The 53,940-nt window shown below is 61.3% G+C and carries 61 protein-coding genes, 2 tRNA genes and 1 pseudogene (1 of these 64 only partly in view); 33 read left to right on the forward strand and 31 right to left on the reverse strand.

Annotated features, from left to right (window positions below; translation table 11 throughout):
• The first annotated feature begins 170 nt into the window (after positions 1–170).
• The 3 genes from AC1XDK_RS21005 (at position 171) to AC1XDK_RS21015 (ending at position 3,558) form a co-directional block, all read left to right on the forward strand.
• Positions 171–1,208: an N-acetyltransferase DgcN family protein gene (locus tag AC1XDK_RS21005; protein ID WP_483351932.1), complete on the forward strand. Its 1,038-nt coding sequence runs from the start codon at positions 171–173 to the stop codon at positions 1,206–1,208.
• Positions 1,208–2,263: a dipeptide epimerase gene (locus AC1XDK_RS21010; RefSeq protein WP_483351933.1), complete on the forward strand. Its 1,056-nt coding sequence runs from the start codon at positions 1,208–1,210 to the stop codon at positions 2,261–2,263. The genes AC1XDK_RS21005 and AC1XDK_RS21010 overlap by 1 nt, the downstream gene beginning before the upstream one ends.
• A 101-nt stretch (positions 2,264–2,364) precedes the next feature.
• Positions 2,365–3,558 (forward strand): redox-regulated ATPase YchF, encoded by a 1,194-nt coding sequence (locus AC1XDK_RS21015; RefSeq protein ID WP_483351934.1) that lies wholly within the window; start codon positions 2,365–2,367, stop codon positions 3,556–3,558.
• Here AC1XDK_RS21015 and AC1XDK_RS21020 read toward each other — a convergent pair.
• Positions 3,552–3,794, reverse strand: coding sequence for a hypothetical protein (locus tag AC1XDK_RS21020; RefSeq protein WP_483351935.1), 243 nt, complete (start codon positions 3,792–3,794; stop codon positions 3,552–3,554). The two genes, AC1XDK_RS21015 and AC1XDK_RS21020, sit on opposite strands and share 7 nt — an antisense overlap.
• Before the next feature lie 202 nt (positions 3,795–3,996).
• On the opposite strand from AC1XDK_RS21020, the gene AC1XDK_RS21025 reads away from it, so the two are divergent.
• Together AC1XDK_RS21025 and AC1XDK_RS21030 are read left to right on the forward strand one after the other, a co-directional pair.
• Complete coding sequence (locus AC1XDK_RS21025) at positions 3,997–5,499, forward strand: APC family permease (RefSeq protein ID WP_483351936.1); 1,503 nt, start codon at positions 3,997–3,999, stop codon at positions 5,497–5,499.
• Positions 5,492–6,715, forward strand: coding sequence for a M20 family metallopeptidase (locus tag AC1XDK_RS21030; RefSeq protein WP_483351937.1), 1,224 nt, complete (start codon positions 5,492–5,494; stop codon positions 6,713–6,715). The genes AC1XDK_RS21025 and AC1XDK_RS21030 overlap by 8 nt, the downstream gene beginning before the upstream one ends.
• A 53-nt stretch (positions 6,716–6,768) precedes the next feature.
• Here AC1XDK_RS21030 and AC1XDK_RS21035 read toward each other — a convergent pair whose 3' ends face one another.
• Both AC1XDK_RS21035 and ddh read right to left on the reverse strand, forming a co-directional pair.
• Positions 6,769–8,160 (reverse strand): FAD-binding oxidoreductase, encoded by a 1,392-nt coding sequence (locus tag AC1XDK_RS21035; protein ID WP_483351938.1) that lies wholly within the window; start codon positions 8,158–8,160, stop codon positions 6,769–6,771.
• A gap of 217 nt (positions 8,161–8,377) precedes the next feature.
• Positions 8,378–9,313, reverse strand: coding sequence for a D-2-hydroxyacid dehydrogenase (gene ddh / locus AC1XDK_RS21040; RefSeq protein WP_483351939.1), 936 nt, complete (start codon positions 9,311–9,313; stop codon positions 8,378–8,380).
• Positions 9,314–9,370: 57 nt separating this feature from the next.
• Between ddh and AC1XDK_RS21045 the strand changes: the two genes are divergently transcribed.
• A complete protein-coding gene (locus tag AC1XDK_RS21045) occupies positions 9,371–9,997 on the forward strand; it encodes an LURP-one-related/scramblase family protein (protein ID WP_483351940.1) in 627 nt (208 codons plus the stop codon).
• A gap of 142 nt (positions 9,998–10,139) precedes the next feature.
• On the opposite strand, the gene AC1XDK_RS21050 is transcribed toward AC1XDK_RS21045, so the two are convergent.
• Both AC1XDK_RS21050 and AC1XDK_RS21055 read right to left on the reverse strand, forming a co-directional pair.
• Positions 10,140–11,381 carry an eIF2B alpha/beta/delta subunit family protein gene (locus AC1XDK_RS21050; protein ID WP_483351941.1) on the reverse strand — a complete coding sequence of 414 codons (1,242 nt, stop codon included), beginning with the start codon at positions 11,379–11,381 and terminating at the stop codon, positions 10,140–10,142.
• A gap of 66 nt (positions 11,382–11,447) precedes the next feature.
• Positions 11,448–12,578, reverse strand: a complete 1,131-nt coding sequence (locus AC1XDK_RS21055; protein ID WP_483351942.1) for an outer membrane protein assembly factor BamB family protein — start codon at positions 12,576–12,578, stop codon at positions 11,448–11,450.
• An 83-nt stretch (positions 12,579–12,661) separates the two neighbouring features.
• On the opposite strand from AC1XDK_RS21055, the gene AC1XDK_RS21060 reads away from it, so the two are divergent.
• The 3 genes from AC1XDK_RS21060 to AC1XDK_RS21070 are packed head-to-tail and all read left to right on the forward strand — an operon-like array spanning position 12,662 to position 14,974.
• On the forward strand, positions 12,662–13,192 hold the full coding sequence (locus AC1XDK_RS21060; RefSeq protein WP_483351943.1) for a metallophosphoesterase family protein: 531 nt from the start codon (positions 12,662–12,664) through the stop codon (positions 13,190–13,192).
• A 53-nt stretch (positions 13,193–13,245) separates the two neighbouring features.
• A complete protein-coding gene (locus AC1XDK_RS21065) occupies positions 13,246–14,007 on the forward strand; it encodes a coenzyme F420-0:L-glutamate ligase (RefSeq protein WP_483351944.1) in 762 nt (253 codons plus the stop codon).
• Positions 13,994–14,974 (forward strand): 5,10-methylenetetrahydromethanopterin reductase, encoded by a 981-nt coding sequence (locus AC1XDK_RS21070; RefSeq protein WP_483351945.1) that lies wholly within the window; start codon positions 13,994–13,996, stop codon positions 14,972–14,974. Before AC1XDK_RS21065 ends, AC1XDK_RS21070 begins: the two co-directional genes overlap by 14 nt.
• Here the strand turns inward: AC1XDK_RS21070 and AC1XDK_RS21075 are convergent.
• On the reverse strand, positions 14,937–15,143 hold the full coding sequence (locus AC1XDK_RS21075; protein ID WP_483351946.1) for a DUF8024 family protein: 207 nt from the start codon (positions 15,141–15,143) through the stop codon (positions 14,937–14,939). The genes AC1XDK_RS21070 and AC1XDK_RS21075 overlap by 38 nt on opposite strands.
• Before the next feature lie 72 nt (positions 15,144–15,215).
• Between AC1XDK_RS21075 and AC1XDK_RS21080 the strand changes: the two genes are divergently transcribed.
• The 6 genes from AC1XDK_RS21080 to yciH all read left to right on the forward strand — a co-directional run bounded on the left by AC1XDK_RS21080 (position 15,216) and on the right by yciH (position 21,738).
• Positions 15,216–15,482 carry a DUF7573 domain-containing protein gene (locus AC1XDK_RS21080; RefSeq protein ID WP_483351947.1) on the forward strand — a complete coding sequence of 89 codons (267 nt, stop codon included), beginning with the start codon at positions 15,216–15,218 and terminating at the stop codon, positions 15,480–15,482.
• Between the two features lie 65 nt (positions 15,483–15,547).
• Entirely contained in the window at positions 15,548–16,855 is a 1,308-nt protein-coding gene (locus AC1XDK_RS21085; RefSeq protein WP_483351948.1) for a PQQ-binding-like beta-propeller repeat protein, read from the forward strand.
• Positions 16,856–17,098: 243 nt separating this feature from the next.
• Positions 17,099–18,097 carry an AAA family ATPase gene (locus tag AC1XDK_RS21090; RefSeq protein ID WP_483351949.1) on the forward strand — a complete coding sequence of 333 codons (999 nt, stop codon included), beginning with the start codon at positions 17,099–17,101 and terminating at the stop codon, positions 18,095–18,097.
• 1 nt (position 18,098) lies between these two features.
• Positions 18,099–19,142 carry a DUF58 domain-containing protein gene (locus tag AC1XDK_RS21095; RefSeq protein WP_483351950.1) on the forward strand — a complete coding sequence of 348 codons (1,044 nt, stop codon included), beginning with the start codon at positions 18,099–18,101 and terminating at the stop codon, positions 19,140–19,142.
• Entirely contained in the window at positions 19,139–21,379 is a 2,241-nt protein-coding gene (locus AC1XDK_RS21100) for a transglutaminase TgpA family protein (RefSeq protein WP_483351951.1), read from the forward strand. Before AC1XDK_RS21095 ends, AC1XDK_RS21100 begins: the two co-directional genes overlap by 4 nt.
• Before the next feature lie 65 nt (positions 21,380–21,444).
• Entirely contained in the window at positions 21,445–21,738 is a 294-nt protein-coding gene (yciH, locus tag AC1XDK_RS21105) for a stress response translation initiation inhibitor YciH (protein WP_007979767.1), read from the forward strand.
• A gap of 99 nt (positions 21,739–21,837) precedes the next feature.
• Here yciH and AC1XDK_RS21110 read toward each other — a convergent pair whose 3' ends face one another.
• From AC1XDK_RS21110 to AC1XDK_RS21135, 6 genes are all read right to left on the reverse strand, one after another.
• Complete coding sequence (locus AC1XDK_RS21110) at positions 21,838–22,185, reverse strand: rhodanese-like domain-containing protein (protein ID WP_483351952.1); 348 nt, start codon at positions 22,183–22,185, stop codon at positions 21,838–21,840.
• 48 nt (positions 22,186–22,233) lie between these two features.
• On the reverse strand, positions 22,234–22,752 hold the full coding sequence (locus tag AC1XDK_RS21115) for an NUDIX hydrolase (RefSeq protein WP_483351953.1): 519 nt from the start codon (positions 22,750–22,752) through the stop codon (positions 22,234–22,236).
• Positions 22,749–23,300 carry an NUDIX hydrolase gene (locus AC1XDK_RS21120; RefSeq protein WP_483351954.1) on the reverse strand — a complete coding sequence of 184 codons (552 nt, stop codon included), beginning with the start codon at positions 23,298–23,300 and terminating at the stop codon, positions 22,749–22,751. Before AC1XDK_RS21120 ends, AC1XDK_RS21115 begins: the two co-directional genes overlap by 4 nt.
• A gap of 106 nt (positions 23,301–23,406) precedes the next feature.
• Complete coding sequence (gene azf, locus AC1XDK_RS21125; protein WP_483351955.1) at positions 23,407–24,153, reverse strand: NAD-dependent glucose-6-phosphate dehydrogenase Azf; 747 nt, start codon at positions 24,151–24,153, stop codon at positions 23,407–23,409.
• 61 nt (positions 24,154–24,214) lie between these two features.
• A complete protein-coding gene (locus AC1XDK_RS21130) occupies positions 24,215–24,433 on the reverse strand; it encodes a DUF8151 family protein (protein WP_483351956.1) in 219 nt (72 codons plus the stop codon).
• 49 nt (positions 24,434–24,482) lie between these two features.
• Positions 24,483–25,091 (reverse strand): translation initiation factor IF-2 subunit beta, encoded by a 609-nt coding sequence (locus tag AC1XDK_RS21135; RefSeq protein WP_483351957.1) that lies wholly within the window; start codon positions 25,089–25,091, stop codon positions 24,483–24,485.
• Between the two features lie 85 nt (positions 25,092–25,176).
• Between AC1XDK_RS21135 and AC1XDK_RS21140 the strand changes: the two genes are divergently transcribed.
• Both AC1XDK_RS21140 and AC1XDK_RS21145 read left to right on the forward strand, forming a co-directional pair.
• Positions 25,177–25,518, forward strand: coding sequence for a dihydroneopterin aldolase family protein (locus AC1XDK_RS21140; RefSeq protein ID WP_483351958.1), 342 nt, complete (start codon positions 25,177–25,179; stop codon positions 25,516–25,518).
• Positions 25,519–25,793: 275 nt separating this feature from the next.
• Positions 25,794–26,252, forward strand: a complete 459-nt coding sequence (locus AC1XDK_RS21145; RefSeq protein WP_483351959.1) for a DUF5790 family protein — start codon at positions 25,794–25,796, stop codon at positions 26,250–26,252.
• A gap of 4 nt (positions 26,253–26,256) precedes the next feature.
• Here AC1XDK_RS21145 and AC1XDK_RS21150 read toward each other — a convergent pair whose 3' ends face one another.
• Complete coding sequence (locus AC1XDK_RS21150; RefSeq protein ID WP_483351960.1) at positions 26,257–26,994, reverse strand: creatininase family protein; 738 nt, start codon at positions 26,992–26,994, stop codon at positions 26,257–26,259.
• An 81-nt stretch (positions 26,995–27,075) separates the two neighbouring features.
• On the opposite strand from AC1XDK_RS21150, the gene AC1XDK_RS21155 reads away from it, so the two are divergent.
• From AC1XDK_RS21155 to AC1XDK_RS21170, 4 genes are all read left to right on the forward strand, one after another.
• Positions 27,076–27,390, forward strand: coding sequence for a DUF5789 family protein (locus AC1XDK_RS21155; RefSeq protein ID WP_483351961.1), 315 nt, complete (start codon positions 27,076–27,078; stop codon positions 27,388–27,390).
• Positions 27,391–27,582: 192 nt separating this feature from the next.
• Positions 27,583–29,085, forward strand: a complete 1,503-nt coding sequence (locus AC1XDK_RS21160) for an alpha,alpha-trehalose-phosphate synthase (UDP-forming) (RefSeq protein ID WP_483351962.1) — start codon at positions 27,583–27,585, stop codon at positions 29,083–29,085.
• The gene (otsB, locus tag AC1XDK_RS21165; protein WP_483351963.1) at positions 29,082–29,924 is read left to right on the forward strand and encodes a trehalose-phosphatase; all 843 of its coding nucleotides are present in this window, start codon (positions 29,082–29,084) and stop codon (positions 29,922–29,924) included. Before AC1XDK_RS21160 ends, otsB begins: the two co-directional genes overlap by 4 nt.
• A gap of 110 nt (positions 29,925–30,034) precedes the next feature.
• Positions 30,035–30,607 (forward strand): hypothetical protein, encoded by a 573-nt coding sequence (locus tag AC1XDK_RS21170; RefSeq protein ID WP_483351964.1) that lies wholly within the window; start codon positions 30,035–30,037, stop codon positions 30,605–30,607.
• A gap of 64 nt (positions 30,608–30,671) precedes the next feature.
• Here AC1XDK_RS21170 and AC1XDK_RS21175 read toward each other — a convergent pair whose 3' ends face one another.
• Complete coding sequence (locus tag AC1XDK_RS21175; protein ID WP_483351965.1) at positions 30,672–32,621, reverse strand: ABC transporter ATP-binding protein; 1,950 nt, start codon at positions 32,619–32,621, stop codon at positions 30,672–30,674.
• A gap of 184 nt (positions 32,622–32,805) precedes the next feature.
• Positions 32,806–33,075, reverse strand: a complete 270-nt coding sequence (locus AC1XDK_RS21180) for a DUF7538 family protein (RefSeq protein ID WP_483351966.1) — start codon at positions 33,073–33,075, stop codon at positions 32,806–32,808.
• An 85-nt stretch (positions 33,076–33,160) separates the two neighbouring features.
• Between AC1XDK_RS21180 and AC1XDK_RS21185 the strand changes: the two genes are divergently transcribed.
• Positions 33,161–33,234, forward strand: a tRNA-Val gene (locus tag AC1XDK_RS21185).
• A 240-nt stretch (positions 33,235–33,474) separates the two neighbouring features.
• Here AC1XDK_RS21185 and AC1XDK_RS21190 read toward each other — a convergent pair.
• The 5 genes from AC1XDK_RS21190 to AC1XDK_RS21210 all read right to left on the reverse strand — a co-directional run bounded on the left by AC1XDK_RS21190 (position 33,475) and on the right by AC1XDK_RS21210 (position 36,691).
• Entirely contained in the window at positions 33,475–34,602 is a 1,128-nt protein-coding gene (locus AC1XDK_RS21190; RefSeq protein WP_483351967.1) for a hypothetical protein, read from the reverse strand.
• A gap of 285 nt (positions 34,603–34,887) precedes the next feature.
• Complete coding sequence (locus tag AC1XDK_RS21195) at positions 34,888–35,025, reverse strand: hypothetical protein (RefSeq protein WP_483351968.1); 138 nt, start codon at positions 35,023–35,025, stop codon at positions 34,888–34,890.
• 106 nt (positions 35,026–35,131) lie between these two features.
• The gene (locus AC1XDK_RS21200; RefSeq protein ID WP_483351969.1) at positions 35,132–36,088 is read right to left on the reverse strand and encodes an alpha/beta fold hydrolase; all 957 of its coding nucleotides are present in this window, start codon (positions 36,086–36,088) and stop codon (positions 35,132–35,134) included.
• Between the two features lies 1 nt (position 36,089).
• Positions 36,090–36,515 (reverse strand): hypothetical protein, encoded by a 426-nt coding sequence (locus AC1XDK_RS21205; protein WP_483351970.1) that lies wholly within the window; start codon positions 36,513–36,515, stop codon positions 36,090–36,092.
• A 50-nt stretch (positions 36,516–36,565) separates the two neighbouring features.
• Positions 36,566–36,691 carry a hypothetical protein gene (locus tag AC1XDK_RS21210; RefSeq protein ID WP_483351971.1) on the reverse strand — a complete coding sequence of 42 codons (126 nt, stop codon included), beginning with the start codon at positions 36,689–36,691 and terminating at the stop codon, positions 36,566–36,568.
• Between the two features lie 136 nt (positions 36,692–36,827).
• Between AC1XDK_RS21210 and AC1XDK_RS21215 the strand changes: the two genes are divergently transcribed.
• Positions 36,828–36,901 (forward strand) — tRNA-Phe (locus tag AC1XDK_RS21215).
• Positions 36,902–37,232: 331 nt separating this feature from the next.
• Here AC1XDK_RS21215 and AC1XDK_RS21220 read toward each other — a convergent pair.
• The 3 genes from AC1XDK_RS21220 to AC1XDK_RS21230 form a co-directional block, all read right to left on the reverse strand.
• Positions 37,233–37,871, reverse strand: coding sequence for a hypothetical protein (locus tag AC1XDK_RS21220; RefSeq protein WP_483351972.1), 639 nt, complete (start codon positions 37,869–37,871; stop codon positions 37,233–37,235).
• Positions 37,872–38,055: 184 nt separating this feature from the next.
• Complete coding sequence (locus AC1XDK_RS21225) at positions 38,056–38,691, reverse strand: hypothetical protein (protein WP_483351973.1); 636 nt, start codon at positions 38,689–38,691, stop codon at positions 38,056–38,058.
• Positions 38,692–38,775: 84 nt separating this feature from the next.
• Positions 38,776–39,105: a hypothetical protein gene (locus AC1XDK_RS21230; protein ID WP_483351974.1), complete on the reverse strand. Its 330-nt coding sequence runs from the start codon at positions 39,103–39,105 to the stop codon at positions 38,776–38,778.
• Between the two features lie 859 nt (positions 39,106–39,964).
• On the opposite strand from AC1XDK_RS21230, the gene AC1XDK_RS21235 reads away from it, so the two are divergent.
• Positions 39,965–41,869 carry a hypothetical protein gene (locus AC1XDK_RS21235; RefSeq protein WP_483351975.1) on the forward strand — a complete coding sequence of 635 codons (1,905 nt, stop codon included), beginning with the start codon at positions 39,965–39,967 and terminating at the stop codon, positions 41,867–41,869.
• A gap of 659 nt (positions 41,870–42,528) precedes the next feature.
• Positions 42,529–43,323, forward strand: coding sequence for a hypothetical protein (locus tag AC1XDK_RS21240; RefSeq protein WP_483351976.1), 795 nt, complete (start codon positions 42,529–42,531; stop codon positions 43,321–43,323).
• Positions 43,324–43,347: 24 nt separating this feature from the next.
• On the opposite strand, the gene AC1XDK_RS21245 is transcribed toward AC1XDK_RS21240, so the two are convergent.
• Positions 43,348–44,370, reverse strand: coding sequence for a tyrosine-type recombinase/integrase (locus AC1XDK_RS21245; RefSeq protein ID WP_483351977.1), 1,023 nt, complete (start codon positions 44,368–44,370; stop codon positions 43,348–43,350).
• Between the two features lie 542 nt (positions 44,371–44,912).
• Here AC1XDK_RS21245 and AC1XDK_RS21250 point away from each other — a divergent pair.
• From AC1XDK_RS21250 to AC1XDK_RS21270, 5 genes and pseudogenes are all read left to right on the forward strand, one after another.
• Positions 44,913–46,361 carry an MATE family efflux transporter gene (locus tag AC1XDK_RS21250; RefSeq protein WP_483351978.1) on the forward strand — a complete coding sequence of 483 codons (1,449 nt, stop codon included), beginning with the start codon at positions 44,913–44,915 and terminating at the stop codon, positions 46,359–46,361.
• A 161-nt stretch (positions 46,362–46,522) separates the two neighbouring features.
• Positions 46,523–46,723, forward strand: a pseudogene (locus AC1XDK_RS21255) (copper chaperone); the annotation flags it as partial.
• Positions 46,724–47,009: 286 nt separating this feature from the next.
• Entirely contained in the window at positions 47,010–47,204 is a 195-nt protein-coding gene (locus AC1XDK_RS21260; RefSeq protein ID WP_231184824.1) for a cold-shock protein, read from the forward strand.
• A gap of 246 nt (positions 47,205–47,450) precedes the next feature.
• A complete protein-coding gene (locus AC1XDK_RS21265; protein ID WP_483351979.1) occupies positions 47,451–48,170 on the forward strand; it encodes a DUF2270 domain-containing protein in 720 nt (239 codons plus the stop codon).
• Positions 48,171–48,262: 92 nt separating this feature from the next.
• Positions 48,263–48,886: a class I SAM-dependent methyltransferase gene (locus tag AC1XDK_RS21270; protein WP_483351980.1), complete on the forward strand. Its 624-nt coding sequence runs from the start codon at positions 48,263–48,265 to the stop codon at positions 48,884–48,886.
• Positions 48,887–48,899: 13 nt separating this feature from the next.
• Here AC1XDK_RS21270 and AC1XDK_RS21275 read toward each other — a convergent pair whose 3' ends face one another.
• Positions 48,900–49,517, reverse strand: coding sequence for a DUF2238 domain-containing protein (locus AC1XDK_RS21275; protein ID WP_483351981.1), 618 nt, complete (start codon positions 49,515–49,517; stop codon positions 48,900–48,902).
• A gap of 121 nt (positions 49,518–49,638) precedes the next feature.
• Here AC1XDK_RS21275 and AC1XDK_RS21280 point away from each other — a divergent pair, with 121 nt between their 5' ends.
• A complete protein-coding gene (locus AC1XDK_RS21280; RefSeq protein WP_483351982.1) occupies positions 49,639–50,253 on the forward strand; it encodes a metal-dependent hydrolase in 615 nt (204 codons plus the stop codon).
• 59 nt (positions 50,254–50,312) lie between these two features.
• Positions 50,313–50,843, forward strand: a complete 531-nt coding sequence (locus AC1XDK_RS21285) for a 50S ribosomal protein L16 (RefSeq protein ID WP_483351983.1) — start codon at positions 50,313–50,315, stop codon at positions 50,841–50,843.
• Positions 50,844–50,896: 53 nt separating this feature from the next.
• On the opposite strand, the gene AC1XDK_RS21290 is transcribed toward AC1XDK_RS21285, so the two are convergent.
• The 5 genes from AC1XDK_RS21290 to AC1XDK_RS21310 all read right to left on the reverse strand — a co-directional run bounded on the left by AC1XDK_RS21290 (position 50,897) and on the right by AC1XDK_RS21310 (position 52,990).
• Positions 50,897–51,310 (reverse strand): DUF7979 domain-containing protein, encoded by a 414-nt coding sequence (locus AC1XDK_RS21290; RefSeq protein ID WP_483351984.1) that lies wholly within the window; start codon positions 51,308–51,310, stop codon positions 50,897–50,899.
• A gap of 75 nt (positions 51,311–51,385) precedes the next feature.
• The gene (gene hisE / locus AC1XDK_RS21295) at positions 51,386–51,670 is read right to left on the reverse strand and encodes a phosphoribosyl-ATP diphosphatase (protein ID WP_483351985.1); all 285 of its coding nucleotides are present in this window, start codon (positions 51,668–51,670) and stop codon (positions 51,386–51,388) included.
• Positions 51,667–52,119 carry a bifunctional nuclease family protein gene (locus tag AC1XDK_RS21300; protein ID WP_483351986.1) on the reverse strand — a complete coding sequence of 151 codons (453 nt, stop codon included), beginning with the start codon at positions 52,117–52,119 and terminating at the stop codon, positions 51,667–51,669. The genes hisE and AC1XDK_RS21300 overlap by 4 nt, the downstream gene beginning before the upstream one ends.
• An 85-nt stretch (positions 52,120–52,204) precedes the next feature.
• Complete coding sequence (gene pdxT / locus AC1XDK_RS21305; RefSeq protein WP_483351987.1) at positions 52,205–52,789, reverse strand: pyridoxal 5'-phosphate synthase glutaminase subunit PdxT; 585 nt, start codon at positions 52,787–52,789, stop codon at positions 52,205–52,207.
• A gap of 36 nt (positions 52,790–52,825) precedes the next feature.
• Entirely contained in the window at positions 52,826–52,990 is a 165-nt protein-coding gene (locus tag AC1XDK_RS21310) for a preprotein translocase subunit Sec61beta (RefSeq protein ID WP_231184834.1), read from the reverse strand.
• Between the two features lie 172 nt (positions 52,991–53,162).
• On the opposite strand from AC1XDK_RS21310, the gene trxA reads away from it, so the two are divergent.
• Positions 53,163–53,432, forward strand: coding sequence for a thioredoxin (gene trxA / locus AC1XDK_RS21315; RefSeq protein ID WP_231184836.1), 270 nt, complete (start codon positions 53,163–53,165; stop codon positions 53,430–53,432).
• Between the two features lie 60 nt (positions 53,433–53,492).
• On the opposite strand, the gene npdG is transcribed toward trxA, so the two are convergent.
• On the reverse strand, positions 53,493–53,940 hold the 3' portion of the coding sequence (gene npdG, locus AC1XDK_RS21320) for an NADPH-dependent F420 reductase (protein WP_483351988.1). The gene runs 221 nt beyond the window's last position; only the last 448 of its 669 coding nucleotides appear in the window; its start codon lies off the right edge, out of view; the stop codon is at positions 53,493–53,495.

Here is a 53,940-nt window from a genome sequence, read left to right on the forward strand (position 1 = left end):
AAACTCTCTCTGAGCAGGTTTGAGAGTAGCATGAACAACTAGCTCTTCGACCTGCTCGTCCTTATCTAGACAGTGCCTGTCAGACATTCGTGTCAAAATCGAGACGGGGCGTCGGCCACCCTTCTATGAAAGGGGGCATTGTTTTGATTGACAATGCGCCTGTGTAGCACATGAATCTCCGGGACGCGTTCGACGCCCCCGCGCCAGCACTCGTTCTCGCCGAGGGGGCGTTCGGAACGATGGACGGAAAAACGGCAAACGGTGTCGTCATGCACAGCGAACTGTTCGACGCGCAGGCCGTCATCGACTCGACACACACCGACGAAGCGGCGAGCGAGGTTCTCGGACGTGCGGACGTCGCCGACGTTCCGATAGTCTCCTCGACCGAGGACGCGCTCGAACGCGCTCCCGACGCCGAAGCACTCGTCATCGGGGTCGCTCCCGCGGGTGGCGAACTGCCCGACGAATGGGTGAACGACATCGAGGAAGCCATCCGCGCGGGGATAGACATCGTCTCCGGACTGCACGTCTTCCTCTCCGAACAGGACCGGTGGAAGCGCCTCGCTGACGAACACGACGCCACCCTCTTCGACGTGCGAAAGCCGCCGGGTGAGGAGGACCTCCGTGTCGGCGACGGCAGCGTGGACGAGGCGGACGCACAAATCGTGTTGACCGCCGGGACGGACTGTGCGGTCGGCAAACGAACCACGACGTTCGAACTCTATCGGGCCGCCAAGCGCGCCGGACTGAACGCCGGGTGGGTCGCGACCGGACAAACGGGAATCATGGTCGGCGCGCACCGCGGCGTCGTCATCGACCGCGTTCCGGCGGACTTCACCGCGGGCGTCGTCGAAGACCTCGTGTCCGCCGTCGCCGAGGACCACGACATCGTCTTCGTGGAGGGCCAAGCGTCGCTCACGCATCGCGCCTATTCGAGCGTCACGCTCGGACTCCTCCACGGCGCGTGGCCCGACGCGGTCGTATTGGTCGACGACCCCGACCGTGACAGCCGGACCCACTTCCACCAGTGGCCGGTCGCGGGCGTGGAGGCCGAACGCCACCTCGTGGAAGAACTCTCGGACGCGACGGTCGCCGCCGTCTCGACGTGGGCCGACCCCGCTGAAATCGACTACTCCGTTCCGGCGGCCAACGTCTACGACGAAGGGGGAGCGGACGACCTCCTCGCGACGGTCCGCGAGGCGCTGTGATGCGAATCGAACACGCGACGGTCGAACCGCTCGACCTGCCGCTGCACGAACCGTTCGAAATCTCGCTCGGCACGCAACATCGTGCGAGCAACGTGCTGGTGACGGTCGAAACCGAGAACGTGACCGGCTACGGCGAAGGCTCACCCCTGTCGCCGGTGACGGGTGAGACGCAGGAGGCGGCGCTCGCGACCGCTCGTGCCGTGACGACCTTGCTGGAAGGGAAGTTGCTCGCCGATTATCGCAGCCTCGTCGCCGAGGTTCGGGAGACGTTTCCGGGCATGGTGTCGGCGCTGTTCGCGGTCGAAACCGCGATTCTCGACGCCTACTGCCGCGAGCGGAGGATGGCCCTCTCGGAACTGTTCGGCGGTTCGCCGGACCCCGTGACGACCGATTTCACTATCGCCATCATGCCGCCGGAGGCGGCGCGGGACGGCGCGGCGAGGGCCGCTGAACGCGGGTTCGACAACCTGAAAGTAAAAACGGGAACGACCGTCGCGGACGACGTCGCCCGCGTCGCCGCCGTTCACGAGGGCGCACCCGACGCTGAACTGACGGTGGACGCGAATCAAGGGTGGACGCCCAAGGAAACCGTCGCGTTCGTGGACGAACTCGAATCGCGTGGGATTCCGCTCTCGCTGGTCGAACAGCCGACCCCCGCGACGGACGTGGTCGGACTCGCGCGAGCGCGAGACGCCGTGTCGGTTCCCGTCGCGGCCGACGAAGCGGTGTTCACACCCGAGGACGCGATTCGAATCGTCCGCGAGGAGGCGGCGGACGTGATAAACGTGAAACTCGGTAAGTCGGGACTCCTCGCCGCGCGGGACATCGCCTCCATCGCCGAAGCCGCGAACGTCGAGTTGATGGTGGGATGCATGCTCGAAAGCGCCGTCGGAATTCACACCAGCGCCCACCTCGTCTCCGGACTCGGGTCGTTCTCGCACGTCGATTTGGACGGCAACCTCCTCATCGCGGAGGACGTGGTTCCGACGGACGGAGGACCGACCATCGACATCTCCGGACCGGGTCACGGCGTCGTCCCGAACGGAATCGAATAACTCGGCAGTCTCATCGGGTGACTCCGAGTGATTCGGTATCATCCGACAGTCGTGTCAACGTTTGAAAACCCCTTTAGCCTCGAATCTCCCAATCCGGCCTAATGAGTTACAAAATCGGCTTGGTCGGGAAACCCTCCGTGGGGAAATCGACCTTCTTCAACGCCGCGACGATGAACGACGTGCCGGAAGGTGCCTACCCCTTCACGACCATCGACCCGTCCATCGGCGAGGCCTACGCCCGCGTGGACTGTGCCGCGCCCGAGTTCGACGAATCCTGCACGCCCAGCGTCGGATTTTGCGAGGAAGGAACGCGCTACGTCCCGACGAAACTCGTGGACGTGGCCGGACTCATCCCCGGCGCACACGAAGGCAAGGGCCTCGGCAACCAGTTCCTCTCGGACCTGAACGAGGCCGACGTGTTGGTCCACGTCGTGGACTTCTCCGGGATGACCGACATCGAGGGCGAACAGACCGAGGGCCACGACCCACGGGACGACATCGACTTCCTCGAAAACGAACTCGACATGTGGTACCTCGAAGTCCTGGAGAAGGGCATCGAGCGCTTCCGCTCGGGCTACGCCGGGGAGGAGAAACACGTCGAGGAGGACCTCGCCGAGCAGATGTCGGCGTTCAAGACGAACAAGGACGAGATAAAGCAGGTCATCCTCTCGCTCGGTCTGGACCTCGACCCCGAGACGTGGGAGGACGAGGACCGCGAGGCTCTCGCCCGCGAAATCCGCAAGCGCACCAAACCGATGGTCATCGCGGCGAACAAGATGGACACCCCCGCGGCGCAGGAAAACTACGAGGAGATAACCTCGGACCCCGAGTACGAACACCTGACCATCATCCCCGCCAGCGCCCACGCCGAAAAGGCGCTCAAGAACGCCGCCAAACAGGGAGTCATCGACTACGACGCGGGCGATTCTGACTTCGAAATCACGGGCGACGTGAGCGAGGAACAGGAAGAGGGCCTCGCCCAGATTCGGGAGTTCACCAACGAGTTCGACGGCACTGGCGTCCAGCGCGCCCTCGAAGCCGCGCTGTTCGACGAACTCGACCTCATCGCCGTCTTCCCCGGGTCTGCCAACGGCAGCGCCAGCGAGAAGGGCGTCTTCCGCGACTGCTTCCTCCTCCCCGGCGGTTCGACGGCGGAGGACTTCGCCTACCACCTGCACAGCGACATCGGCGACGGCTTCCTCCACGGCATCGACTGCCGGAGCAAGCGGCAAATCGGAAGCAGTTCCGAGTTGGACCACCGTTCCGTGGTCGAAATCGTCTCTACGAGTCAGTAACGGGGTAATTGACCGAGATGGCCTCGGGTCTGCTGGCGCACGCGCCACGGCGGTTGGTCCGTCCGTATCGCGCAATTCGTCTTTACCCCGTGGCGCGTGCTGACGGGCGATGTGGCCATATTGGCCGCATCGCCCCGACATAGTTCGCGCGAGGGATGACGACCGAGGAGCGATAGCGACGAGGGGAGGAATCGGCTGGGGAGGGTGTGGCTGTCGCGGTGCGGTTGCGGTTTCATTGACGTCTGTATTTGCAGTCATAGAAAAACCGACTCCACCTCGTCGCGAGCGGTCGGGGGCTTTCGAGGTCTTCCTCGTAGTTGTTGCACTTGCAGAGAGACGAGAAGTTGCACCCATCACCGAAATCCAAACCCTTCGAAGTCGTCACACCGCACATGCTAGGGACGGGGACTAAGCGGGAACATAGAGGTATGTCATCATATGTCATCATCACACGACAAAGACAGCAATAGCCTTTCGCGGGACATGGGCCTGTTCGGGGCGATGAGCACCGTCGTCGCGGGGACACTCGGTGCCGGGTTGTTCGTCACGCTCGGAACGGCGAGTTCCACGACCGGACCGAGCGTCATCCTCGTGGTCATCCTCTCCGGACTGCTGGCGATGGCCATCGCGGTGAACTACAGTTGGATGGCGACCATCTTCCCGGCGGCCGCCGGGTCGTACGCTTACATCTCGCGGACGTTCGACAGTCGGCTTCCGGGCTTCATCGTCACGTGGTCGAAGTGGTTGGGGTACATGGCCGCCGACGCCGTGCTCGCGCTCGGCTTCGGCAGCTATCTCCAAGTGTTCTACCCCGGCATCGACCCGAAAATCGCGGGCTTCGCGCTCCTCACCGTCCTCTTCCTCGTCAACCTCGTCGGCACGAAGGAGTACAGCCTCTCGCAGAACGCCATCATGGCGGTGTTGATGCTGGCCATCCTCGTCCTCGTCATTCCGGGGTCGTTCCACGTCAGCCCGGACAACTACCGGCCGTTCTTCACCGGCGGCCGGAGCGGATTCATCCAAGCCGCCGTCCCGCTATTCTACGCGTACATCGGCATCGCCGTCGCGGGACAGATGGGCGCCGAAGTCAAAAATCCGTCCAAGAACCTCCCACTGGCGATGGTCGGCGGGACGCTCCTCCTCGTCGTCCTCTACGTCTGGACGGCCGCCGTCATCTACGGCGTCGTCGGCGATTACACCGTGCTGGCGAACTCCGAGCGCCCGCTCGCGACGGCAGCGGAATCGTTCCTCGGCGGGAGTGCCACCGCAGTCGTCGCGTTCGGCGGCCTGCTCGCGACGGCCTCCAGCGTCCACGCGGTGATGGCGGCGGGCATCAAGATGCCCTACTCGTGGTCGTGGGACGAGGTGTTCCCGAAGCAGTTCTCCGCGGTGAGCCAGCGGTTCGGCACGCCGCACTACTCGCTCGCCACGCTGTACGTCGTCGCCGCCGCGCTGACCTTCTGGAGCGACGGACTCGACGAGGCCATCGTCATCGCCACGTTCAGCTACCTCATCGCGTACGCCACCGTCTCGCTGACCCTGCTGTACGTCCGGGCGTCGCGTCCGGACCTCGTGGAACAGGCGGGCTTCGACTACGGCTGGCTCACCCCCGTCACGGGCGTCGTGGCGGCGCTCGGTGCAGTCGGACTGTTGACGAAGGCCGCGAACTTCGGCGGACTACCGGGCGCGTTCGCGGACTTCTTCGGGTCGCCGTTCGCCGGAGACATCCCGCTCGTCAGTGCGTACTGGACCGCGTTCGAGGCCGCGCCGACGCTCCGCATCTACCTCCCGTGGATGGTCGTCGGCCTCGGCATCTTCGCCGTCTACTGGCGACTCGGCAACCGGCGCGGAACCGACGTCGGTGCGATTCTCGACACGCTTCCGGGCGTGTCGAGCGACGACCACGACCCGACAATCGGAGATGTGACCTCGGATGACTGAACCCGCGGAACGCGCGCGAATCGACCCGGACGAAACCATCTCCCTCCTCCAAGAGATGGTACGGATTCCGTCGCCGTACTTCGAGGAACACGAACTGAGCGAGTTCGTGTACGACTGGCTGGATTCGCGCGGCCTCGACCCCGAGTACCACCACGTCAGCGAGCCGAACATCACGGAGTACGAGGGCGACAACGTCCTCGCTCGGCTGGACGGGACCGACCCCGACGCACCTACGCTCCTGCTCAACGCACACATGGACACCGTGTTGTTGGTCGAAGACTGGGAGGAAGACCCCTGCTCGGGACGAATCGAGGACGGCAAACTGTACGGACAGGGGGCCTGCGACATGAAAGGCGGCCTCGCAGCGGTCATGGTCGCCTTCGAAGCGCTGGCGAAATCGGACGTGGACCTCGCGGGCGACGTCGTCCTCTCCGCCGTGGTGGACGAGGAAGGACCGTACGGACTCGGCACCGACCGCCTCATCCGCGACGGCTACACCGACGAGTACGACGCCGCCATCGTGACCGAACCGGGGCCGATTCTCGCACAGGAGGAGGACATCGAGAATCCCGCGCTCCTCCTCGGCGCTCGGGGGCGCTTTCTCTACGACATCGAAGTCAAGGGCCACGCGGCCCACGGGTCGCAACCCCACAAGGGAATCAACGCCGTCGTGGACGCCGGAAAGGTCGCCGACGCGCTCTCGAACCTCGACGTCGGAAGCCACCCGAAACTCGGCGACGGGTCGGTCTGTCCGCTCCTGCTGGAGGGTGGCAGCCAGACGCTCTCGGTTCCCGAACGAGCACACATCATGGTCGACCGCCACGTCGTCATCGGCGAAACGGAGGAGAAAGTACGCGAACAGGCTGAAGAGACCGTCGCGGACCTCGACATCGAAAGCGAGGTGGAAATCGGGTTCCGCGAGTCGCCGAACCCCGGCATCAAATACGGTCCCTACGTCACGCCCGAGGACCACGACCTCGTGACGTCGCTCGTCGGCGCGACGGACTCCGTCGCGGGCGTCGAACCGGAGTTCGGCTACTTCGCCAGCGTCGGCGACTTCAACTACCTCGGCGACCGGGCGGGCCTGCCGACCGTCATCGTCGGCCCGGACGGCGAGAACATCCACGGTGCGGGCGAGTTCGTCTACACCGACGAGGTGGTCGAGACGGCACGAATCGTCGCCGAGGGCGCGATGCGCTTCGTCGGGTCGAGGTAGCGTTCGTCGGATAGGAGTAGGAACGTAAACGAGGGAAACGGTTCCCCCGACTCTCAGTTCGCCGGTTCGATGTTCTGGTTCACGTGGAAGAAGTTGTCGGGGTCGTACGTCGCCTTGACTGCACGCAACCGCTCGTAGTTGTCGCCGTAACTGGCCTGAATCCGGTCCTCACCTTCCTCCATCATGAAGTTGATATACGACCCACCGGCCGTGTGCGGGTGGAGCGCATCCCAGTAGTCGCGGGCCCACTTGGTGATCTTCTCGTCGTTCGCCGGGTCGCCATCGACGCCGACGATGACCATCGACCACATCGCGTCGCGAACGCTCCACGCGGTCTCGTCCGGCGCAACGTCGTGGACCGCCCCGTCGATGGGATAGAGGTGCATCGTCGACTGCGGGGTCGGCACCTCGCCGAAACGCTCGTGGACGGCGATGGCGTCGTCGGTCAACTCACGCACGTAATCGCCCTTCCAGTACCACTGGTCGCCCGGCGGGTAGAGGTCGTCGAACATGCTCTGAACCGCCGGATAGGGCATCGACCCGACGTGCTCGAACAACGGTTCTGCGGCGTCGCGGGCCGACTGAAGCGCCGCATCGGTTTCAGCCTCCGACCCCAGACTGCACCACATCAGTCCGCACACGTTCTCACCGTGGAGTTCTTCCGGGAATGGTTCCCCCGGAACCTCGACAATGAGGTAGAACGCGTACACGTCCTCCGGGGCCTGCGGGAGCCACTCACGATACCAGCGCATCGTCGTTTCCAGTTCCGATATCGGCCAGAACAGCGGCCCCGCGACCACCGTCTCAACCGGGTGCAACTCGTATTCGAACGAGACGACCACGCCGAAGTTGCCGCCACCGCCCCGAAGCGCCCAGAACAGGTCCTCGTTCACGTCTTCGCTCGCATGGACCAGTCGTCCATCGGCGAGCACGACGTCCGCGCTCAGCAGGTTGTCGATGGTCAGCCCGTACTTCCGGGTCAGATAGCCGTGTCCACCGCCGAGCGTGAGGCCGCTGACGCCGGTCGTCGAGATGATTCCGCTCACAGTTGCGAGGCCGAACGCGTGAGTTACGGAATCGACGTCACCCCACGTGCATCCCGGTTCGACTCGCACGGTCTTCGCGTCCGGGTCCACGCGGATGCCCGTCATGTCCGACAGGTCGATGACCAATCCGTCGTCCACCAACCCTAAACCGGGACCGCTGTGACCTCCGCTTCGGATGGCGACATCGAAGTCCTGTTCGCGGGCGAAGGTCACGGCCGCGATGACGTCCCCGACGTTGGCACACCGGACGATGAGTCCGGGTCGTTTGTCTATCATCGCGTTGTAAATCGTGCGCGCGTCGTCGAACTCCGGGTCGTCCGGCCGAATCAACGTTCCTCGAAGACCCTCCCGAAATCGTTCGACGGTCGTTTCATCAGCGTCTTTTGCCGTCGTTGCCATTGTGTCCCCCTCCTGTCGCGCCCATTCGGACGCCGTTCGCGTCCGAATCACCATCGCAGCGGGCGCTAGTTTCCCTACTTCACCGACGATGTTAGATGTTACCAACTGTCAAAGAGCGGCGGCGATTATCCACAAAATCCACAGTACGTTCGGACGAAGTTCGGTAATCGTCGTGTGACTCGGTCGAATCGCCAGAGTCCAAACCGGAGCCGAGCGTCTACACGACCCGATTGATGAGTTCCTCGTCGGCGTCGATGTGCTGTGTGTTCTCCCGGACGAGTTCCGCGATGTGTCGGTAGTAATCCACCTCCGCCGCGGCGGCGTGGGGCGTGACGATGACGTCGTCCATGTCCCACAGCGGGGAGTCCTCGGGGAGCGGTTCCTCCTCGAACACGTCGAGGGCGGCACCCGCTATTTCGTCGTCCTGCAACGCCGCGACCAAGGCGTCTTGGTCGGCACAGTCGCCGCGGGCCACGTTGATGAAGTAGGCGTCGTTGCGCATGGCGTCGAACTCCGCTTCACCCATCAGTCCTTCCGTCTCCGCCGTGAGCGGCGTCGCCAGCGCGACGAACCGAGCGTTCGAGACGGCCTCGTGGAGGTCGTCGTTCGCGTACACCGTCCGAACGTGCGGGACCGATTCGGCGGAGCGACGGACGCCCGTGACGTGCATGCCGATGGCGTCAGCACGCTTGGCGATGCCCCGTCCGAGGGTGCCGAGACCGACCACGCAAATCGACTCGTGCTGGAGCGTGAACGGTTCGTCCCATTCGGGACGGTTCCACTCGTGAGCGACCTGCTGACGGGTGAATCTGTGGAGGCGACGGGCGATTTCGAGCATGATTCCCAACACCGTCTCGCCGACGCTCGTGCCGTGAATCCCCGTGCTGTTCGTCAGAACGATTCCCTCGTCCTCGAACTCGTAGAGCGGGAATCGGTCGTAGCCCGCCTGAATCGAGTGCACCCATTCGAGGTCGGCGTCGAGGAAGGCGTCCCGGTGGGCGAACGTAACGAGCGCGTCACAGTCCGCGAGCGCGTCGTCCCCGTCCGCTACGACGACGACCGTCGGGTCGAGCGCGGAGAGGCCCTCGCGCAACTGCTCCGGCGGGAAGACGGCACCGACCGACTCGTGAATTCCGAGGTGTGAAATCTCCATGGAGAGTGGTATCCGCGGCTTCGGAATGAATCTTCGGAAGGGGGAAGTCGGTGTCGATTGCCCTACACGGCATCGGTAGTTTACTGTCGGTTCGGCGGGAAAGCGGGCGCAATGATGGGACGCGGCGACATCGGCGGGTGGTCGTTCGGGGAGAGGGAGTGTACGGTCCGGAAACACCTCCTCCGCGAGGAGTTCCGGGTCACGGACACGGACGGGGAGACGCTGCTCACGACCGAACGCAAGGTATCGGAAGGCCGGGCCACCTTTCCGTTTCAGGACGCCGACGGGGACCACGTCTTTTGCGTCGATTCGGGGCAAACCTTCGACATCGCGGGGGAGTACTCGCTCGTGGAAGCGGTGACGGACGAGACGAAGCTCGTCCTCTCACAGGAGTTGGACTTTCGCCGCCACCACTGGACCATCGACCGGCCGAACGGGGAGACCATCGCCGAGCTTTCCTCCCGGCGGAGCATCGCCGGCGCGCTGAACACGGTCGCTGACGTCCTCTCGCCGTTCCCGCGCACGTTCCGCGTCACGGCACCGAACGGCGAACACATCGGGACGGCTTCGGGACGCCTCTCGCCGCAAACAGTCTACGACGTGCACATCGAGCGACCCGGAGCGGTTCCGCGGACCACGCTCACCGCGGGCGTGGTGGCCGTCGCCGTTTTAGAGAGCGTGTAGTCGGGGAGGGATGGTTCTCGAAACGTATCGAAGGGGCGGCTCGGGAGAAATCCTCGTCACAAGGGGCTCGGAGGGGGTAACTTTCGTCACCGCCGCCCGAGCGGGAGTAGCCACCAGAGTGGTTTGACTCTTGCGCGTTCGGTCAGTCGTCCCACTCGGCCAATTCCCGCAGTTCGTCGGCCACCGCGCCGACGTCCGCCCGCTCCAAAACGCCGCGTTCGGTGACGTAGCCCGAGACGAACTTCGCGGGCGTCACGTCGAACGTCGGATTCAGGACCGACAGGTTCGTGTCGCCGTCGTACACCGCGTCCGGGGTGCCTTCTTCCAGCACGGGGTCGTTCTCGGTTCGAACCTTGTCCGTCGCGGTGGCGACGAACACCGGCACGCCCTCGTCGTCGGCCACCGCTGCCGCTCCGCGGGTTCCGGTCTTGTTCACCACGTCGCCGTTCGGGAGGACGGAATCGGCTCCGACGACGACCCGGTCCACGTCCTCCGTCGCCAGCACGTGCGCTATCGCGGCGTCGGTGTGGAGCGTCACGTCCGTCGCGTCGGCCAGCGACTCCGCGACGCCGACGCCTTCGCGAGCGGGGCGGGATTCGGCGACGAACACGCGGTCTGCGGCGCGAAGCGCGTCCAGCACCGTTCCGGAGCGCGAGAGCGTCAGCACCGTTTCGTCGGCGACCCGCTGGCGGGCGTTGCTCGTCGCATCTTCGTCCACGCGGTAGGCGCGTTCGACGCCGTCGATTGCGGCGCGTTCGACCGCTTCGGGGGTTCGGTCGTCGCTCGCGTCGGCCATGATGCGGTTCACGCGGTTCGCCAGCGCGGCCATGCTCGTCCGGGCGTCGAGGAGATTCGCCGCGAGGTGGGTCAGTTCGTCCCAGTCGCCGCCGCGAACCGCGCGCAATCCGGCCCGGTCGCGGAGGACTTCGAGCGCCCGGACCGAGATGTACGCGGACCCGTGTTCGGTATCCTCGGCGACGGATTCGACCGTCGGCGCGACGCGGTCGTAGGAGGTCCACAGGTCCGGCACCGTCTCGCGGCGAAGGAGTTCGGTCGGCGGAACCCACGCCGTCTCGGTCGTCTCCCAGTCGATGGTCGCGTCACGACTCGCACAGTCGAAGAGATACGGGTGGACGACCCATCGCTTGTCGAGCGAGTCGTCGTCCACGTCGAACGGGTCGCCAGCGCGGAGGAAGGTACAGGACGAGAGCAGTCCGGTCTCCTCCTCGATTTCCTCGCGTGCGAGCGCGTCCGGGTCGCCTTCCGCGTGTCCGGCGACGCCGCCCCACTTACCGGAGTACGACCCGACCTCCTCGCTTCGCCGGAGGAGCAACACCTCCCCGCGGTTGCGCAGAAAGCAGGTGACGACGTGCGTTTCGTCCATACGAGAACGGACGGGAGAGTGGCAGTTGAAGCCTCGGGCGAAACGAGGAAAGAACGCCCCGACGGCTCAGCGGTCGTAGGAAGCGACGGTCTTCCCGAAGCCGGCGATGACCGCGTCGTCGCGGATGACGGGCCGCATGGTCGCTCGTTCGGGCAGGTCGTACTTGACCAGCCGTCGCCCGCCGGGAGCGAACACGGTGAGATAGTTGCGGAACTCACGGTCGCCACGGTCCGTTTCCACTTCCTCCATCGACTCGACGGCGACGCCGTCCGCCGTTACGGTCAGCGGGGTCCCGTAGTTGACGCGCGTTCGCCACCGTTCCACACCGGTGTCGAGGTGGTACGCGATGAGGTACGTCTCCGTTTCCAGCACGCTTCGATGATAGTTCGAGTAGAGCGATATCACGGTGTAAACGGTCGAACCCGTGATTTCGGGGACGACGTCCACGGACGCTATCCAATCGCTCTCCGCTCGCCACCGCTCCGCGCCGTCGTCCGCGTCGAGTGCGACCACGCCATTACTCGTGGCGACGGCGACGACGTCGTCCGAGTATGCCAACCGTGCGTCGTTCCCGACGCCACATCGCCAGAGCGTCGCCCCGTCTTCCGCCGAGTAGGCCCTGACGACGCCGGACGGGGAAGCCGCGAAGACGCGTTCGCCGTCGGTGGCGACGGACGCCCGAAGGGTCCCGAACGGGCGAAGCCACCGGATTCGTCCGGCGGTCACGTCGAGGGCGAAGACGACGAACTTCCCGAATTCGTCGCTGTAGGCGATTCCGTACATCGAGGAATCGGAAACGATGGGCGGATAGCGACCGAGCGCCACGTAACCGGTCCGAATCCGGGTCGAGGCCCCGCCGTCGAGCGGAACGGTACGGATGATGCCTTCGGACTCGACGAGAGCGGCGTGGTCGAAGACGACCGGCGGCGTCGTGATTCGGGGCAGTTCGACGAGTTGGTCGTACTCGCCCGAGAACCGAAGGTGGCCGAGTTCGCTGTCTGCCGTGAGCGTCGTCGCGACGACGAGGCCGTCCTCGGCAAGCGTCGTGGCACGCGCCGGGGTTCCGCCGAACTCGACCGACCAGCGTGGCTGTTGCTTCGGGGACTGCGCCTGAAGGTCGGTACAGCCACCGCCGACGATGGACAGGCCGAGACCGGTAGCGCGGAGAAAGTCGCGTCGGGACGAACGACCGACCATACCTATGGAGTCCAGAAGCGAGAACTAAAACGTTGCGACGAACCCCTCAAACGTTTTTCTACCCGGGCGATGAAATCACGGCCATGCTCCGGGTCGCCGTCATCAGCGACACGCACATCCCGTCACGCGCGAATCGAATTCCCGACTGGGTTCGCACCCGACTCATGCGGGCGGACCACACCGTCCACGCGGGGGATTTCGATTCGGCGGACGCGTTAGCGTCGGTCCACGAACTGACCGACGGAAACTACACCGCCGTCAGCGGGAACACGGACCCGGCGTCGCTTCGACTGCCCGAGGTGGCGACCCTCGAACTCGGCGGCGTCACGTTCGTCGTCACGCACGGGACGGGACCGAAACGGGGATACAGGGAGCGTGTCACACGAATCGTTCGGGAGACGGTCGAGGAGGGAGAGCCCTCGGCGAACCGACCGACCGATGCGTCCGTCGTCGGCGTCGCGGGACACACACACGAACCGACGGACGAAACCGTCGACGGCGTCCGACTGTTGAATCCGGGGAGCGCCACGGGAGCGGCCCCGGCGGAGACGGCGACGATGTTCGTCGTAACCGTCGAGGACGGAGAGATCGACGTCCGGAAACACGAAAGCTGACCCGTTTTGCACCTTCCGGACGGGTTTTTATCGGCGCGCACCAACGGCCAGCCATGAACGTCTTCGCGGTATCCGGGATTCCCGAGGTCGAACCCGGCGACGACATCGCTACGCTCGTCGAGGAACGGGTGGACCTCGAACCCGGTGACGTGCTGTTGGTCGCGAGTACCATCGTCTCGAAAGCCGAGGGGCGGACCACAACGCTCGACGACTTCCCGGCGAGTCCACGAGCGGAGGAAATCGCGGGTCGCCTGTCGGATATTTCGGGCGAGGAGAAGGACCCGCGCTTCGCACAGGCCGTCCTCGAAGAGAGCACGGAACTCGTCATGGAAGCGCCCTTCCTGTTGACCGCGACGCGGTTCGGTCACATCGGCGTCAACGCGGGCATCGACCGGTCGAACACGGGCGATGCTGACCTCCTCTTGCTCCCGAAACGACCGGGAGAGAGCGCCGCACGGATTCGGTCGGAACTCTCCATCGACGTGCCCGTCGTCGTCACCGACACCTGCGGCAGGCCGTTCCGCTACGGCCAACGCGGTGTCGCCATCGGGTGGGACGGACTGCCCGCGAGCCGCGACTGGCGGGGCGAACGCGACAGGGACGGCCACGAACTCGAAGTGACCGTCGAGTCCGTCGTCGACGAACTCGCCTCGACGGCGAACCTCGTGAGCGGCGAGGGAGACGACGGCCTGCCGGTCGTCGTCGTCCGCGACTGGGAGTTCGGGGACCACGAGGGAAGCGACAACCTGTTCCGGTCGGTCGACGGCGATTTCGTCCGGCAGGCGCTCCGGGGGTGGGAGTTTGCGCGGGATTGAGCTCACGCCGGAGGACCCGGTTTCCGAACTGGTCGCACTCGGCGAACGGGCCGAAGAGGAGGGCTTCGACACGCTGTTCGCCAGCAGTCACTACAACAACCGCGACCCGTTCACCGTCCTCTCGCGGGTCGCCGACGCGACGGAGGACATCCGTCTCGGACCGGGCGTCGTCAACCCCTACGAGAGCCATCCGGTGACGCTCGCCTCGCGGGTCGCAACCCTCGACGAGGTGAGCGGGGGACGCGCGGTGTTGGGGGTCGGTGCGGGCGACCGTTCGACGCTCCGGAACCTCGGCATCGACCGAGACAGACCGCTCCGGCGCGTGTTGGAGACGATGAAGGTCTCACAGCGGCTCTGGGCGGGCGAGCGCGTCACCCACGAGGGGACGTTCACCGCACGGGACGCGGGGCTGAACTACGACGTCGGGGAGATTCCGGTGTACGTCGGCGCACAGGGTCCGCACATGCTCCGGATGAGCGCGAAACACGCGGACGGCGCGTTAGTCAACGCCTCGCATCCTCGGGATTTCGACTGGGCGAGCGACCGAATCGAAGAAGGGCTGGCCGAGCGGTCCGACGAGCGGGGCGCGTTCGACTTCGCCGCCTACGCCTGCGTGAGCGTGGCCGAAGACGGGGACGAAGCGCGCGAGGCCGCCCGTCCGCCGGTGGCGTTCATCGTGGGTGGGACGGCGGAACCGGTGCTCGGCAGACACGGAATCGACCACGAGGTAGCGGGAGAAATCGGCGAGCGAATCGAGAACGGCGAGTTTTCCACGGCGTTCGAGGCGGTGACACCCGCGATGATAGACGCCTTCTGCATCGCCGGGACGCCGGAGACGGTGACCGACCGAATCGCCGCCGTCCTCGATTACGCCGACAGCTTCGTCGCCGGGTCGCCGCTCGGACCGGACCGCGAGAAGGCGGTCAGTCTTATTGCGGCGGCGTTCGACCGGGCACGTCGGAGATGAGCGCGGACCCCAGTCCGCCGACCGTCAAGTAGGCGAAAAACAGCACGGAGAAGCCGACGAAGATGGCTCCGAAGAGCAGCATCAGCGCCGGGATGGGGTTCGACGTTGCCGTCGCAACGTCGGTGAACAGCCGAGCCATTTCGGTGAAGTTGGAGAGGATTCCTGCCATGTCGGCTACTCCGTACTAGGGGTACTTGGATGCTCCGTCACGCTTACGACCGGGCGCTTCGTAGGCGGGGACGTGTCAGAGGATAGGTCGCTCTCGGATTTCGTCGGGAAGGCGGGCAAGTCGAGTGAAACGGAAGAAGGGGAAGAACCGAGGGAACGGAAGGAATCGACCGAGACCCCCGAAGCCGACGAATCGGTGGCGGAAACCGAATCGGAACCCGCCAGAGCGACGTACGATTGGACGCCGACGGGCGCGGCGTGTGCGTGCTGTGGGTCCACGGTCGAGAAACGCTGGCGCGACGACGACGAAATGGTCTGTGCCGACTGCAAGGAGTGGTGAGGTCCACGAGTGAAGTGGCCGTAGTTCGAGAAGACTTATTCCGAACGGTCGAGAGCGATTCGACGATGCCCTCCGACCGACGCTCGTTTCTCGCCGCCGCCGGGACCACCCTCGCCGCGCTATCCGGGTGCGTGACGTTCGACCCGCCCGTGACGACCGGGACGTGGCTTCGCAATACCATCGACAACGCCCATACGGGTCGCTCGAAGATCGAGGGTCCCGCGAATTCGCTGTACGAAGTGTGGCACCGTGACCGTCCGGACGGGGGCGCGTTGCAGGCCTCGCCGGTCGTCGAAAACGGGCTGGTCTACATCGTCTACTCGCGCGAAAGCATGACGAGCGGGTCTGGGGAAGGCGGTGTGTGGCTCGAAGCGTTCGACGCGGGGAGCGGGGAATCGCGGTGGAGAACCGAACTGTTTCGCTCGGACGAATTTTACTACTTCTACGCGTCCGACTCGCTCGTTCTCGACGGCGACACGATTTACGTGCAGACGAAACCGGGACTGAAGGCGGTGGGAACCGACGGAACCGTTCGGTGGACGTTCGACAACCTCTACGAGTCACAGCAAACGCCCGACGTGGTGTCGCCCATCGTGACGGACGATGTCGTCGTGGTCGGAACGTACAACACGTCGTACGACGAGCGAGGGGAAATCGAGGGGGTATACGGCATCGACCCCGACGACGGGAGCGAACGCTGGCGGACCGAGTTCCGCGAACTCGACGGGATGTGGCAACTGTCGGAGGCGGACGGTGTGGTGTACGTGTCGTTTCTGGGTTCGAACGAACGACTCGTGGCGCTCGACGTACGAACGGGGGACGAACTGTGGCGACGGTCGCTTCCGTTGAACGGTACCCCGACCATCGCCGACGGACGGGTGTTTCTACGACTCTACGAGCAGACGGGAGAACATCGTTCCCTCGCGGCGTTCGACCGACAAACGGGGGACGAGCTATGGCGCAAACGAACCGGTCCGCGGTGGGCGGATTCCGGTTTCGCGGTAGCCGACGGACTGGTGTATCACGTCGGGGAGTTCAACCTCGTGGCTCGTCGCGTCGAAACCGGTGAGCGCGTGTGGACGTTCGGCGGGCCAGAAAAACAACGAACTGACCTCAGAACGACACCCGTCGTCGCGGGAGATTCGGTCTACTTGAACGGCTACGAGCAGCGGAAAACGGTGTACGGTCGACTGTTCGTTCTCGATGCGACGACGGGCGAAAAGCAGGGGCAGTTCGCGCTCGGACGGAACAGATATTCTCGGAGCATCCCGGCGGTCGCGGACGAACTCGTCTTCGTCAACTCGAACGCCGGTCGACTGTTTGCAATCGGCGAGTGCGACACGGAAATAGCGGGACATTGCGTGGTTGGATAACCGACCTGTCCTTTCGTTCTGGATAGTTCTCTCGAAATCATGTTGGACGGAGTACCCTGCCCTATTTGTCGTATGGGTTGAAACACCAATCCACAAAGTATTCAACGGTAACTGGAACACCTCTTCGAATAGCGACAAAAGTTACAAAGGCACGCTCCCATAGTACGTGTAACGAGGGAGACGCAGGAACAGCGTTTTCACTGCCCATCAGGACCCGTTTCGACTCAATAGCGCATTCATAGCATGAAGGAAGCTAACAAAGACCCCGAGCCGACCCCTGTAGAGCGACCCACAGACGAATTCGCGGACCCACTTTCGGTCGATGACGCGTCGGATTTGACAGGACGCATTATCGACAACATCGAACACGTTATCGTCGGTCAGCACGACGTCGCGGAACACATTTTGACGACGATTCTCGCGCGCGGCCATCTCCTTCTCGAAGACGTTCCCGGCGTCGGAAAGACGATGCTCGCCCGCTCGCTAGCGCGTTCCATCGACTGTTCGTTCAAGCGCGTGCAGTTCACGCCCGACCTCCTCCCGTCCGACGTGACCGGCGTCAACATCTACAACCAGAAGACGAACGAGTTCGAGTTCCAACCCGGACCGATATTCGGCAACGTCGTCCTCGCCGACGAAATCAACCGCGCGCCGCCGAAAACGCAGTCCGCGCTCCTCGAAGCGATGGAGGAAGAACAGGTGACGATAGACGGTAAAACCCACGACGTTCCCAGTCCCTTCACCGTCATCGCCACGCAGAACGCCATCGAACAGGACCGAACCTACGAACTGCCGGTCGCCGAAATCGACCGGTTCATGAAGAAACTCTCGCTCGGCTATCCGAACCCGAAGGACGAATCCGAAGTCCTCCGCCGGGTCGTCGGAGAGCATCCGATTCGCCGACTCGACCCGGTCGCGAGCGCGAGCGACATTCGACGAGCGAGGGCGACCATCACGAAGGTGACGGTGCAAGAGCCAGTTCGGGAGTACGTCACCCGCCTCGCCAACTACACCCGTGACCGCAGTCAACTCGGCGTGAGTCCGCGAGGGTCCATCTCGCTCCTCCGAGCGGCGCAGGCGCGGGCCGTCCTCAACGGCCGCGAGTACGTGATTCCGGACGACGTGAAGGCCGAGGCGGAAGTCGTCCTCTCCCACCGGGTCCGAGGTAACTCGGGCGTCATGGGCGGCGAGGAGGGGCGCAAGATGGTTCGAAACGCCCTCGACAACGTCCCGGTGGAGTGAGATGCTGACGCGACGTGGCGGGACCTTCGTCGCCGTCGGTATCGCCGGGTTCCTGCTGGCGTGGACGTTCGGTGCACGGTCGCTGAACGCCGTCGTCGGGCCGATTCTGGTGGCACTGGTCATCGGATACGTCCAACTGAAACGGACGAAGCACCCGAAACTCGACGTGTCCGCGCCGAGCGTCGGGTCGCGTGAGGAGAACGTGACGATAACGCTCGATTTCACCGCCCCCGACCCGTTCGCCGGGGCAGTCGAGTTGGAGTTCGGCGACGGACTCGAGTACGACGGGGGGCCGAAGGAGACGAGCATCGGCGAGACGGCCGTGGAGTTCGACGTTCGTCTCGCGGAGCGCGGTGAGCAGTCCATCGGGCCGGTTCGCGTCGTCGCGGAGGACGTGTTCGGACTGTTCGAGCGGACGTTCACCCACCAGACTCGGAAAAGCGTCCTCGTCTTCCCCCGAATAGAGCCGGTGAGCGGGGACACGACCGTCAGAGCGCTCGAAGACAGCCACGTGAGCGCGGCCCAACGCGAGTTCGAGCAACTCCGGGAGTATCGGACCGGCGACCCGCTCCGGGACGTCCACTGGAAATCGAGCGCGAAGCGACCGGTGGGCGAGATGCTCGTCCGGCAGTTCGAAGCACAAGAGGAGAGCAAACGGATAGAGATCGCGGCCGAGGCGGACGCGGGTCGTGTCGATTCGGTGGCGGATGCGACCGCCAGTATCGCGTCGGCCCTCCTCGACGGCGGCGTCTCCGTCGGCGTGACGACGCCGGAAGGCAGCGTCGCCCCGTCCGGTGTGCCGGAACAGCAGACGAAGATACTCACCCTGCTCGCCCACATGGAGAGCGGACGGGTTCACGAGCGCGAGCGAGCGCGAGCGGACGTCCTCGTCCGGGGACCGACGGAGCGGAAAAGCGCGGAAATCAAGTGGGGCAACGACAGGATGTCGTTCGACCGGTTCGTCTCGGGCGGCAGGGGGACGACCGCACCGAAAACACCTCGTGCGGGCGAAGTTGCCCGCTCGGACGGAGGTGAGAACCGGTGAGTACGGCAGAGGGATTCGAATTCGGCGGCGTCACGGTTCCGTATCAGGGACTCGCGATGGTTTCGACCGCCGTCCTCGTCGGGTCGTATCTGACCATCCTCTACGACATCGCGAACATCGCGGGCGACAGAGGGGACCTGCTCCTGTTGACCGCCGGTGCGTTCGTCGGCGCGACCCTACTGGCGCGCAAACTGCCGGTGTGGGTCGCGTTCGCCGTCGGAACGGTACTGTTCGTCGGTGGGATGTTCACCTACTACGCGACGATACCGGGCGGCGTCAACGTGGTCTCACAGTCCGGACAGATTATTGCAGACAACATCGCCCTGTTGACCGGGCTCTCGATTTTGGAGATGCGAAAGGTCGGCGCGTGGGCGTTGGGCGTCGCGCCCGCCACCGTCTTCGTCCCGTGGTATCTCGTCTGCCGCCGCCGATACGTACTCGCGGCGGCGACCGGTGGCGCGGCCCTCGGGTTTTTCGTCCTCACGGGCGACGCCGGGTCGTTGGTGACGCTCGCAGGGATGCTCGGTGCGCTCGGTATCGTCGCCTTCGGAACGATGGCGCGGTACGGCGGAACCGTCGGTCAGATAGACGTGTTGGTCGTCGCGTTGGTCGCGATGATACTCCTCTCGGCGACGATGAGCGTCGTCCCCGGCGGACGTGCGAGTCCGATACTGTCGAACACCGGCGGCGGGTCGGGCGGCGGCAGCGGTGGCCTCATCAGCAACAGCGCACGGCTCTCGGTTCAGGGGAGCATCGAACTGTCGCCGAAAGTGCAGTACACCGTTACCGCGAGCGACGCGGGATACTGGAAGGTCGCGTCCTACGACCGCTACACCGGAAACGGCTGGATACAAACGAGCGGCAGCAGCGCTTACGAACAGCAGTCGCCGCCACCGGGAAGCTCCTACGAGATTCGACAGACGTTCACCGTCAAAGCGACCCGAGCCGACGCGATGCCCGCCGCGTGGAAACCGATTCGGGTCCTCGGGAATCAGCGGGACAACACGCGAATCAGAAGCAGCGGGAGCCTCTCGCCGAAACGACCGCTGACGAAGAATCAGTCCTACAGCGTCGTCAGTCAGGTTCCGAACAAAATCCCGAGCGAGTTGCGGGACGCCGGAACCGACTACCCGAGCGACGTTCGACAACGGTACACTCACGTTCCCGGAAGCACGTCACAGCGGTTGAAACAGCGGACGGCCGAAATCACGGACGACGCGGAAAACCCCTACGACAAGGCCGTCGCCATCGAAGACTGGTTGGAGACCAACAAGGAGTACTCGCTCGACGTGAAGCGACCGAACGGAAACGTCGCCGACTCGTTCGTCTTCGACATGGACGAGGGATACTGTGTCTACTACGCGACGTCGATGGTCGTCATGCTCCGCACGCAGGGGGTTCCCGCGCGGTTCGTCACCGGCTACACCCCCGGCCAGCGGACGAGCGAGGACACGTGGGTGGTTCGCGGCCTCGACTCGCACGCGTGGGTCGAAGCGTACTTCCCCGACACGGGATGGGTTCGATTCGACCCGACGCCCACCGACGAACGCGTCGATGCCGAGCAGTCGCTAGTCGAAACCGCCCGCGAGAACGGAAAGCCCGGAATCGACACGGAGGGAAGCGAAAACGGAACGTGGACCACGACGCCCACGACTACGACATCCACGACCACCACCACGACGAGTACCACGTCCGAGGAGACGAACGATACCTCGAACGGGTCGGCGAACGGGTCGTTCCCCGAACGCCGCAGCGGGAACAATCCCGGTATCGGCACGAGCGGTCCGACGAGCACCACCACGACGACGAACGCGAGCGCCGGCGGTGGCGGGATTCACATCGAACTGCCATCGAAATCGCAACTCCTCTACGGAGTCCTACTGCTCCTCGGACTGTTGCTCACCGGGAGACGGACGGGGCTGGTCGACCGCGCGTATCGAAGCATGTGGGTGCGCTGGCAACCCCGGGGCGAACCGGACGCGGACGTCGAGCGCGCGTTCGACAGGTTGGAATACTACCTGTCGCGCAAGCATCGAAAGCGCCGGCCCGGGGAGACGCCCCGCGAGTACATCGCCTCGCTCTCACACGTCGGCGTGGACGGGCGAGCGGAACGTGTCGGTTCGTTGTACGAAAAGACGCGCTACGCGGGAGAAGTGACGCGCGACAACGCGGACGAGGCCGTGTCGCTCGTAAACGACATCGTCCGCGGGACGGGTGGGGGAGAAACGAACGGCTGACCGCCGTTCGATATGGCAACACACCCGACAATGTTTAATAGGTTGGTTTCGTAGCCCCATGCGTAATGTCGGAAGTCTGCTCGACGTGCGGGCTGCCTCAGGAGCTTTGCGTCTGCGAAGACGTCGCAAAAGAATCCCAGCAGATCACCATCCGCATCGACGAGCGCCGTTATGGAAAAGAGGTAACGATAATCGAAGGATTTGACCCGAAAGACGTGGACGTCGATAGTCTCTCTTCGGACCTGAAATCGAAGTTTGCCTGCGGTGGCACGGTCGAACAGGGTCAGATAGAACTTCAAGGAAACCATACCGGACGCGTCGAGGATTTCCTCCGCGACCGCGGGTTTAACGTCGCCTGACGAAGTGCCTGTCGGTCGAATATAACTACACGTTCATTCTTCAACGGTCTTCGAAACGTCGAGAGGTGTCACTCTCGCACGCGAGGACAAAACCGGACCTCAGAACGGCGCGTCGTGTTCGGCGTCGGCCGTCGATTCGAGTTCGTACTTCCAGTCGCTCAGACCGCCGGCCATGCTCTCGACGGACGTATCAGTCGGAACGCCCTCGTACGAGCCGATGAGTCGGGCGGCCTGTACGCTCGATTTGCCCAAAGGACAGACGGTGACGACGTGGTCGGCACCGTCCAACTCGGAAATCCGGTCGGGGAGCGTGTGGAACGGGATGTTCTCGCTTCCGGGTATGTGCCCGCTCTCGAACTGTGGTTCCGGTCGGATATCGACGATTCGAACGTCCTCGTCGGATTCGACCAGTTCGTGCACGTCGTCCGTGGAAATTTCCGCATCCATCGGCCGAGGCTATGGGTGCCGAGGGAATAAGCCACCCGGTTAGGAACCCTACAGCAACCCTTCCTCGCGTGCGAGAAGAAGCGGTGGGAGTCCCCATCCACACGTCGGCCCGGCGCGAACTTCGTCGATGGCGTCCGAGACGGGGACCGTTCGTACCTCGATGAACTCGTCCGATTCGAGGTGCTGGTCGCCCGGAGAGAGGCCCGACGCGAAGACGACTGCCCGCTGCTTTCGCATGCCCGCCGACGGATAGTACGTTTCGAGGAGTTCGACGTGCTGCGCCCGATAGCCGGTTTCTTCGTACAGTTCGCGTTTCGCGGCGCTCTCGTAGGATTCGCCGGGGTCCATTCGGCCCGCGGGACAGGAGAGCACTCGCTCGCCGAGTCGCGGGCGGTACTCCTCGATGAGGACGAGTTCGTCGCCAGTTCGGGCCACGATGGCGACGGCGTCCGGCGGGTCGAACCAACTCCGTCGAATCCGCTTCCCGTCCGGGCGTTCGAGGGTGTCGTAGCCCACCGCGTGCCCGAGGAGCGACAGTCCGCGTCGCGCGCGGAGTTTCCAGTTCATGGGACGAGCAGGTTCTCCGCCTCCGCGAGGAGGAGCGCCTCTATCGTCGCATCGTTGGCCGGGTCTTCACGGGCGGCGGCGAGGGCGTCCTCGACCGGAATCGTCCGCACCGAGAGGAACTCGTTGTCGTCCAACTCCCGTTCGGCCGGGGTGAGACCCTCCGCGAAGACGATGCCGCGCTCGTGCCGAAGGACGCCCGTCGCGACCCAGAACGTTTCGAGCAGCGAGAGGCCGTCCGCCTCGAACCCGGTTTCCTCGCGGAGTTCGCGGGCGGCGGCGGCCGTGTAGGATTCGCCGTCCTCGACGATTCCGGCGGGACACTCCAAGCAGGCCTTCCGAATCGCGGGGCGGTACTGCTCGACGAAGACGACCCGTCCGTCCTCGACGGCGAGGATGACGACGGCGGGCGGGAGGTCCGCCCAGTAATATTTCTTCGTCGTCCCGTCGGGTTGTTCCACGAGGTCGTAGCCGCCGGTGTACCAGCCGGTTTCGTACTCGGCTTCGGATTCGAGCACCGGCCAGTCGTGGTCGCGCCAGTCGTCGGTCATCGTCGCAACCGAAGTGACGCGTGGTTAAAATCGAACTGGTGGGAGAAAGCGGAGTGGAAGGTGGAGAAAAGCGGGAAGACGAGGGGGAAACGGGAAGGGATGGAAGTCAGTCGTCGTGGTGGGCCGAGTTGTCCTGTGGGTCGTAACCCAACACTTCGCGCGCTCGTTCGATGGAGTAGTATTTACGGTCGTTGTCCGAGATGCCGTAGACGATTTCGTAGCCGTAGTCGGCCGTCAAACAGCAGTCGAACAGGTGGGAACAATCGCGGTAGGAGAGCCACATCGCCTGTCCGCGCTCGTAATCTATCGGCGGGTGGCCCTCGGTCAGGTTGCCGATTCGGACGCAGGCGACGCTGATGTCGAACTCGTCGTGGTAGTATCGGCCGAGCGTTTCGCCCGCCGCCTTGCTGACGCCGTACAGGTTGCTCGGGCGGGGGAGTTCGGTGCCGTCCAGTTGGAACTCGCCGTGCGTCCGGTAGAGGTCCGGTTTCCGCTCGTCGGTTTCGTACGCGCCGACGGCGTGGTTCGACGAGGCGAAGACGAACTTCTCGACGCCCGCGTCGGCCGCCGCCTGCAAGATGGTGTGAGTACCGTCGATGTTGTTTCCGAGCACGCTGTTCCACGGCGCTTCCGGACGGGGGTCTCCGGCGAGATGGATAATCGCACCGGCACCGTCAACCGCCTCGTACACGGCATCGTAGTCGGTGATGTCCGCGACGAAGAATTCGTGAGGCGGTTCCGCCGCTGGTGGTTCTCGGTCGAGCAATCGCCACTCGTATTTCGATTCGAGGTCGCCGAGAATCGCCGACCCGACGCGGCCCTCGGAACCCGTGAGCAGAACGGGGTCGTCCATTCAATCGGCTAGAGGCACAACCCCGATAAGTACCATACGGTTTTCGGGCGGGACGCGGTACTTACGCCGTGACGCGGTGGAGAACCTTATCGCGAGCGAGCATGAGACCCGCGATGAGTGCGACCGTTCCCATCCAAACGAACCACAGTGCCATCATGTTATCACCGGAGAGAGCGTTCTGGATACCCTGATATTCCGTCAGTGCGCCGAGAATCGTCAGCAACCCCGACCCGGCGGCATACAACGCGAACACGCCGAGTTCGAGGAGCGATTCGTACATGCACGTTCATCGGAACGTGGCCCAAAAGAAGCTTTCGCTGGGAGTCCGCTCAGGCGAGACGGGAGAACGCGAGGTTGCCGCGGACGCTCTCGACGTAAATCTGAACTTCGTCCCCTTCCTGTGCACCGGGGACGAAAATCGTGTACTTGCCGCGTTCGGCGACGCCGTCGCCTTTGCGTCCGGTGCCGGTGATTTTGACCTCGTAGGTCCGACCCTCTTCGACGGCATCGCGCTGTTGCGTTCGGTTCGTCGTGCTTCGCTTCGTGACCGGGCGGAACGCACCACAGGCGTCACAGCGGAGCATGAGGTTGCGGTTCTCGCGCACGAGTCGCGTGTCCGGCAGGCCACACTCCGAACAGATGACGAACTCCTCCACGTACTCGTCCAGCGCGGTGTTGAAGTCGGATTCCGTGAACGACCCGCTGTATCGCGCTTGGCCGTCCTCGTACTTCCCGCTGGTACCGAGTTCGCGCTGGAGCGCGCTGTGAACGTGCTCGCCGTCTCGTGAAAGGGCGTCGGCGATGTCGTCCAAGTTGGTCAGTCGTGTGAACGACCCGTCCTTCTGTACGGCCGGGTCGGGATAGCTGAACCGCTCGTCGCTCGTTTCGAGCTCCGGAACGGCGTCCATGCCTCTGTCGAGGGCTGAATTGTAATCCATACCGTTCGTTGAGAGGTGAAGACGTAAAGGTTCTCCGTGTTCCATGTCATCACGAACTTTAACCCCCCGAGACCTCGTTTCGACCATGGAACCGACGACGCGAGACGCCGCCTGTTTCGAAGCCGGAATCAAGTTCGGCGCGCTGTATCACCAGTTCGCGGGCACGCCCGTCAGCCCCGAGAGCGCAGACAGCCTCGAACGTGCAATCGAGGAGAGCATCGAAAACCAACCGTTTTGCGAGTCGGTCGAAGTGGACATCCTGACCGAGAAGTTGGCTAAGGAGATGGAGCACGAATATACGGAACTCACGGGCAAGTACATGGAAGTCGAAATCGTCGTCAACCACGAGGGAACCGAAGTCGTCACGCGGATGGAGATGGAGGACGGCTACCCGTTGATGAAAATCGACTCGGTTCGGGAGGAGTGAGGTGAGCACCGAGTTCAGCTAGCGAACGGACGTGAGCGATAGGCAATCCGTCTTTCCGTCCGGAACTAGCAACCCTGCCGCGAGCGAAGCGAGCGGGCCGACGACCGAGCGGAACGCAGTGGAGCGAGGGAGGAGTGCTTTTGGTCCAGCTTTTACAGGGAGACGGCCAGCGACCGGGTAGCTTCACCCGTCGCTGGCGTTCGACCGTCGTAAAAGGTGGTTTCACTTCCGGTTTCGGGTTATCTTTTAAATGCAATCCCGTCCAATCAAACGACATGAGTCAATCTTCCTTCGAGGACGAACTGTTCGGCGAAGCGGCGAACGAAATGCGCGAGGACGTGGAGGAGAACCTCGCCGCGGCACGCGAGGAATTGCCGCCCGTCGATGCCGTCTGGGAGACGGACGCCGAGAACACGCTCGGGGCGCTCAACGCGCTCCGGTCGGCGCTCGACGTCGGCGACGCGGAAGAACACCTCCACGACGCGAAGAAGTGGTACGCGATGGGCCAACGGGCGGACGCGTTCGAGGACGCCGACGACCTGAAAGAGGAGATAGAGACCATCGACGCCGCCATCTCGGACATCGAGGACGCCCGCGAGCAGGTCGGCGAACTTGCGAGCACGATTCCGAGCCTGAAGGGGTCGTTGGAGGAGTTGGAAGCCGAGAACGAGGAGGATTCGGACGAAGACGAAGCGGCAGATGAGGAAGAAGAGGAAGAGGAAGACGAAGAGTAAGCGTCTACTCGTGGTTGGGACGGTCGACGTCCCGTGATTCGACCGCCGTGAGCAGTTTCACCAGCGATTGCGTCGCCAGTTCGAGCAGTTCCTCCCCGCGCTCTTCATCTCCCTCCGTCGGGTCGCCGACGACGCCGTTTTCCGTGAACTCCGCGCTGTCGTAGGCGAGGTTAGTGTAGGATACCCACTCGCCCCAGCCGTCGCTCGCGCCCTCGCTGGCCGCCTCGATTCTGTCCTCGTGGACGAGTTCGGGGTTGGTGTGGCGGAGGAACGCGGTTTCGAGCGGTCCGGCGTGGCCCATGTCGCTCCCGTGGTCGCCGACCGCTTCGAACCACGTGAACGGGACGGCGTAGGCCTCGTCGTGGCGAGTGATGGTCCCCGCGACTTCCCGAAGCGCGGCCACGTTGCCGCCGTGGCCGTTGACGATGACGACTCGGTCCCATCCGTGATGGGCGAGGCTGGCAACCGTCTCGCGGACGTACCGGCGAAAAGTGTCCTCCGACACCCACAGCGTGCCCGTGAACTGGCGGTGTTCCTCGCTCACGCCGACGGGAATCGGCGGGGCGACCACTACGTCGCCGTCGTATGCCGTCGCGCCCGCGTCCGCGACCGCTTCGGCGTTCAGCCAGTCGGTTCCGAGCGGTGCGTGCGGGCCGTGTTGTTCGGTGCTTCCGACGGGAAGGAGCGCGAGGTCCGTCTCCACGCCGTCGGCGTCGGTCCACGTCGCATCGGAGAGGTGCATATCGATTTCGTGAACGGGAACTCCCTTGTAATCGCCGGGTCGGCCGGAAGGACTTACTGACTCACCGCTGTCGTCGTTCCCATGTCCGACCGTGAACGAGAAATGGGCGTGGAACTCGGTGAACTGAGCGAGAAACTGGACGAACACGACTATCCCGCGGACGTGGACGAACTCATCTCGGAGTACGGCGAGTACGAAATCGGTTATCCGAACGGCTCCGAAACCTTCGAGGAGGTCATCGGACCGCTCAACGAGACGTACGAGTCCCCGGACGACGTGCGACAGTCGATACTCAACATGGCCGACAGCGAGGCAGTCGGTCGGCAACGGTACACGGACCGTGGGGCGGGAGGCGCGGAAACCACCGAGGAAGACCCGGACCAGGAGTCGTTCTGAATCGGGCGTAAGGAGACCTTTCTTCCGACTAGGTTTCGGCTACGCGCATCGTAGGCGCTCGTTACCATCGTTTTTCATGGCGAAACCAGTTGAACGGACGACTGCCTTATTCGTCGGAGTCACGACCCACAGACAACTAATGAACAGCGAATACAGACGTGCATGTCTCGACCGGGGGTCACAAGCGAAATCATGACAGGGGACCAAGTGACGGCGGAAACGGTCTCCTCGCTCCTCGGGGACCGAGAACTGATAGTCGCATCGAATCGGCAACCGTACAGTCACGTACGCGAGGACGGAGACATCACCGTCAGCCGTCCCGCAGGGGGGCTCACCTCGGCACTCGACCCCGTAATGCAGTCCGCCGGTGGCACGTGGGTCGCGTGGGGAAGCGGGGACGCGGACTTCGACGTAACCGATAACGACGGGCGCGTTCGGGTTCCACCGGAGTCGCCATCCTACGACCTCCGACGCGTCGAACTCGACGAGGAACGAATCGAGGGCTACTACTACGGCTACAGCAATCAGGTTCTCTGGCCAATTTGCCACATCGACCCGGCGAAGATGAACGCCGACGCGGGGTTTTGGAACCACTATCGGCAGGCGAACCGCGCCTTCGCGGACGCCATCGCCGACGAAGCGACCGAGGAGTCGTTAGTCTGGTTCCAAGACTACCATCTCGGGGTGGCACCGCGGATGGTTCGGGAGCGCTGTCCGGACGCGTTCTGCATGCAGTTCTGGCACATTCCGTGGCCCTCGTGGGACGCGTTTCAGGCGTGTCCGCACTACGAACAACTCCTCGACGGGTTATTGGCGAACGACCTCCTCGGCTTCCACACGGAACGCTACTGCCAGAACTTCCTCGACTGCGCCGCGATGCTGCCGGGAACGCGAGTGGACAGAGCGACTCGAAGCGTCGTCTACGAAGGGAGACGAACGTTCGTCCGCCCCTTCCCGCTCGGTATCGATGCGGACGGACGACGAGAGCTCGCAACGTCGGGGAAGGCGACCGCGTTCTGGCGGGAGTTCCGCCGGGAGTACGAACTCGGCGAAGCGGTCGCGGTCGGCGTCGAACGGCTCGATTACACGAAGGGGATTCCCGAGCGATTAGCCGCATTGGAGCGGTTTTGGGACCAACACCCCGAGTGGCGTGGCGAGTTCACGTACGTCCAGAAGGCGAGCGAGAGCAGGACCCAAATCGACGCGTACCGAGAGTTGCAAGCGGAGGTCGAAAGCGAAGTCGACCGCATCAACGACCGCTTCGCAACCGACGAGTGGACGCCCATCGTCTACCTGAACGAACACCTGCCGAAGGAGGGATTGGCGGCGCTGTACCGCGAGGCTGACCTCGGCATCGTCAGCGCTCGGCGGGACGGGATGAATCTCGTGGCGAAGGAGTTCGTCGCCTCCCAAGTCGAGGACCCGGGGGTACTTCTCCTGAGCGAGTTGGCGGGTGCAGACGAGGAACTCGGTGACGAGGCGGTATCCGTTCATCCACACGACACGAAAGGGTTCGTGGATGCGATCGAACGTGCGCTTTCGCTTCCCGAATCGGAGCGGGAACGACGGATGCACGGCCTCAGGAAACAAGTGCATTCGAATGATGTGTACGCGTGGATGAACGCTCAGTTCCGGACCATTGAAGCGATTCAACGAGGTCGTGAAGTGGCGGCGAAATCACTACGGCAACAATGAGTAACGATGTACCCGACCCACTCCGTCATCACCTCTACGCATTGGTGACGCGGTTGCGGGACACGGACGGCATGTTGGCCATGTTCGATTTCGACGGGTCGCTCGCGCCGATAGAGGACCATCCCGACGACGTTCGACTCCCACCGGCGACCCGAGCCGTCATCGAAGCCCTTCGGGATTCGGAGGGCGTCGAAGTCGGCATCGTCAGCGGCCGCGGGTTGGACGACCTTCAGGAACGGGTCGATATCGACGGCATCTCCTACGCCGGGAATCACGGGTTGGAGATCAGCACCAACGGCGAACGGCACACGCACCCGGTTGCCGAGGACGCCGCGGACGACATCGCCCGTCTCACCTCGTCCCTCAACGAGAAACTCGCCGACGTGGAGGGAGCGTTCGTCGAGGACAAGGGTGTCACCGCGTCGATTCACTATCGACTCGTGAGCGAGGAGCGAGTTCCAGAGGTTCGTGAGGAGGTGCGCGATGCCGTCGAGGACGTCGCCGACATACACGTTACGACCGGAAAGCAGGTCATCGAACTGCGACCGGACGTGGAGTGGCACAAGGGCCGAGCGATTCGCTGGCTCTACGAACGGCGTGTGCCGGACGACGAAGAGTGGCTCCCGCTCTACATCGGCGACGACCGAACCGACGAGGACGCGTTCCACGTCCTTCCCGAGACGGGACTCGGGGTCAAAGTCGGACACGAACCACCGACGATGGCGAGTTATCGCGTCGCCGACCCCGCGGCGGTTCGAACGACGCTCGCGTGGTTGGCCGAGTACGGCGTCGAGTTCCTCCACTCCGAACCGACGATGAACACGGCATCGACGCGGTAGCGGGGAAACCCACCGTTACCCGTCTCGAAACTGACGACGGAGGTACCGAACCGTCTGAACGGTCACGCCGGTTTATTCGGTTTTTGCGAGTATCCCAGGGCAGAGAGCCAATGGTATCCGACGAGAACACCGGACGGGAAGCAGAAGAAGGACAAGCCACCGAGGGGGCGGTAGACGACCCATCGAAGCCGGACGAACGACGACACGAAGCGGGACCACACGAGGAGCGACCCCATCCGCCAGCAGGGTCGGGGCGATACGAGGGAAGGCGGCCGTCGGAAGGTGAGTTCGAACGGCCGGTGGGACCCTCCTCGTATCGTGGACGGTACGGAAGCAGGGTTCCCAAACACGAGAGAGAAGAGAACGACGAGGAGGGGCGCGAAATAGAGGTCCGGGAAGCCGGAGAAGAATCGAAGGACGAGGGGAAAGAGGAAGTAGAAGAGAGGAAAGAGGAGGTAGAAGGGGGGAAAGAGGAGACGGGTGAGATACCGAAGTACGGCGGTCCCCGTGACCCGGAGTGGGAACGACGACGACAGTTGGTCAGGGAGCAAACCGAACAGCGACAACGGCAACACGACGAGGAGATACGGCAGTACGAGTGGCGGACGAACGCCGCGCTCACCCGACAGGGGGATTTGCAGGTCGGAAAAGGCGGACGACGATATCACCGCGGACGACGATAATCACCGTGCCGGTTCGTCTTCGAACCGGCACGGTCAGTTGCTGGCGGACGATACCGAATCGTGGTCAGTCGTTAGCGTCCGTGCGTGCGGTTCTACGGGCGGCGCGCTCGATGAACTCCTGTGGCAGTTCGTCGATTTCTCCGGCTTGCACGCCCCAGAGATGGGCGTACAGGCCGTCTTTGGCGATGAGTTGGTCGTGTCGACCGCGTTCCACGATTTTGCCGCCTTCGAGAACGACGATTTTGTCCGCGTCCTTGATGGTCGAGAGACGGTGGGCGATCGCGAACGTCGTGCGGTCCTCGGTGAGTTTATCGAGACTGCGCTGGATGAGCATCTCCGTCTCGGTGTCCACGTCGCTGGTCGCCTCGTCCAGGATGAGGATTTCCGGGTCCTTCAGGATGGCGCGGGCGATGGAGATGCGCTGTCGTTGGCCGCCGGAAAGCTTCACGCCGCGTTCGCCGACTTTGGTGTCGTAGCCGTCGGGTAGGTTGCTGATGAAGTCGTGTGCCTCGGCGGCTTTCGCGGCGGCCTCGATTTCCTCGTCGCTCGCGTCGAAGGTCCCGTATTCGATGTTCTCCTTGACCGTCCCGTAGAACAGGAAAGTGTTCTGACTGACGTAGCCGATGTTCCGACGAATGCTTGGAAGGCTCACGTCGCGCAGGTCGGTACCGTCGATGCGAATCGCGCCCTCGTTCACGTCGTACATGCGGAGGAGGAGTTTCAGGACGGTGGATTTGCCCGCGCCGGTGGGACCGACGAGCGCGAGCGTATCGCCGCCCTTGACTTCGAAGGTGATGTCCTCCACGATGGTTTCGCTCTCGTCGTAGCCGAAGGTCACGTCGTCGTAGACGACTTCGCCCTCCGTGACGACGAGGTCCTCCGCGTTGGGGTCCTCCTGAATCCTGCTCGGTTCGTCCATCAGGCCGAAGATGCGGGCGCTGGAAGCGTACGCGCGCTGGTACATGTTGATGATGGACCCGAACTGCGCCATGGGCCAGATGAACCGCTGAGTGAGGAGCATGAACGTGACGAACTCACCGGCAGAAAGATCACCCGAGAAGAACCACGGTCCTTCGCCGTTGAACACCCACAAGCCGCCGACGACGAACGTCAGGGCGAATCCCAAGCCGGAGAGAATCTGGAGCGACGGGAAGAACTTGATACGCGTGATGATGGCATCCCAATTCGCGCCGAAGTAGTCGCCCGACACGTCCTCGACGCGGTCGGATTCGAACGACTCCGTGTTGCTCGTCTTGATGACCTGAATCCCGCCGAGGTTGTTTTCCAGTCGAGAGTTGACTTGTCCGACGGAGGAACGTACGTCGGCGTACTTCGGCTGGATGATTTGAACGAACTTGTAGGTGAAAATCGCGATGAGAGGCACAGGAACCATCGCGACGAGTGCGAGTTGCCAATTGGTTAGAAAGAGAAAGAGGGCGATGGCGACGACCATCACTCCAAGTCGGAACGCCGAGTTCATCCCGTCATTGAGGAACCGCTCCAAACGGTTCACGTCGTTCGAGAGGATGGACATCATTTCGCCAGTCTGCTTGTCCGAGAAGAACTCCATGTCGAGTCGCTGCATTTTGTCGTACGTGTCGGTCCGAACGGAGTGCTGGATGTTCTGGGCGAACGAGTTCCAGCCCCAGTTACGCCCCCAGTGGAACATCGCACCGACACCGAACGCAACCGCGATAATACCGACCGAAAACCAGAACTGACCGTTCGCAGTCGCAGGAACGGTTCTCGTTACTAGCGATAGCGGTATGTGAAACGCCTTGGAGAGGGCCTTCGGATACGGGATGGAAGAATCGGAGAAGAACGCGTCTATCGCTACTCCGAGAATTATCGGCGGTAAGAGGTTGAGAATCCGGGCAAAGAAGCTCGATAGGACCCCGACGACGAAGGCGAACCGATTTTCGCCCCCGTATTCGAAGAACAGACGCCGCATCGGATTGTCGGCGTTCTCCCGTTGTTCTTCGAACGGGTCGTCTTCGTCCGCGTGTACGCTCATTGTTCTCTCTCAAGGGACACTGGATTGATAAGAGTTTCCTACGAACCGAAACACAGGGTTCAGGACTCGAATTTTCACCGACACAGGGTGCGGCCGATTCGTCCATAAGCATTCGGGCAGATGTGAGTGAGGTGCGAGGAGAAGACAGTTCACTCGCTGCCGACACGAGTACAATCGGACGGCGTTACAACTTGCGGCCTTCGACGTCGGGGTCGATGCCCGCTTCGGTCAAATCCATGCGCACGCGGTCACGAAGCGGACCGGGCACCGTCCCGCGGCCGACCGGAACCGCCACGTCGCCGTCCCCCTTCACCTTCCAGTAGATGATGCATTCGCTGGGTTGGTAGTACTCGATGCTGTAGAAGTCGTCAGCGCCGCGATAGTGTACGCGGGCGGCGAATCCGTCCACCTTCCAACCGTCCTGCTCGCCGAGTGCGGAGAGCGTGTCGTCCATACCTGTGGGTTGCTAGCGAGCGTGGTAGTCGTTACGAAACGGAGAAAGTAACAGTTATTCCCCCGGAGCCATTTTTCCCGGGTACGGGTTCGTGGTCTAGTTGGTTATGACGCGGCCCTTACAAGGCCGAGGTCGGTGGTTCGAATCCGCCCGAACCCATCGAATTTTGCGAGGAACGAACGTGACGAGTAAATTCGTCCGTGAGGGCGATTCGAACGATGCAAGTCACAGCCCGCGGAGCGAAAACGAGACGCTTCGCGCCTCGATGCGAACGGCAACGCCGTGAGCGAGCGAGCAGGAATGTCTTGCGCGTGGTTCGAATCCGCCCGAATCCATCCACATTCTACGCAATACGATACACCAAAGAGGAGTGCAACCACCGTCGACGGCAAGCGGCACTTATCGCAGGAAATCGTCGCGCTGACTACGGGTAGGAGGTCGGTCGTGGTCGGCGTGACGCCGACTTTCTTCGGGTGTCGAGAACTCCATCCGTCCGAGCGTGAATAACTGCTGGTAGCCGATACTAGCGAGGAGGGCGAGGAAGGGAAGCGGATACAACCAGTAAGCGCGGTAGGCGCGGACGAAGAGGGGAATCGTCATCGAGACCGCGAGGAGGGACGCGGTCACGACGGGAGCGTTCGTCGAGCGGAGGATGCGTTTCGACCCACGGTCAGTGATGAGTTGGTAGACGACGGCCGCGGCGGGGACGAGGAGGAAGAGGTGTTTGATGGTCGAGCGGTAGAGAGCGGCGAGCCAATGACTCGTGTCGCCGATGAGGGACGGGACGACCGGGTTGGTCGTATACTTCTTCGCGGCACCGAACGACCAGTAAAGTGCGCCTTGGAAGGACGTCGGCCCCCACACGAGATACACGACTCCAAAGGAGACGGCGACGACGCCGAGTCCACCGACGGCGAACTTCGCGAGCCATTCCATCCAGTCGTCGCGTTCGAGGTAGCGAAGACCGTCGTAGGCGAGAACGGGGATGGCGAACACCGCGTGTTGGGAGAACATGCCCGCTGCGGCGATAGTCATCCCACGTGCGAGGGGATGGTCGAGCCACAGCGCGAGGAGGACGCCCGCGATGGCAAACGAACGGACGTTGATGACGGTACCGCCGGTTGCGGGGACGCTCGTCAGGAACAGCAGTCCGGCCATCAACCCGACGCGGGAGGCGTTCCGTTCGGCACAGATTCGCCAGAGGAGGATGGCGGAAAGCGCGTTGACGATGCCGATGAGTACGAAGAAGACGAGCAGATATCGTCCGGTCGCGGCGACGGCGACGTTGAGGAGTTCGAACAGCGGCGGTTTGTTGTCCACCGCCGGGCGGACGTATATCGGCTTTCCGGCGAGGACGGCTTCGGCAAGGGGTCGCCAGCAGCACCGCACGTCGACGTGTGGCTGTTGCCAACCGGACAGGATTCGAACGTACCGGTTCAGCGTTTCGAGGATACCCAAGAGCAGGAACCCGGGGGCGATGAAGGTCGAAGTGTCGAACGTTTCGCGTTCGAAGAATGATACGTGCATTGTAATTGCGGGGATGGTCCGAACGGAGTGTTATGGAGGGCGAAAGCCCGTTCGCACCTGTTTGCATGTTCACAGCGATTGATAGGATAAATACTTTCTCTTGTCGTTTGACTTGATATCCAGAGAAACAGGATAGAAGAAAGTCGGCTGAACGATATGAGAGGAATCTTACGGAGGCGGAGCAGTAGCGGTGACGGAGCGGCGGACGGGAATTTCACGCACTCGCTCGCATTGACGCGTCAGTATTCGCTTGTTGCTCGGGGACGCCGCGAGACAATCCCGAATTTACGCTTCCCACGAGAGTTCGACGCCGAGGTCGGACCAGATCCACGCGTCGTTGTTTTCGGGGTCATACAGTTCGACCCCGCCGTCGATTTCGCGTTCAAGGCAGTCGTCCCATCTATCGGTGTTCTCTTGCACCATTGGGGTATCTCGAAGTGCGGTACCGTGTAGCAATAAGCTTTCTCCCGCCTGCGGAATTCACCGCTTACTCGTTTCCAGAGAGAGCGGGCTGAGAAATAAGATGGCGTTACTCCGCCGACGTTTCACGGGCAGGTGCAGGTGGTTGGAGTTCGATTCCCACGTCGTCGGGTTTCAGAACGTCCGGGAGCGTACCGTCCCCGTCCCCGGTAATGTCGCCGAGAATCTCCTGCAGATACGCGTTGAACAGCTCCGGGTGTTCGCTCATTGGGAAGTGCCCGATTTGGGCCATCTCGATTGCGGTAGCCCCGTCGCCGACGCCTGCTGCCGTCTCCTTTCCGTCCTCCGGCGTGGTGAGGTAGTCGTATTCGCCGTTGACGATGTACAACGGACATTCGTCGGCGTCCACTTGGTCGAGTTTGTCCCGGTAGTCGTGGTCCATCGAGTAGTAGTACAGGTCGCCTTTGAACACGCCGTTTGCCCCCTGTTCGTACAGATACATCGTCTCTCGACGAGTCTGCTCCGGGCTCTGTGGGGCCATCAGTCCCCAGCAGGAGTAGGCGTTCACCTCGGTGGTGTTGACCTGTGGATGGTCGAGCCAATCGATGTAGAACCCCGGACTGTGTGCGCCGCACTCCAATCCGATGAGCGCACGGAACCGGTCGGGGTACCAATCGGCCAGTTCGAGGGCGATGTTGCCGCCCATCGACGACCCCATGTAAATCGGGTCGTCGAGGTCGAGTGCGTCCGCGAGCGCGACTAACGTCTCCGTGAACTTCTTCGCCGTCATGGTATAGTCTTCTTCCCACCACGATTGGCTTGTCGGCGGTACCGACTTCCCGTGATACGGCAGGTCGTGGGCGATGACGCGGAAGTCCTCGGTGATCTCCTCGTCCGTGAGGAGATGCCGCCACTGCTGACAGTTGTTGCCCGCGGTGTGCTGACAGAGGAGCGGGATGCCGTCCTCGGGACCGTTCTCCTCGAAGTAAATCCGGTGGTCCACACCGCCGACGTCCGTGTGGACGTACTTGCCCGTAATCGGCTCTACCGTTCCGTGTTCCGCCATATTAGCTCCCCCCGTTGTGCGCGACGCGCATCAAATCCAACGTGCGCTGAAACGCCCGCAGGTTCTGGAATATCTTCTTGTTGTCCCCCCGCATCCGGAGATGGCCGTCCTCGTTCCTGACCGCGCTGCGATAGTGCGACGCGACGATTTCGTGATTGAACGCGGGCGGGTTCTCCTGGACGAACTCCTCCCACGCCTCGCGCGAACCCTCGACGCCGAACGACCAGCGGTCGTTCAACGTCGGGTTTGGTCGAATCTCGCGAATCGCTCCGTCCCGCATCTCGATGAGGAATCGCTCGTCGCCGATTTCGACGTAGAAGTTGTCGTTGAACTTGTCGTGGCCCCGAACCTCCATCTCGGGGTCGCTGTTCACCGTTTCCTTGTACCGTTCCCACCACTCGTGACTGGCGAGGTCTGTATCGTTCATGCTGTCCCCCGGAAGCGGGACGGGGGGAGTCCTGATAAAAAATTGTATAATCAATCCGGTGTGTGTGAAGCGGAATCTGTCAACGGCTCCCCGCAGTCGGGACACCGCTCGTCCGCCATCGTCACCGGCGCGTCACAGGCGGGACAAAACTCCAAATAGCAGGCACGTTCTCCCATGCGAGACCGTACCACGAAGAGAGTTAAATGGCTTGTGTTACCCGTGCATGGGTGCGTCAGCAGTTTTCGCCGCATCCGGCTCTCCTCGGGTGGATTTCGAAATCCTTTTTTGTACCATCCGCCTTTTCCAGAATGAGCCGCCTTAGCTCAGACTGGGAGAGCACTCGACTGAAGATCGAGCTGTCCCCGGTTCAAATCCGGGAGGCGGCATCCCGATTTTACTCGGACTCCATTCGATAGACGACTCCATCGTATGGCGATTTTGCCGCCAATTTCACGATTAGATTTCACCATGATTCTACTCGCGCCCCGACGCCTTCGGGCACTTCGCCCTACATTTGAATCCGGATGCGCTTATACCGCTGCGTACGATGTGAGTCGTGTAGGGAGTTGCTCATCGAGAAGAGCTATCTCCATTCATCTCCACAACACAGACTTCGCCATCTCGCTACTCTCCGCTCCTATCAGGCGATTCGGAATTAATCGAACGGAATAGCATTCCTTCCCCCAGCAATCAGCTCCTCGCCGCGCTCAGTGGATTTCAGGGACTCCCTCCATCGATGAATCCCTGCCACTGTTCGAGCGCATCTGCCTTCTGGCTCTCCGGGTCGTCCAATACGCCGATATCCTTGAGCATCTTGAAAATCGCATTATCGCGCTTACGAATCTCCCCGAGCAAAGCAGCCGTCTTCTCATGGCTACCATGCTTGGTCGTGATGGTCTGGGTTAGCCCGGATTCATTCTCTACGTAATCCGAGGCCTTCGAGACGATATGAAGCTCTATCGCAATCCGGCGCGCGAGAGTTCTATCCAGATAATCGACGGTGCCCGTTCTGGTTCGAATCCGGTCTTCGATACTCGCGGCAACATCGTGGATATACTCCTTCTGCTCATGGGAGAGTGATTGGTAGTAGTTGTGCGGGTCAGCGTTGAGGCCATGAGTCGTTCGATTCTGGTTCCCCTTCGGTGCACCAGTCGAGCATCCTCCGTGGTACTTGCATCGCCCCTCACCGAGATGGTCCGTCCCCTGTCCAGCTCGTAGGTCGCAGTAACCCGTGAACAGATTTATTCCATCATCGTCCTTCTCACTGGTCTTCCCGTTGCAGTACTCATCCGGGTCGATACGAGGCACCTCACTGGACTCCCGACCGATGAGTTCTGCTTCATCATCGCGGGTCATAGTTCTCTATGAGGTTGATGTGTGTATCGAGCGGTGTAGGAGGGAGTGAGAGGCAGAGGCCTACCATAGGACCCATCAATGATACCCTTCGACTCATCTCCGATACTATGCGGACTCTCTCTATTCATCATGGCACCCCTCTCGTTTCCACTGGAGAGCGACTGCTTCGAGACTACCCATTGCACTACTCCCGATTACTTCGACCAGCGACAGGGATATCGGACTCATCGGAGTCGATATCATCCATCGCTTCGAGATTCACGTAGCCGACTGGGATAGTTCCATTCACTCGTTCCTCACGGCGACGGTTCGCGCGTTCCTGCTGACGATGATTCTCCTCGGCCCGCATCCGGTACATCTCTTGATTGAATCTCTCGACATCCTCCATCGATGGGCTGGTATCCGTGTACTCCACGGTCATCGTATCAGGGTTCTCGATATCACCGCCCTGAAGTGGAACCTCTTCGGTATACGTTCGTGATGACCGGTCTACGGCTATCTCGACGGTATCGCCTTCCTCATGCTTCTCCCAGTTAGTTCGTCCGGCGGCGGGTATCTCGATATTCGTCGTCTCTCTCCGTCGTCTCTTGAACTCCTGCACTACCTCTTCCCTCGTATCGATGGAAAGCGAGTCGATGGCGGCGGTATCCATGTCGGTGTTCTCTTTCAGCCACTGGCCGTGGCCTGTTCTCCCGTCATCTCCTTCTTCTTCGGCTGTGACCGAGGCTTCGAGTTCATCGACTAAGGCATATAGCCGTTCGATTTCCCCGGCGAATTCTTTCTCATTATCCGTCCTATCGCGTTCGGCTGGCAAATCCATACTATTACCAACGAAAATATCCATCAACAAGCTTTCGCGAATATTCCTCGAAATCACCCGGAACAGGACCTCTTGGGAGTACTTTCACACCAGCGATTCCAATATCCGATAAACTTCTCCATCGGACTCGGCGATTTCAACGATGGTTTCTGCCTCTTCGAGTTTCTGTCCATAGCCCTGCGTCGAATCTCGGAGCTGGATGAGGCGATTCCGTATCTCCTTTCGGCGCTTCGCATCATCCAGTCGCCGTTGAGCCCTCTCATACTTCATCTCGAACCTCCCGACCGCCTGCCCCAACTCGGCAATCTCATGGGGATTTTCGATTGCTGATTTCCTCTGCCCGACAAACTCATAGAATTGATTCTTTACCTGTTCGAGTTCGCGCTCTAATTCAGCGAGGTCATCGATTTCCATACCTCGGGATAGCGGATTTCACAGAGAACTCTTTTCCGCCAAATCCCGCGAATACACTATCGAGAGGCACTCTCGCCACTACGGGATATCATTCCGAGAGGCGTGATTCCGGTCATGATGGCGATGCATCTCTCCGACGCTCGGGAACGACCGCCGACACTCGAAACAGATAGCCATCGTATGAGCCATGGTCGATTCTACTACTACAGCGATGATAACACGTCCAGTCTCGAAAATTCACTTCGCTCCGAGAACGAACTGAGCGCCACCTCAAGCAATTTCATGAGGATTCGGTCTTATTGTGTTGCTTATCGCCTTCGATTCACTCTCTGCTCGCTCTCGCGGCGAGAACTGGCGCTCGATGGATTCGAGCCACAGTGGACGGGAGAACGGGATTAACCGAACCCCCGATGAGCGATACACCCAAGAAGCTCCTTGAGGAGCAGTGGTCGAAGGGGATTACCCTCCGACACATATATCTTTGAGATATTGGGTCAATAAAATTCCGGGAATACAGGCTCGATATAGCGTCTATTTCGTAATATGAATCCCTCTATCAGATGATATTCCACATTTTCCACCCTGGAAAGAGATACATATTACAGAGCCGAATGGGAAGATATGGGGCGAGAACTCCCGAACTACACGACAATCAACGTATATCCCGAAGACCGTGACCGAGCAAAGACGGTAAAGCGAGATGATGAAACCTGGTCGGATTTCCTCCGACGAGCCGGCGAGGAGCTTGACAGGTAGGTAGGGACAATGCAGCGATGGAAATCCGGGGAGGATGAATCCCCGAACGAATCAATGGATAGGATGTCCAAGGAGGTGGCCTTGATGGAGAATTCCTCAGACAATGAGTCAATTAGAGAATCAGCAAGATAATCGTTCTGCCGAGTCGAGAAGCGCCGAGAGCGTCCCAGAGGCGCTTGTAGGACGAGAAAGATGGCTCTGCTGGCAGTACGAGCAGGTCGGAGATAGCGAGAAGAAGCCGCCATATGACCCCAAGACTGGCAAGAAAGCATCTATTCACGACACCGAGGCATGGACTGACTTCGAGACTGCTCTCGAACGTTACCACGAAGGGGACTACGATGGTATCGGATTCGTAATTACTACTGACGACCCATTCACCGGATTCGACTTCGATAAGTGTAGAGACCCCAAGACAGGTGAAATCGATTCAGAAATCGAGCATATCATCGAACGATTGAATTCCTACACCGAGATATCGCCATCTGGAGAAGGACTGCACACTTTCGTAATCGGGGAGAAACCGGACAGTCTCGGTAGCGAGAGCGGCAACGGCATTGAGATATACGACTCTGCTCGATACTTCACCGTTACTGGGAATCACCTCGATTCAACCCCGAAAACAATCGAAGAGCGGAGTGACGAACTCCGGAGAGTCTGTGAGACGTACCTGACCAGGCGAGTTCAGAACGAAACCGAGAATGAAATCGATATCGAAGATATCGGAAAAGTCGATAGCGAACATCTCGAAATCGGAGAAAAAGCTCTCAAAGATTTACGAGATGAATCCATACCAACTTTCGAAGCGGTGATGAGCTTCTTGCAGGGAGGTATCGCTGATTTCAACACCCGGAGACTCATCAAAGACGATGGGAGAATCAATCGAAGTGGTCAGGATTACACCGGAATTTCACTCGTCTATCGTACTCTGAAGCGGTATCTGGATGACTCCGAATACCCTATTAAGGAGATTACCTGGTCAGTTTGGTCTCAATACTGTCAGAATCATCCTTCGACCGATGATGGGCAAATACGTCGATGGTTTGTGGAGAGCCAGTCTTGGCGGAAGGAGATATTCAATAACGCCATCTCGGGGTCAGCTAAGGAACAGTTCCAGATGATGGTCGAGTACAAAAGCACTGGCATGCGCCGGGAAAACAACGAGTACTCTAAGATGACCTATGAGGCTATCTGGACTGCGCTCGATGAGCTACTACCCAGTCGATACGAGGTCGATACGGTGCTCCCTTCTCCCCCCCACCTGTATAATGATATGGACCCAGCGAACCCGGCGACGGAGCCGGGGGAGCCTGACGGAGGTCTCATGGCCGAGAAGCCCCATGTCCACGAACTGTACCCGGGCAAGTCCGAAGTCATCGACCGGGCGTATGAAAACGACGATGGATACAACTCGTGGAAGTCGTATGAGGAAGCGTTCCGACGGCTCCAGTCGGTCTATGGTGAGGTGAAGGCCGCGAGAATTGGTTCCTCGATGTGGGTGTACTATTCCGCTGACTATCCTGACCCGCCGGAGGCGTGTTCTGTCATGCAGTACGGAGAGACGTATGACCCCGACACCGCGGATGGGATTCATTCATGGACTGGGGAACCTGTGACAGGTGATTCGGAACCGAGCGAGGAGACCGAGCAGGAATTGATGACCGATGGCGGAACCGTACGCTCCGAAGCAACGCAGACCCTCGAACGAATCCGCCGGGCACGAGATGGTGAAGACGATTCGACCAATGAACTCGAAATATTCGTTTGTCCCGTCGAAGGCTGTTCTCGAACGGTCATCGATGACCCGAGTAATCTCCGAAGCCATGTGAGGCAAGCCGGGGATAAGGCTCATCGGTACAAGACACTGAATGAGGATTTAGAAATCGAACTCGATGAAGAAGCCTTGATTTCGGCGTGGGGGCCGGGAGTTCGGAAGGAAATTTCTGACGAGCAGGAATCAATGTATTCCGATTACACCGAGCTTTGGGGACCAGGCATGACGGAATGATTCATCAGATACATAGAATCGAGTAATTATCCAGATATCAATCGGTACAGCCTGTTTGGCGAAACCATATGAGGGTTCGCTTTCCGCTAAGGGCCGTTAGAGGAAACCATTCCCTCATACTGCTATACCACCTGCTTTGACCTGCATGGCAACATTATCGTGTAGCTGGTGTGGAGGACTTCGAGAATCAACCCGTGAATTCACCTGGATATCTCATGAATCCCGACCAGGCATCGAGTACAACCCAAACTCCGACATCACCTCATCAACGGTTTGTCCGACGTGTACCGAACGGTTAGCAGAGGAGATGAAAGAATTTCTGGCGCTCCTTGGCCCCGGTATGTCTGGCGCAGTAGAAGTTTTCGATGATGATGAATTAGCACGTCGAATGATATTGATGATTGACCTCATCAACTCGGAACCGCCTGAACGCGACTGGGAAGATACTCGCCCATAGGAGCTACTCAGCGCGACGATAAGCACAGACAATCATCGACCGATGAATTTCGTTGCCGGTGAGGGAGAAATCCCTCTCAGTGGCGAAGAGAAGCAAGAGAACGACTAGTGGAACAAAGAATCATAGCCACATTCCAATGAGAATCAGTAACTAGAACATATTAATCCAATGAATAAAGACAACACCTTACTTAGAATCATATATGAGTGAACATCCGGCAGCAGCATATTGGGAGTCCCTTGATATCCCACACGATTCTACCGAAATATGGCGATATCGAAGTTTTCCCCAACTGCTATCGATTTTTGAGTATGAGTCGATGTGGTTCAGTAGATTAGACCAATTCAAGGACCCGTACGAAGGAACAGTTACAGAGTTGGACGCCGAGACGATAATCCATACACATGAATCTCTGTTAGATTCAAGTCTCGATGAGGAGCGGTTGGAAGAAGCAGGGAAGAATTGGCGAAAGTTGACGTTCGCAAATTGTTGGCACGAGCGAGAACTAGAATCAGCTTCGATGTGGAATATCTATTCTCGAAAAGGGCAGGCAGTGGCAATAAAATCAACCGTTGGAAGTGTATTAGATTCGATTGTTATAGGAGATGGACCCGTTAGCGACGGGCATATAGCTGGAATCGATTGGGGTCGAGTAGAATATATCGATTATGATTCTGAACGAACAGGACATAATAGTTTATTGCGCCCATTCCATAAGAGAGAAAGTTTTGAGCATGAAGAGGAGGTACGATTCGTAGTTAACTACACCCATGTCGATGAAGCTCCAGAGGAAGATGGAGTTGTCAGACCGGATTACTCAGCCCAACCATCTGGAATTCGACTGAATGTCTCTGCTGCAAAATTGATTGATGAAGTGCGGATTTCCCCGTGGGCAGATGACTGGTTTGTAGATTTAGTAATAGATGTAGCAGATACCTATGGATTCAATAATGTATATGAGTCGGAGCTGGCTGGAGAGCCAATAGTTCTAGCCTGACGAGAAAGTGAAGGGAGAAGGTGGTTAGATACCGTTGATGTAATCGCGCCTCTGCTCGACCTTCACCTCCTCATCACGCTTATCGTAGTGCTTATCGAGCACATCCTGTCCCACATTCATCCGGTCGGAAACGACCTTCTCGGGAACATCCTCGGTCAGGAAATGAGTAATCGAGCCTCGTCGGATATCATGGGGAGAAACATTCACCGGGCACTTGCTATACCCGCCATACTCCGCAGCCTCGCAGTCATCAGGATTCCGTCCCTCCGGGCATTCGGCGTAGTAGCAGGGTCGAGTGACCATATAGACTGCATCTCGAATACTGGAGCGATGCATCCGTCCATTCCGGCTCGTGAGAAGCGGCTCACGGCCATTCTCATCCGCTACCTCATGGCGATGGTAATCCCGCCAGTCTTCGATAACTCGGCATACATCGGCACTGAGGGCTATCATGCGCTCTCCTTCTCTGCCGTTCTTCAGTGGCGTTCCCGTTTCCGGTCGATGATGGAATGAGAGCCGTTCATGCTCCTCGTCATAATCGTCGATATCCAGCGAGTTCAGTGCGCCGAGTCGAATCCCGGTATGCCATAGAATTTCGATGATGACGTGCGGGCGAGAGGCATATTCGAATTTCCGCTGATATTCGAGGAGAGCCGTTGCTTGCTCGGTTCCGAGGATACTCTCACTCTGTTCGTCGGTCTTGTCCAGCTTGGGCATGAGCGCCTCGAATTTCTCATGCAGGTCCGGCTCGACTGCATCGATGGACCCACACCAGCGAATAAATATTCGGAGAGCGTCAAGTTGGCCCTCCAGCGAGATAGGCTTCAAATCGCCATCGTCTCTCCGCCAGGTCTTGTATCGTTGTAGGTCCCGTCCGGAGAGGGTATTCATGTTCTCGATTCCCTCGACTTGGTCGCACCATCGGATGAAGTGTTTCAGTCGATAGTGGTAGCCGTCGAGCGTACTTTGCGATACCTCGTGCTTCCGTGAGTCGAGGTACATCTCCTTCGCCCCAACGGGCGAAATGGGTTCGAGTTCTTTGGTCATGGGGTTCACCGAAGCGCCCATGAGCGTCAGAGCGAGCTGTCCCCGTCCTCGCGAGCGGAGCGAGCGGGGGCATGGCGAGCTTTGCTCGCCTCCGGTTCAAATCCGGGAGGCGGCATTTTCCTGCGAACAACGTGAGCAGTGAAAATGCTCGCGACCGATTTGAACCCTGCAAGTCACAGCCCGCGAACGAGCGGAGCGAGTAAGCCGGAATGTCTTGCTTCGGTTCAAATCCGGGAGGCGGCATTTGCTCCGCGAACTACTTCGTGAGCGGAGCAAATGAAATCCGAGCGGATTTTTGAACTAGACCAGACGCAGCGCCGAGCGATAGCGAGGCGACCGTCTGGGCGTAGTTCATAATCCGGGAGGCGGCATACTTTTGCGCGAGGCTGTCACGCCGAGCGGGAATCGTCATATCATCCACATTTGTGAGCGCATCCCGATTGTACCGAGCGAGGATTATTCAGATAGAACGGGAAACCTCGACATGCGCTTCCTTTACCGCATCTGAAAAGAACTTTTAGTTTCGAATCGAAACGCACTGTGTGGATACCCGTTTCCCGAACCCGGCGCGATTGACCATTCTCGCGATAGGTCTCGTACTCGCCCGTCTCGGCCTCGTCGATGCGAAGAACGTCCGACGGACGACGGACTTGGCGTGGCCGCGCATCGTCACCGGCATCGCGCGGATGTCGAAAAACGCCGTGGACGTGGCGTTCGTCGGCATCGCCATCGGTCCGGCGGCGATCGCGGGTGTCGGGTTCGCCGCGCCGTTCTGGGGCATGGCGTTCTCGCTCGGCGGCGGGTTCGCGGGGGGAACCATCGCGCTCGTCTCACAGCGATACGGTGCGAAAGCCTACGAGGAGATGGGGCAGGCGATTCGGTCGAGCGTCGCGCTCGTGCTGTTGGTCTCCCTCCCGGTAGCGGCCGTCTTCTGGCTGTTCCCGTCGGAACTCGTCTCGTTGATGACGGGCGACGAGCGGATCATCGAATTAGGCGCGCGGTACCTGCACATCATCTCGTTCGGCGTTCCGCTCGCGGCGGTCAACCTCGTCGGAAGCCGGATTTACATCGGCGCGGACGACGCGTGGACGCCGATGGTCATTCGGGCGGGCGGCGCGGTGACGAACATCGTCCTGAGCGCGGTGTTCGTCTTTCAGTTCGGAATGGGCGTCGCGGGTGCGGCGTGGGGGACGCTCCTCTCGAACGTCGTCGTGACCGTCGTGTTCACCGTCGGCGTCGTCGCGGGTCGGCTTCCCGGCATGGGCGAACTGCCCGTAAAGGTGGACCCGTTCGGGAAGTACCTCGACGTGGAAACGCTTCGGCAGGTGGTGCGGATCGGTCTGCCGGTCGTCGGTCGGAACATGGTGTGGACGGTCGCCAAGTTCCCGATGTTAGCTATCGTCGCCATGTTCGGACCGAGCGTCGCGGCGGCGTACGTCATCAGTCGGCGGATATGGGGCCTGATGAACACGCCCGGGTGGGGATTCGGCCTGGCGTCGAGCAGTCTCGTCGGGCAGGAACTCGGAGCGGGCGACGAAGGGAGCGCGGAAACGTACGCCCGCGACGTCGTCCTCTTCTCGGTGGCGACGTACGTCGTCGCGGCGGCCATCGTGTTCGCGTTCGCGCGACCCATCGTCCTGTCGTTCGTCTCGGACCCGAACGACCCGTCGGTGCCGTACGCGATTACGTTGGTCTACGTCTCCTGTTTCGCCATTTTAGCACAAGGTGTGAACGGTGCGGTCGCCGGTCCCCTCGACGCCAGCGGCGACACGCGCTGGCCGTTCATGGCCCAAGCTGTCGGCATGTTCCTGTGTTCGATTCCGCTGGCGTATCTCGGCACCGCGACGCCGCTCGCGCTGGGGGGACTGTACCTCTCGTACGTCGCCGAGACGACGGTTCCGGCGATTCTCAACTACTATCGGTTTTCGACCGGGCGTTGGAAAATCATCAGCCGACAGTTCCGTCCCGAAACGTCGTATGCGGACGACTGAGGCGATTTCCTCGCCCGGCAGAGCAATCTTATGCTGACCGCTGGCCTATGAATGTCGAGCGATGACGCGACCGCTCCGAGCCATCATGCACGTTTCGAGGAGAACACTGTCGGACGCCGAGCGGCGACTTCGAGGGGAACGGGTCGGGGGTTGGGAATGCGGTCCGCTCGGGATGGCGAGTGAGCCTCGATAGTGTCGGTTGTTGCTGGGCGCTGATGGCGCTGATGGTCGTCGTCGGGTCGATGAACCTCCTTTGGATGGTGGCCATCACCGCGCTGATATCGGTCGAGATACTGGCACGCGACGGGGAACAACTGGCGGGGGAATCGGCCTCCTCTCCGGCATCGCCGGGGCTGGACTGATAGTCGCCGGAATCGTCTGAGGGAGCCTTCGTTACATGTTCCCTTTCGCCCACAAACCGTAACCGTAGCGCGGATGAATCCACGTTCGTCATGAAAATATCGACCATCGTACTACTCCTCGGTGCCGTACTGTTCGTTCTCCCGATTCCCGGGACATTTATCCTCGGTGGGTTGGTCCTCCTCGTGGGAGGAGTTGCACGGTTCCTCGGGGAGTAAATAACCCGACATTCGTGGTAACATCTCCCTCGGAAAGGTTATGACTGGTGCCCCACTCCATACAAAAGCAATGGCGAAAGGCAAAGTTGATTTCTTCAACGACACTGGCGGCTACGGTTTCATCGAGACGGACGACGCGGACGACGACGTTTTCTTCCACATGGAGGACGTGGGCGGCGCTGACCTCGAAGAGGGACAGGAGATCGAATTCGATATCGAACAGGCCCCCAAGGGCCCCCGAGCGAAGAACGTCACCCGTCTGTAATCGGGCGACGCTTTTGTAAGAGATATCCTACTACTACACTTTTAGTGAACTAAAACCGAACAGCGGTGCAACCGAACGGGGTGCCACGTGCCGGGGTGGGTAAGTGACGGAAACGGTGGAGAGCAACGGCGTTGAGAGGGAGACGATAGGAGAACTTTATTGGACGGGACACGACGAACGGAACCACCACGGTTTTCACTTTAAAGCACAATACTGTATGTATCCGAACGAGGTCGGTATCCAGCTATGACGAACGAAGAGACGGACGAGCCACCGAATACGGGTGGTACGGAACTCGGCGCGGGACTGTTCGAGGAAAACATGGGTCCGAGTTCGTCGCTCGCACACCTGTACCGTGGGGAAATCCACCGAATGAAGTTCTGGCGCGAGCGACTCGACCGGACGAGCAACTGGGCGATAACGCTCATGGCAGCGATTCTGACGTGGGCGTTTTCGAGTCGGAACAACCCCCACTACATCGTCCTCCTCGCCATTATCACGGTGAGCATCTTCCTGCTCATCGAAGCGCGCCGCTATCGGGCGTACGACATCTGGCGCTCGCGGGTGCGGATGCTCCAGCAGAACGTGTTCGCGCTGGCGCTCGACGACACCGAGGGCGTCGTGGACGAGGACTGGCGACGTAAGCTGAGCAAGGACTACCGCCGACCCAAGATGAAAGTGTCCTTGGAGGAGGCGCTGGCTCATCGGCTTCGACGGGTGTACGCGCCGCTGTTCTTCGTCCTCCTCGTGGCGTGGGTGTTCCAGTTGACGGCCTACACGCCGACGGCGGTGTGGCCCCACGCGGCCGCAATCGGGTGGCTCCCCGGAACCATCGTCACCGGCATCGTCGTGGCGTTCTACGCCGGGATACTCGTGGTCGCCTATCGCCCCCGAACGTGGCACATCAACGGAGAAATCCTGCCGAGTGCCAGCGGTGTAACCGGGTGGGACTCCTCGCGGAAGTGAGTGGGTCGAGTTTCGTCACGAGGCTCACCTCGTGGGATGATATAGCACTCTTTTTGGCGAAATTTTAACGAGTCCGGCTCCGAAGTCCAATCGTGACCGAGAAGGAAACCGTCCGTCGCGGATACGACGGCATGGCGGAGACCTACGCCGCCGAACGGCCCGACGAGGGTCGTGGAGTCGAACTACTCGACCGATTTCTCACCCCGATTGCCGAATCGGCGTGCGTCCTCGACGCCGGTTGTGGGCAGGGGAAACCGGTCCTCCGCCGGTCGAGCGGGGAGGCGACGGCGGTCGGCGTCGATTTCTCCCGCGAGCAGCTGCGGCTAGCGACACGAAACGCGCCCGATGCGTCCCTCGCACAGGGCGACATGACGAACCTCCCCTTTCGGGACGGGACGTTCGATGCCGTCACCGCGTACCACTCGCTGATTCACGTTCCGATGGGCGAGCACCGAGCGGCCATCGAGGAGTTCGCACGGGTCTTGTGCCCCGACGGTCGGTTACTCGTCTCCGAAGGGCCGGGGGAGTGGAGCGGAGAGAATCCGAATTGGCTCGAAAGCGGCGTCGAGATGCAGTGGGACATCGCGGGAGCGGACGCGACGCGTAAGCAATTGCGGGACGCCGGGTTCGACGTTCTCGGCGAATGGAGCGTGGCGAACGCACTGGCGGGAGACGACGGCCATTGGGTGTTCTTCTCCGCGCAGCTAAACGGATAGGGCGCTGTGTCGGTCAGTCGCTCTCCCCCGATAGCCGGGCGTGAAGCGTTTCGACCGTTTCGGAGAGCAGACTCGTTCCGAACAGGGCGACTAACACCGCACCGGCGGCGTCGAAGACGAGGTCGACGATGGTGTCATCGAGTCCGTATTGGATGAGGACGGGTTCCACGCCGACCGAACGGGCGCTCATCCGTGCGACGAACTCCAACACCTCCCACAGGACGCCGAACGCGAGGGTGAACAGGAGGACGTAGACGAACATGAATCGCGACGGGAAGTACACCGCGTCGGAGTGTTCGTCGAAGGCGCGTGCTGTCGCGTACCCGACGCCCGCGACGAGCGTGGCCGAGAGGAAGTGCGTGAGGTGGTCCCACCACCAGACCTCCTCGTAGAGGCCGAGCATGCCGACGGCGTGGAGGAAGACGGCGAGGGTAATCCACAACGTCAGCCACGGGTCGAGCGAGAGGCGGTAATCGCGCTCCAAAACGCCGGGGAGAATGGTGATGCCGAAGGCGAAGACGCCGTTCACCAACACCCCCACGTTCCGCGTTGCGAGGCCGACGAACGCGATGCTGGCGATGGCCAGTTGCATCCACCGGACGAGGCGGTACGAGGAGGTGTCGGTTGCCATCCCAATCTGCGGTAGGGGCGGCGGAAAGTAAATAATGGCTGTCGTAATCGTTCTGACTCGTTTATGCTATCGATGAGCACGCCGACAAACGCTTATACGAACCTTCCCTATCAGGGTTACCATGATGGCAACGACGCACGCCCTCGTCGGCGTGCTGCTCGGGAGTGCCTCGCTCTTCGTCGCGCCGGAGTTGGCTCCCGTCGCGGTTACTGCGGGCCTCGCCGGAGGCGTGTTCCCCGACTTGGACCTGTATTCGGGGCATCGAAAGACGCTGCACTTCCCGGTGTACTACTCGATCGCGGCGGCGGTGGCACTCGTCGCGGCGATGCTGCTCCCCACCGCGTGGACGTTCGCGCTCGGGTTCTTCCTCCTCGCAGCGGCCGCACACTCCGCCTCGGACGCCCTCGGGGGCGGGTTGGAACTCAAACCGTGGCTCGGTCAGTCCGAGCGAGCGGTGTACGACCACTACAACGGGCGATGGATTTCGCCGCGTCGCTGGATTCGATACGACGGTGCCCCCGAGGATTTCGCGCTCGCGGCCGTCCTCGCGGTGCCGAGTGTGGTCCTCTACGACGGACCCATCCAAACGGTAGTGGTCCTCGCGGTGCTGATTTCAGGGGTGTACGCGCTCCTCCGAAAGCCGCTCGTGAGCATCGCGGAGTGGCTAGTGTCCCGGATTCCAGCCCACATGCTGGCGTACGTCCCTGACCGCTTCGTCGGCGATTTCGTCCAGTAAGCGTCGAACGCGCTTCGAAGGGTTTATTCACGCCCTGACCAACAGATTCGGTAGTAACTATGTCCGACAAACCTGCCTCGATGTACCGGGCCATCGACAAGCCCTCGTACACGCGACGCGAATACATCACCGGAATTCCGGGTTCGAAGATCGCACAGTACAAGATGGGCGAAGTGGACAGCAACGAGGACGACTACCCCGTTCAGATTTCGCTCGTCGTCGAAGAGGAGTGCCAAATTCGCCACGGAGCACTGGAAGCCTCCCGCCTGTCGGCGAACCGCTTCCTGCTCAAGAACATCGGTGAAACCGGTTACAAGATGATTCTCCGCAAGTTCCCCCACCAGGTCCTGCGCGAGAACAAGCAGGCGACCGGTGCGGGTGCGGACCGCGTTTCCGACGGAATGCGTCAGGCGTTCGGAAAGCCGGTCGGAACGGCCGCGCGAATCGCCAACGGTGATCGAGTGTTCACCGCGTGGTGTACCGTGGACGACGCGCCCCTCGTGAAGGACGCGTTCCGCCGCGCCTACAACAAGATCTCCCCGCCGTGCCGCATCGTCGTGGAGCGCGGCGAGCAGAAACTCGTCAGCTAAACGCGATTCGTTATTTTTGTTGTGGTGTTCCCGCTGAGCGATAGCGCCGCGAGTTATCGGTCGAAGACGGTTGCGTCGGCCACGAGTCCAACCCACCCGACGAGCGTGAGTATCAGCCCGCTGACCAGCGGGTCGATGTAACTCGACTCCATACGGCTGTTTCGACCGCTCGCCCATATCTCGTACAGGCTCCCGTGATATCGGACGTAGTCCCCGACGAGCGTCGCCGGGACCGACGACGTGAACGGACGCTCGTCGGATTCGACGGCACGCTTGACGAGGTCTTGTACGCGGCTGGAAAGCGAATCGTATTCGTACACGGTGCCGTTGCCCGGACTGTCGACCGCCGTCGCCGAGATGTAGTAGCCGGACGGCGGCGGTCCCCTAACAATCGGCCCCCCAGCCACCACGACGCCGATGGCCGTCAGCGCGACGAAAAAGATTCGAAGATAAATGATGGAACCCATACATTTTCTTTCGACTAACCCGTCATATGCTTTCCGTCGATTGGAGAGTACGGAGAGCGCGACGACGTAAAACCCTCAGCGCCGCGATTCCAGTTCCTCGCGCAAGTCCGCGGGTTTCATGTCCTTCATCGAGAGGAGGACGAGCAGATGGTAGATGACGTCCGACCCCTCGTACGCGATTTCCTCGTGGTCGTCGTCCTTCGCGGCGAGGATGAGTTCAGTCATCTCCTCGCCCAACTTTTCGAGGACGGCGTTTTCGCCCTTCTCGTGGGTGAGCAGAGAGGCGGTGTAGGAGTCCTCGGGGAGCGTTTCCTTCCGGTCTTCGATGACCTCGAACAGGTCGTCAAGTACGTCGTTCATTGGCCGATCTGGGCGACTTCCCGGATGTCCTGCAGTTCGTCGAACTGCGCTCGTTCCTGCTGGCCGTGTTCGAACACCTCGTCCGAGACTTCGATGGGAGCACCGGTACGGGAGGCGAGCGCGAGCGAATCGCTCGGCCGAGCGTCCACGACTTCGTGGCCCCGCGGCGTCTGGATGTGGAGGTCGGCGATGTATGTGTTGTCCTCGAGTTCGGTGACGACGACGCGTTCGATGCGTCCGCCGAGTTCCTCCATCACGTCGAGGAGGAGGTCGTGGGTCAGCGGCCGCCCGATGTCCTCGGCTTCCATCCCGCGGGCGATGCTGATGCCCTCCTCGAATCGAATAAAAATCGGAAGCACGTCGTCGCCGTCGTCCGGTGCGAGGACGACCACCGGAAGGGGGCCGTCCCCGGTGGCGGCGACACGTACCGCGTCGATTGAAACGTTCATAGCGAAACGAGGCGGCCCAACGGCAAAAACCTGCTTACCCCAGTCGGGCGACTGAATCCTGACGGCCGCTCGGACCGCCCGATGCCTACTCGTCGCCGAAGAACGCGAGGCCGTGAATCCGGCTGTCGGGGGTCAGTTCCGGGTGGAAAGACGTTCCGACCACCGGGCCGTCCCGTACGGCGACGGGTCGTCCGTCCCACTCGGCGAGGACGTTCGCCGAACCCACCTCGCTGATGAGCGGCGCGCGGATGAACACGGCCGGGAACGGGTCGTCCAACCCGGTCACGTCGAGCGGCGCTTCGAAACTGTCCTTCTGGCGTCCGAAGGCGTTGCGCTCGACGGTCACGTCGATCAGGTCGAGGTTTTCGACTCGGTCGTCGGCGGCGTCCGCCGCCGCGACGATGAGACCAGCGCAGGTGGCGAGAATCGGCTTCCCGGCCTCGACGTGGGCCCGAATCTCGGGGGCGATTCCCTCGGACTGGAGGAGTCGGGAGATGGCGGTGGATTCGCCGCCCGGCATACAGAGAAGGTCACAGTTCGGGACGATGCCGGATTGCCGGATTTCGGTGACAGAGACGGACTCCCCGTGGGCGGTTCCGGCCCGACGAATCGCGTCGGCGTGTTCGCTCACGTCGCCTTGGACGGCGATGACGCCAGCGTTGAGACTCATAGTGGCACTTCGAAGTTGGTCGGCAAAAGGGCCTCGTTACAGCGCGAGGAAGTTCAGCACCAGGATGAAGACGCCGAAGAAGACGCCGAACGCGAAGACCGTCTTGGGGTCGATTCGAATCGCGTTCCGGTCTTCGGCATCGAAATAGCGCACGAGTCCGGCGCTGGACATCAGCCCACCGGAGTTTTGACCACTGCTCATGGTTTTGGGTCCGTGAGCGGGCGGCGTAAACCTTTCGCAACGCTATCGAATCCACGCATCCCGATTCGTTGATTCCACGGGAAGAAGGGTCGATTGTAGACGAACAGGCGGCAGAGTCGGGGGAGGAAGAAACCCTTATGCACGCGGCGACAGAATATTCCAAGAGAAACGCATGACCGTAAAACTACTCGACTTCTACGCAGATTGGTGTGGCCCGTGCAAAACCCAAGACCCGATTCTCGAGGACTTGGAGGAGGACTGGGACGAGAACGTCGAATTCGAGAAAGTAGACGTGGACGAGCATCAGGACATCGCCAACGAGTATCAGGTTCGCTCGATTCCGACCATCGTCATCGAGGACGACGAGGGCGTCGTCGAACGCTTCGTCGGCGTGACCCAGCGCGACGACTTGGAGCGCGTCTTGGAAGAAGCGGGCGCGTAATTCCGACACCGCCGTAACACGGCCTTTTTCGAGACGATACCTGCGAGCGTTCAGCGACGGCTATTCGAACCGGACGCCGACGTCGTGCATCCCCTCGTTTTCGAGCGCGAGGTTGATGAGGAGCGGCGTCATGCTCTCGACCTCCGCGCTGTTTTCGATGCCACCGGCGTCGAGCGCTCGGAGGCCGTCTATCTCCTCCGCGAGTCGCGCGACCATGTCCTTCGCGTCGTCGTCGTCGCCGACGAGGAGCGTGTCCTGTTCGAGGTCGAGTTCGAGGTCGGCGAGGCGGTCGGCGGAGAGGTTGTGGAACGCGCCGACCACGGGAACGTCGTCGGGTGCGGTTTCGGCGGCGAGTTCGCTCACGCTTCCGACCTTCGGCGGTTTGTAGTGGAAGCCGGATTCGTCGCGGTTCATTCCCACGGCAGGGGTGACGAGGACGTCCACATCGTCGAGTCGGTCGGCGACGTCTTCGATGGTGTCGCGGACGTGGAACGGCGGGACGGCGAGG

It is taken from the genome of Haladaptatus sp. HS23, from assembly GCF_056892285.1.

What these genes read in the sequence shown, in the direction of transcription:
- AC1XDK_RS21075 (WP_483351946.1), bottom strand. Translation starts at nt 15,143, where the DNA reads ATGGCAGGAATCCTCTCCAACTTCACCGAAATGGCTCGGCTGTTCACC.
- AC1XDK_RS21135 (WP_483351957.1), bottom strand. Translation starts at nt 25,091, where the DNA reads ATGGATTACAATTCAGCCCTCGACAGAGGCATGGACGCCGTTCCGGAG.
- AC1XDK_RS21210 (WP_483351971.1), bottom strand. Translation starts at nt 36,691, where the DNA reads ATGGGAGAACGTGCCTGCTATTTGGAGTTTTGTCCCGCCTGTGACGCG.
- otsB (WP_483351963.1), top strand. Translation starts at nt 29,082, where the DNA reads ATGAGTAACGATGTACCCGACCCACTCCGTCATCACCTCTACGCATTG.
- AC1XDK_RS21280 (WP_483351982.1), top strand. Translation starts at nt 49,639, where the DNA reads ATGATGGCAACGACGCACGCCCTCGTCGGCGTGCTGCTCGGGAGTGCC.
- AC1XDK_RS21065 (WP_483351944.1), top strand. Translation starts at nt 13,246, where the DNA reads ATGAACGTCTTCGCGGTATCCGGGATTCCCGAGGTCGAACCCGGCGAC.
- AC1XDK_RS21010 (WP_483351933.1), top strand. Translation starts at nt 1,208, where the DNA reads ATGCGAATCGAACACGCGACGGTCGAACCGCTCGACCTGCCGCTGCAC.
- AC1XDK_RS21145 (WP_483351959.1), top strand. Translation starts at nt 25,794, where the DNA reads ATGAGTCAATCTTCCTTCGAGGACGAACTGTTCGGCGAAGCGGCGAAC.
- AC1XDK_RS21015 (WP_483351934.1), top strand. Translation starts at nt 2,365, where the DNA reads ATGAGTTACAAAATCGGCTTGGTCGGGAAACCCTCCGTGGGGAAATCG.
- AC1XDK_RS21050 (WP_483351941.1), bottom strand. Translation starts at nt 11,381, where the DNA reads ATGGACGAAACGCACGTCGTCACCTGCTTTCTGCGCAACCGCGGGGAG.
- AC1XDK_RS21310 (WP_231184834.1), bottom strand. Translation starts at nt 52,990, where the DNA reads ATGAGCAGTGGTCAAAACTCCGGTGGGCTGATGTCCAGCGCCGGACTC.
- AC1XDK_RS21190 (WP_483351967.1), bottom strand. Translation starts at nt 34,602, where the DNA reads ATGCACGTATCATTCTTCGAACGCGAAACGTTCGACACTTCGACCTTC.
- AC1XDK_RS21150 (WP_483351960.1), bottom strand. Translation starts at nt 26,994, where the DNA reads ATGCACCTCTCCGATGCGACGTGGACCGACGCCGACGGCGTGGAGACG.
- AC1XDK_RS21140 (WP_483351958.1), top strand. Translation starts at nt 25,177, where the DNA reads ATGGAACCGACGACGCGAGACGCCGCCTGTTTCGAAGCCGGAATCAAG.
- AC1XDK_RS21275 (WP_483351981.1), bottom strand. Translation starts at nt 49,517, where the DNA reads ATGGCAACCGACACCTCCTCGTACCGCCTCGTCCGGTGGATGCAACTG.
- AC1XDK_RS21265 (WP_483351979.1), top strand. Translation starts at nt 47,451, where the DNA reads ATGACGAACGAAGAGACGGACGAGCCACCGAATACGGGTGGTACGGAA.
- AC1XDK_RS21160 (WP_483351962.1), top strand. Translation starts at nt 27,583, where the DNA reads ATGACAGGGGACCAAGTGACGGCGGAAACGGTCTCCTCGCTCCTCGGG.
- AC1XDK_RS21225 (WP_483351973.1), bottom strand. Translation starts at nt 38,691, where the DNA reads ATGGATTTGCCAGCCGAACGCGATAGGACGGATAATGAGAAAGAATTC.
- AC1XDK_RS21115 (WP_483351953.1), bottom strand. Translation starts at nt 22,752, where the DNA reads ATGAACTGGAAACTCCGCGCGCGACGCGGACTGTCGCTCCTCGGGCAC.
- AC1XDK_RS21090 (WP_483351949.1), top strand. Translation starts at nt 17,099, where the DNA reads ATGAAGGAAGCTAACAAAGACCCCGAGCCGACCCCTGTAGAGCGACCC.
- AC1XDK_RS21240 (WP_483351976.1), top strand. Translation starts at nt 42,529, where the DNA reads ATGAGTGAACATCCGGCAGCAGCATATTGGGAGTCCCTTGATATCCCA.
- hisE (WP_483351985.1), bottom strand. Translation starts at nt 51,670, where the DNA reads ATGAACGACGTACTTGACGACCTGTTCGAGGTCATCGAAGACCGGAAG.
- AC1XDK_RS21200 (WP_483351969.1), bottom strand. Translation starts at nt 36,088, where the DNA reads ATGGCGGAACACGGAACGGTAGAGCCGATTACGGGCAAGTACGTCCAC.
- AC1XDK_RS21035 (WP_483351938.1), bottom strand. Translation starts at nt 8,160, where the DNA reads ATGGCAACGACGGCAAAAGACGCTGATGAAACGACCGTCGAACGATTT.
- AC1XDK_RS21110 (WP_483351952.1), bottom strand. Translation starts at nt 22,185, where the DNA reads ATGGATGCGGAAATTTCCACGGACGACGTGCACGAACTGGTCGAATCC.
- AC1XDK_RS21220 (WP_483351972.1), bottom strand. Translation starts at nt 37,871, where the DNA reads ATGACCCGCGATGATGAAGCAGAACTCATCGGTCGGGAGTCCAGTGAG.
- pdxT (WP_483351987.1), bottom strand. Translation starts at nt 52,789, where the DNA reads ATGAGTCTCAACGCTGGCGTCATCGCCGTCCAAGGCGACGTGAGCGAA.
- AC1XDK_RS21020 (WP_483351935.1), bottom strand. Translation starts at nt 3,794, where the DNA reads ATGAAACCGCAACCGCACCGCGACAGCCACACCCTCCCCAGCCGATTC.
- AC1XDK_RS21290 (WP_483351984.1), bottom strand. Translation starts at nt 51,310, where the DNA reads ATGGGTTCCATCATTTATCTTCGAATCTTTTTCGTCGCGCTGACGGCC.
- AC1XDK_RS21155 (WP_483351961.1), top strand. Translation starts at nt 27,076, where the DNA reads ATGTCCGACCGTGAACGAGAAATGGGCGTGGAACTCGGTGAACTGAGC.
- AC1XDK_RS21245 (WP_483351977.1), bottom strand. Translation starts at nt 44,370, where the DNA reads ATGACCAAAGAACTCGAACCCATTTCGCCCGTTGGGGCGAAGGAGATG.
- AC1XDK_RS21130 (WP_483351956.1), bottom strand. Translation starts at nt 24,433, where the DNA reads ATGTACGAATCGCTCCTCGAACTCGGCGTGTTCGCGTTGTATGCCGCC.
- AC1XDK_RS21285 (WP_483351983.1), top strand. Translation starts at nt 50,313, where the DNA reads ATGTCCGACAAACCTGCCTCGATGTACCGGGCCATCGACAAGCCCTCG.
- AC1XDK_RS21180 (WP_483351966.1), bottom strand. Translation starts at nt 33,075, where the DNA reads ATGGACGACACGCTCTCCGCACTCGGCGAGCAGGACGGTTGGAAGGTG.
- AC1XDK_RS21170 (WP_483351964.1), top strand. Translation starts at nt 30,035, where the DNA reads ATGGTATCCGACGAGAACACCGGACGGGAAGCAGAAGAAGGACAAGCC.
- AC1XDK_RS21205 (WP_483351970.1), bottom strand. Translation starts at nt 36,515, where the DNA reads ATGAACGATACAGACCTCGCCAGTCACGAGTGGTGGGAACGGTACAAG.
- AC1XDK_RS21230 (WP_483351974.1), bottom strand. Translation starts at nt 39,105, where the DNA reads ATGGAAATCGATGACCTCGCTGAATTAGAGCGCGAACTCGAACAGGTA.
- AC1XDK_RS21055 (WP_483351942.1), bottom strand. Translation starts at nt 12,578, where the DNA reads ATGGTCGGTCGTTCGTCCCGACGCGACTTTCTCCGCGCTACCGGTCTC.
- AC1XDK_RS21005 (WP_483351932.1), top strand. Translation starts at nt 171, where the DNA reads ATGAATCTCCGGGACGCGTTCGACGCCCCCGCGCCAGCACTCGTTCTC.
- AC1XDK_RS21095 (WP_483351950.1), top strand. Translation starts at nt 18,099, where the DNA reads ATGCTGACGCGACGTGGCGGGACCTTCGTCGCCGTCGGTATCGCCGGG.
- AC1XDK_RS21260 (WP_231184824.1), top strand. Translation starts at nt 47,010, where the DNA reads ATGGCGAAAGGCAAAGTTGATTTCTTCAACGACACTGGCGGCTACGGT.
- AC1XDK_RS21030 (WP_483351937.1), top strand. Translation starts at nt 5,492, where the DNA reads ATGACTGAACCCGCGGAACGCGCGCGAATCGACCCGGACGAAACCATC.
- trxA (WP_231184836.1), top strand. Translation starts at nt 53,163, where the DNA reads ATGACCGTAAAACTACTCGACTTCTACGCAGATTGGTGTGGCCCGTGC.
- azf (WP_483351955.1), bottom strand. Translation starts at nt 24,153, where the DNA reads ATGGACGACCCCGTTCTGCTCACGGGTTCCGAGGGCCGCGTCGGGTCG.
- ddh (WP_483351939.1), bottom strand. Translation starts at nt 9,313, where the DNA reads ATGGAGATTTCACACCTCGGAATTCACGAGTCGGTCGGTGCCGTCTTC.
- AC1XDK_RS21025 (WP_483351936.1), top strand. Translation starts at nt 3,997, where the DNA reads ATGTCATCATCACACGACAAAGACAGCAATAGCCTTTCGCGGGACATG.
- AC1XDK_RS21060 (WP_483351943.1), top strand. Translation starts at nt 12,662, where the DNA reads ATGCTCCGGGTCGCCGTCATCAGCGACACGCACATCCCGTCACGCGCG.
- AC1XDK_RS21120 (WP_483351954.1), bottom strand. Translation starts at nt 23,300, where the DNA reads ATGACCGACGACTGGCGCGACCACGACTGGCCGGTGCTCGAATCCGAA.
- yciH (WP_007979767.1), top strand. Translation starts at nt 21,445, where the DNA reads ATGTCGGAAGTCTGCTCGACGTGCGGGCTGCCTCAGGAGCTTTGCGTC.
- AC1XDK_RS21195 (WP_483351968.1), bottom strand. Translation starts at nt 35,025, where the DNA reads ATGGTGCAAGAGAACACCGATAGATGGGACGACTGCCTTGAACGCGAA.
- AC1XDK_RS21175 (WP_483351965.1), bottom strand. Translation starts at nt 32,621, where the DNA reads ATGAGCGTACACGCGGACGAAGACGACCCGTTCGAAGAACAACGGGAG.
- AC1XDK_RS21085 (WP_483351948.1), top strand. Translation starts at nt 15,548, where the DNA reads ATGCCCTCCGACCGACGCTCGTTTCTCGCCGCCGCCGGGACCACCCTC.
- AC1XDK_RS21300 (WP_483351986.1), bottom strand. Translation starts at nt 52,119, where the DNA reads ATGAACGTTTCAATCGACGCGGTACGTGTCGCCGCCACCGGGGACGGC.
- AC1XDK_RS21235 (WP_483351975.1), top strand. Translation starts at nt 39,965, where the DNA reads ATGAGTCAATTAGAGAATCAGCAAGATAATCGTTCTGCCGAGTCGAGA.